We start from the raw sequence: 57,671 nt of genomic DNA on the forward strand, positions 1-57,671 counted from the left end.
CAATGGTGGCGCCAGGGTGGATTTCGATACCGGTCAGCCAGCGACCGAAATTCGACACCAGCCGGGCCAACCACTTGAAATCACGCTTCCACAGGGCATTGCCCAAGCGGTGCAGCCAGATGGCATGCATGCCGGGGTAGCAGGTGAGCACCTCGAAGGCATTGCGCGCAGCCGGGTCACGGTGGAATACGCTTTGAATATCTTCACGCAGGCGTTCGAACATCTGTCAGTCCTTCCGTTTATGCGGCTCGCCCCGGACCACTTTCTGGGTCTCGGTGAGGATGCCGCGCAAAATGCTCATTTCCGAACGCTCGACCGCCACCCGCCCATACAGCCGGCGCAGGCGCGGCATCAGGTGCTTGGGTTTTTCGGGGTCGAGGAAACCGATGCCCACCAGGGTTTTCTCCAGGTGGTCGTAGAACAGCTCCATTTCATCCATGGTCGCCAGCTCAGTGGCATCAACCTTCTCGACTTTGCCCGGCGCCGCACCGGCAGCCAGCCAGGCCATGCGCACCTCGTAGGAGAGCACCTGTACGGCAGCAGCCAGGTTCAGCGAGCTGAAGTCGGGATTGGAGGGAATGTGCACATGGAAATGACATCGCTGCAGTTCTTCGTTGGTCAGGCCGGCGTGTTCGCGCCCGAACACCAGGGCGATTTCCTCGCCACCATTGGCATGCTCCACCGCCTTGGCACCGCACTCACGCGGGCCGATCAACGGCCAGGGAATGCTGCGCTCGCGGGCGCTGGTACCCATCACCAGGTTGCAGCCAACCAGCGCCTGTTCGAGGCTGTCGACCACCTGGGCGTTATCCAGCAAGTCGTCGGCGCCCGAAGCTCGGGCACTGGCATCCAAGGCGGGGAATTCTTTCGGCTGCACCAGCACCAGACGCGACAAGCCCATGTTTTTCATGGCACGCGCAGCGCCGCCGATATTGCCGGGGTGGCTGGTATTGACCAGAACAACACGAATATTTTGCAGCAAGGTGTTGTGCTCACAGATGCAGGAATCAGGGTCTTCGATCTTACAGAACCGACAGACGTAACGCCATGAAAGCAAATGTGACACTTCTGCCGCCAAAGTTTTCTGCTAGAATGATCGGCTTTCTTCTTTAACATCTCCAGGTGACCCGCCCATGCAGCCTATGCTGAATATCGCCCTGCGCGCCGCTCGCAGCGCCAGTGAACTGATTTTCCGCTCCATCGAACGCCTGGATAGCATCAAGGTCGATGAGAAAGAGGCCAAGGACTACGTTTCCGAAGTCGATCGCGCCGCCGAGCAAAGCATCGTCAACGCCCTGCGCAAGGCCTACCCGAACCACTCCATCCAGGGCGAGGAAACCGGCCTGCACGCGGGTAGCGGCGAAGAAGGCAAGGATTACCTGTGGATCATCGATCCGCTGGACGGCACCACCAACTTCCTGCGCGGCATCCCGCACTTCGCCGTCAGCATCGCCTGCAAATACCGCGGCCGCCTTGAGCACGCCGTGATCGTGGATCCGGTTCGCCAGGAAGAATTCACTGCCAGCCGCGGCCGTGGCGCCCAACTCAATGGCCGCCGCCTGCGCGTCAGCTCGCGCACAAGCCTGGAAGGCGCCCTGCTGGGCACCGGCTTCCCGTTCCGTGATGGTCAGATGGCGGACATGGACAACTACCTGGGTATGTTCCGCGCCTTGACCGGCCAGACCGCCGGCATCCGCCGCGCCGGCTCCGCCAGCCTGGACCTGGCCTATGTGGCTGCTGGCCGCTTCGACGCCTTCTGGGAGTCAGGCCTGTCCGAATGGGACATGGCAGCTGGCGTGCTGCTGATCCAGGAAGCCGGCGGCTTGGTAAGCGACTTCAACGGCGGCCACGACTTCCTCGACAAAGGCCACATCGTTGCAGGCAACATCAAGTGCTTCAAGGCGGTACTGACTGCCATCCAGCCGCACCTGCCAGAAAGCATGAAGCGCTAAGCGCAGATTGCCGGCAAACAAAAAGCACCTCTCGAGGTGCTTTTTTTGTGCCTGGTGGTTTGCGTGGCCTGTACCGGCCTCTTCGCGGGTAAACCCGCCCCTACATGGATCGCATTGCCCCTGTAAGAACGGGTTTACCCGCGAAGAGGCCGGTACAGGCAACGCAAATTACTGACCCGCTTCGCTCAGGATCAACTTGCCATTCTTGTCCAGCGGAATGGTCGATCCCGGCTCGCGATCCATCTTCACCTTGCCTACCTGGTCACCGATGGAATAGGTCACGTTATAGCCCACCACCTTCTCGCTGATGTCGTTGACCGTGTTGCAGCGTGTTTGCGTGGTCGTGTAGGTATCACGCTCCTGCATGCCTTCCTGCACCTTGTTACCCGCATAACCACCACCGACCGCACCAGCCACCGTAGCAATCTTCTTGCCGGTACCACCACCAATCTGATTACCGAGCAGACCACCCGCCAGCGCACCGACCACGGTACCGGCTATCTGGTGTTGATCCTTGACGGGCGCCTGGCGCGTCACTGTCACGTCCTTGCATACTTCACGCGGGGTTTTCACCTGCTGCTTGATCGGCTGCACGTCAGTCACCTGGGCGACTTCGGGGCCTTTGTTCACCAAGCTGTAGGTCGCCACAGCACCTCCGGCGGTTACACCGACAGCACCCAGCACCGCACCCACCAGCATTGATTTATTCACGTGAACCTCCTGATCGTACCAGCGGGCATGAACCCGCGCTTCTCCCAGCCTTGGAGCAAAAAAAAAGGCGCGAGTTCAACACTCGCGCCTTTTCACCGCCAGGCGGCGCAGGGAAGAACTTACGGACGGTCGTCCACACCCTCGGCCTTGACCGGCGGAATGAGATCTTCGCTGTTCAGATTCAGCCAGATCAGTACCACGTTGGCGATATAGATCGACGAGTAAGTACCAGCCATGACACCAATGAACAGGGCCAGCGAGAAACCGAACAGGTTGTCACCCCCAAAGAACAGCAGCGCGGCAATGGCCAGCAAGGTCGAAACCGAAGTGGCGACGGTACGCAGCAGCGTCTGGGTGGTGGAAATGTTGATGTTCTCGATCAGTGAGGCCTTGCGCATCACGCGGAAGTTCTCGCGCACCCGGTCGAACACGACAATGGTGTCGTTCAGCGAGTAACCGATGATCGCCAGTACCGCCGCCAGCACCGTCAGGTCGAAGGTGATCTGGAAGAACGACAGGATACCCAGCGTTACGACCACGTCGTGGATCAGCGAAACGATCGCCCCCACGGCGAACTTCCACTGGAAGCGGAACGCCAGGTAAATGAGGATGCCACCCAGAGCCAGGAGCATGCCCAAGCCGCCCTGGTCACGCAGCTCTTCACCCACCTGCGGGCCAACGAACTCGACGCGTTTGACCTTGGCCGGGTTGTCGCCGCCAACCTTCTGCAGGGCTTCGGCCACTTTGTTACCCAGCATCGGGTCGTCGCCAGGCATGCGCACCAGCAGGTCGGTGGTAGCACCGAAGCTCTGAACCACAGCTTCGTGGAAGCCGGAGTTGACCAGCTCGGCACGCACAGCCTTGACGTCAGCCGGGCGTTCGTAGGTCAACTCGATCAGCGTGCCCCCGGTGAAGTCCAGCCCGAAGTTCAGGCCCTTTTGCCACCAACTGAACAGCGCCAGCACGGTGAGGAGCACGGTGACGGCGAACGCGACTTTGCGCACGCCCATGAAATTGATGGTTTTCATCGCAGCTCCCTCAAACCCACAACTTCTTGATGTCACGCCCGCCACAGGTCAGGTTGACCAATGCACGGGTCACCATGATGGCAGTGAACATCGAGGTGAAAATCCCGAGGGACATGGTGACCGCAAAGCCTTTGACCGGGCCGGTACCCATGGCAAACAGGATGCCGCCGACCAACAGAGTGGTCAGGTTGGCGTCGACGATTGCCGAGTAGGCGCGATTGAAGCCTTCGTGGATGGCGCGCTGCACCGACATGCCAGCAGCGATCTCTTCGCGAATACGCGAGAAGATCAGCACGTTGGCGTCCACTGCCATACCCATGGTCAACACGATGCCGGCGATCCCCGGCAGGGTCAGCGTGGCCCCCAGCAGCGACATCAACGCCAGCAGCAGCACCATGTTGCCCGCCAGGGCGATGGTGGCCAGCACACCGAAGGCGCGATAGATGGCAATGATGAACAGAGAGACAAACAACATGCCCCACAGCGACGCATCGATACCCTTGGTGATGTTGTCGGCACCCAGGCTCGGGCCAATGGTACGTTCTTCAGCGAAGTACATCGGGGCGGCCAGACCACCCGCACGCAGCAGCAGTGCCAGCTCCGACGATTCGCCCTGGCCGTTCAGGCCGGTGATGCGGAACTGGCTGCCCAGTGGCGACTGAATGGTCGCCAGGCTGATGATTTTCTTCTCTTCCACGAAGCTTTGTACGGCAACGTCCTTCTCGACGCCACCGACAGTCTGCTTGACGTAGCGGGTGACTGGCTTCTGCTCGATAAAGATCACCGCCATGCTACGGCCGACGTTGCTACGGGTAGCACGGCTCATCAGCTCGCCACCGTGACCATCCAGGCGGATGTTCACCTGCGGGCGACCATGCTCGTCAAAGCTGGCCTGGGCGTCGGTAACCTGGTCACCGGTGATGATCAGTCCACGCTCGACGGCAGCGGAGCGGCCGCCTTCACGGAACTCGAACACCTCGGTGGTGGCCTTGGACGCGCCCGGTTCGGCACCGAAGCGGAACTCCAGGTTGGCCGTTTTACCGAGGATACGCTTGGCTTCGGCAGTGTCCTGCACGCCTGGCAGCTCGACCACGATACGGTTGGCGCCCTGGCGCTGTACCAGCGGCTCGGCCACACCCAACTCGTTCACGCGGTTGCGCACGGTGGTGAGGTTCTGCTTGATCGAGTATTCGCGGATCTCGGCGACTTTCGCCTGGGTCAGCGCCAGACGCAGCACCGCAAGCTCGTTGCGCTCGGTGGTGGTCAGGTCGAAATCATTGAAATTCTTGCGGATCAGGGCACGTGCCTGTTCGCGGGCAGCATCGTCAGCGAAGCCCAGCATGATGCCGCCATCCTGCTGAGGTAGGCTGCGGTAGCGGATGCGCTCTTTGCGCAGCAAGGTCTTGACCTCGCCTTCGTAGACTTTCATGCGGGCAGTCATGGCCTTGTCCATGTCCACTTCCAGCAGGAAGTGCACACCACCGGACAGGTCCAGGCCCAGCTTCATCGGGCTTGCGCCCAAGTTGCGCAGCCATTGCGGGGTAGTCTGGGCCAGGTTCAGGGCCACGACGTAATCATCGCCCAGTGCCTTGCGCACTACATCCTTGGCTGGCAACTGGTCTTCCTGATTGGTCAGACGGATAAGCCCGCTGCCCTTTTCACCCAGGCTTACACCCTTGACCGCGATCTTGGCATCGACCAGCGCCTTGCTGACGCGATCGAGGTCGGCCTGATTCACCTGCAGCGCCGAGCTGGCACCGCTGATCTGTACCGCTGGGTCATCCGGGTAGAGGTTGGGAGCGGAATAAATGAAACCGACCACCAGTACCAGCACGATCAGTGCATATTTCCACAGAGGATATTTGTTCAGCATCACGCCGCCCGTTCAAGACGCGGGGCGCGTTGCGCGCCCCGACTGGAAAAAAAACCGGTAACTCAGATAGCCTTGAGCGTACCTTTTGGCAGGGTCGCAGCAATGGCACCCTTCTGGAACTTCAGCTCGACAGTGTCGGACACTTCCAGCACCACGAAGTCATCGGAAACCTTGACGATCTTGCCAGCGATGCCGCCGTTGGTGACAACTTCGTCACCTTTCTGCAAGTTGCTCAGCAGGTTCTTCTGCTCTTTCGCGCGTTTGGCCTGCGGGCGCCAGATCATCAGATAGAAGATGACCAGGAAACCGACCAGGAAAATCCACTCGAAGCCGGTACCGGCTGGGCCAGCGGCAGGTGCTGCAGCGTCCGCGTATGCGGCGGGGATGAAGAAGCTCATTGGGCACTCCTAATGTAATTTTCTAATAATGGATGCGGACAGTCAGTCCAAGGGCGGTACAGGAAGCCCGCGCTTGGCGTAGAAGGCGTCGACAAAGGCGGCCAATTTACCCTGTTGAATAGCCTCGCGTAAACCGGCCATCAAGCGCTGATAATGGCGCAAGTTGTGGATGGTATTCAGCATGCTGCTCAGCATTTCGCCGCATTTGTCCAGATGATGGAGATAGGCGCGCGAGAAGTTGGTGCAGGTGTAGCAGTCACAGGTCGGATCCAGCGGCGATTCATCATGACGATGGAACGCGTTGCGGATCTTGATCACCCCTGTATCAACGAACAGATGACCGTTGCGCGCGTTACGCGTCGGCATCACGCAGTCGAACATGTCGACGCCGCGGCGCACACCCTCAACGAGATCTTCCGGTTTGCCTACCCCCATAAGGTAACGAGGTTTGTCAGCAGGCATCTGGCCCGGCAGGTAATCCAGCACCTTGATCATTTCGTGCTTGGGCTCGCCCACCGACAGGCCGCCAATGGCCAGGCCGTCGAAACCGATGTTCTCCAGGCCTTCCAGCGAGCGCATGCGCAGGTCCTGGTACATGCCGCCCTGGACAATGCCGAACAGCGCTGCAGTGTTGTCGGCGTGGGCGTTTTTCGAGCGCTGGGCCCAACGCAGCGACAGCTCCATGGAAGTACGTGCCACATCGTGCTCGGCCGGGTACGGGGTGCACTCGTCGAAGATCATTACCACGTCCGAGCCCAGGTCACGCTGCACCTGCATCGACTCTTCCGGGCCCATGAACACCTTCGAGCCATCGACTGGCGAGGCGAAAGTCACGCCCTCTTCCTTGATCTTGCGCATGGCACCCAGGCTGAACACCTGGAAACCACCGGAGTCGGTGAGGATCGGGCCTTTCCACTGCATGAAATCGTGCAGGCCGTTGTGCTTCTTGATCACCTCGGTGCCAGGACGCAGCCACAAGTGGAAGGTGTTGCCAAGGATCATCTCGGCGCCGATGGCCTCGATATCGCGTGGCAGCATGCCCTTGACCGTGCCATAGGTACCCACCGGCATGAATGCCGGGGTTTCCACGGTGCCACGTGGGAAGGTGATGCGACCACGACGGGCCTTGCCGTCGGTGGCCAGCAGTTCGAAGGACATTCGACAGGTGCGACTCATGCTTGATCCTCGGGCCCGCGTGGCGCCGGATTGCGGGTGATGAACATGGCATCACCGTAACTGAAGAAGCGGTACCCGTGCTCGACCGCCGCTGCGTAGGCAGCCATGGTCTCGGGGTAGCCGGCGAAAGCCGAGACCAGCATCAGCAGCGTGGACTCCGGCAGATGGAAGTTGGTGACCAGGGCATCGACCACATGGAACGGGCGGCCCGGGTAGATGAAGATGTCGGTGTCGCCACTGAAGGCCTTGAGCACGCCATCACGCGCGGCGCTCTCCAGCGAACGCACACTGGTGGTGCCAACCGCGATCACCCGACCACCACGGGCACGGCAGGCCTCAATGGCATCGACCACATCCTGGCCCACTTCGAGCCACTCTTTATGCATGTGGTGGTCTTCGATCTTGTCGACCCGCACCGGCTGGAAGGTGCCAGCGCCCACATGCAGGGTGACGAAGGCGCGTTCGACACCCTTGGCTGCGATCTTTTCCAGCAGCGCCTCGTCAAAGTGCAGGCCTGCAGTAGGCGCGGCGACCGCACCGGCGCGCTGGGCGTACACGGTCTGGTAGCGCTCACGGTCAGCGCCCTCGTCCGGGCGGTCGATATAGGGCGGCAGCGGCATATGGCCGACACGGTCGAGCAACGGCAGCACCTCTTCGGTGAAGCGAAGCTCGAACAGCGTGTCATGACGCGCGACCATTTCGGCCTCGCCACCGCCATCGATGAGGATGACCGCGCCTACCTTGGGCGCCTTGCTGGCACGCACATGGGCCAGCACCCGGTGGCTGTCGAGCACACGCTCGACCAGTACCTCCAGCTTGCCGCCGGAGGCTTTCTGGCCGAACAACCGCGCCGGAATCACCCGGGTGTTGTTGAACACCATCAGGTCGCCGGGGCGCAGATAGTCGAGCAAGTCGGGGAATTGCCGGTGCGCCAGCGCGCCGGTAGGCCCATCGAGCACCAGCAGACGGCTGCCATGGCGCTCTGCCAACGGGTGGCGGGCGATCAGGGAATCAGGGAGTTCGAAGGAGAAATCGGCGACGCGCATGATGATGTTCGGTTCGGCAGGGCCGGGAAGTTTAGCCCAATGTGTGAAAATTGACCATGAAAGCCGATTGACCGACCAGCGGCACCTCTTTATACTGCGCGCCACGCCCTGATGGCGGAATTGGTAGACGCGGCGGATTCAAAATCCGTTTTCGAAAGGAGTGGGAGTTCGAGTCTCCCTCGGGGCACCAAATCCGGAAAAAACCGACCTTATGGTCGGTTTTTTTGTGCTTGCGATTCACGCCCTACATTGGCGCCGCCCTCCTGACTCCCGCGCCTCCCCACATGCCTGCATTCTATTGGCCGCGCTTGGCACTGGCGCTTAAGCTGTCATTCGTCAGATATATTCCGAAAGTATTGTTAGAGTAATAGCACTTAGCCATAGTAGCGCTCCCTTTTCTCCACGCAATGTGTGTCCCATGAAAACAATCGCGCCCTGCATGGCGGCAATGATGCTGCTCAGTGGGTGCAATGGAGTGCCAACGTCTTACGTTTCAGATCCCGTCTACAACCAGGCGTTCGTGGTCACATCAGGTGCCCCGCTCCCCATGTTGCTGATGGCAAGCGCCATCCAGTGGAACGAGGATTATGCAGTCACCGCCAAACACACCCCCTTCCTGCGCAACGTGGTCCACGAGGGCCTGGGTGACGTGGTGTTCTTCAAGCACAAGGCCAGCAACGTGCCGCACTGGCGCCAGTACGTGCCAGGGGAAGCCGTGACGGCGGTGGGCTTCAACAGTTTCATGATGCCGATGCAGGGCAAGGGCCATGCCCTGTCGTCGCTGGTACGGCTTGAAGGTACGCCGGGCAGCGTCTTCTACTCGGTGCACGACGGCCCGATTACCAAGGGTATGTCGGGCGGGCCTGTGTTTGCCGATGACGGCAAGGTCGTAGGTATCAACGTCGCGATCATTCCCACCCGCGAGATCGACGCTGGCAAGCGCCCTGACCTGGCGGGCAAGGATCGCATCAGCGTGTTCATGTCATTCAACGAGATCGACAAGGAATGGCGGCGCTATCAGTACTTGTTGGCGCACAAGGCCAAGCCGAGGGCGCCGGCTGCGGTCAAAGGCTACGTGGCGGTGGCCGCCAAGCCGTGAATCGGGGCGCGGTGTTGGATGGAAAGCGGCCTATGATGTGAGGCTGATGGCCTCTTCGCGGGTAAACCCGCTCCTACAGGGCCTGCACAGGATTTGAGCCTTGTGCAGTACCTGGGAGCGGGTTTACCCGCGAAGAGGCCCTGCCAGCCAACGCGAGAAGGACCTGCCATGCACCTGACCCACCGCCCCATCCGGCCAGAAGACATCCCCGTTATCTGCAGCTTCCCGCAGAGCCCGGACGAACTGTTCTACATGTTCCCCAAAGCCACCGCCCCCCTCACCCCCAACCAGCTGAGCGACGCCATAGCCCAACGCAGCGGCTCCACGGTAGTGGAAGGTAACGGCGCTGTCCTGGCCTTCGCCAATTTCTACAAAGCCGAAAATGGCGGCCTATGTGCCCTGGGCAACGTAGTGGTGGCCCCCAGCGCCCGCGGCCTTGGTGTAGCGCGTTATCTGGTAACGGCAATGATCGACCTCGCCCGCCAGCAGTACTGCGCCCGGGAGGTCTGGGTGTCATGCTTCAATCACAACACCGCCGGCCTGCTGCTTTATCCACAGCTGGGCTTCACACCGTTCGGCATCGAGGAGCGGCAGGCGTGGGACGGCACGCGGGTAGCGTTGGTGCAGATGAAGCAAATACTGACTTAACCGAACTGGATCAGCGGGTCATTGCATGTGGCTGAACGAGAAGGTCCACCCCCAGAGCACGAATGACCCTCAATACAGTGTCAAAACGAGGCTTCGCGCCAGGGCTCAGCGCCTTGTACAGGCTTTCTCTACCCAGCCCACTCTCCGTAGCAATATGTGTCATGCCCCGTGCACGAGCGATATGGCCAAGTGCTCGAATGATTTCCTCGGTATCGCCATCTGATAGCACCTGGCTAAGGTATTCACTGATTGCCTCATCGCTGCTCAACAAGGCTGCCATATCAAACGGGATCAATTTTTCGCTCATTTCATCTCCTTCAGCAGCTTTCTGGCTTTGAGGATGTCGGCGGCCTGGGTGGCAGTAGCCAAGCGGCAAAGCTTTCCTCTGTTCAACGAGAAACATCAAGTGGTCACCCAGTCGTATCCTTATGGATACACCCATTCAAGGATTGAAGCGACCCACTCTGTCGCTTTTTGAGCTGAATCAGGAATTCAGGCACATCTGCTATGTCTGGCCGGATTTTTCCCTTCGTTTCAGCTACAAAATCCCTTGCAACATTCAACCCTCGAACCTTCGACGAGCCTCGGCGTCCCATCCTGCATCCCCCGCGTTTCGAGGTGCCCCCGCGTGAAAGACGTCATCGCCCGCAAGTACCGCCTGGTGGTGAAGACCATCGGCTATATCGGCTGGTCGCTGTTCTGGCTGCTGATCTGGGATGTGCTGGTCACCCTCGATTTCATGCTGTTCTTGAACAGCAAGTTCACCCTGCCACTGATCCCGTTGACCTTGCTGGGCTCAGCGCTGGTGGTACTGGTGAGCTTTCGCAACAGCAGCGCCTACAACCGCTGGTGGGAAGCTCGCACCTTGTGGGGGGCGCTGGTGAACAGTTCGCGCAGCTTCGCCCGGCAGACGCTGACGCTGATCGATGACCCGGATGACGGCCTGAACCCGGTCAAGGCCACCCTGCTGCGCCGGCATATCGCCTATGTGAACTGTCTGGCGGCGCACTTGAAAGGCGAAAGCTGCCCAGAGGAACTGATGGCCTTCATTCCCCCGGCGGAGTTCGAACGGCGCAACCGTTCGAACAATTTTGCCAATGACATCCTCAGTGGCTCTGCGGCCTTGCTCGCGCGGGAGTACCAGGCCGGGCGGCTGGACAGCATTCGCCTGGCGCGGCTGGAGTCGACGCTGGTAGACCTGTCTAACGCCCAGGGCGGCATGGAGCGGATTGCCAATACACCATTGCCCTACCCCTATGTCTATTTCCCACGGCTGTTCATCACGCTGTTCTGCCTGATCGTGCCGGTGGGGCTGGTGGAGTCGCTGGGCTGGTTCACGCCGCTGGCGTCGACGGTGGTAGGGTTCATGTTGCTGGCTATCGAGCGCATCGGCACGGATTTGCAGAGCCCGTTCAGGTTCAGCGAGCATCAGATCCAGATGGATACCATCTGCGAGACGATCGAGCGTAACCTGGAGTCGATGCAGCGGGAGGCGCAGTGTGCCGAGGCTGTCGGCACCTGACAGACCTTGGGGTTGCTTTGAAACATCGCCTATCCATCAGGCCCGTACATAACGCTGGCGCAATACATCACTCAACAGATCCACGAACAACACCAGCAACAGCATGCCCATGATCACCGTGCTGGCCTGGGCCTCCTGGAACAGGCTCAAGGTGGTGTACAGCATCTGCCCCAACCCACCCGCCCCGACGAACCCGAGCACGCTGGCCATGCGGATGTTGTTCTCCCAGCGGTACAAGCTGTAGGCCAGTAACTGCGGCCACAGGTTGGGCAGGGTGCCAAAGCAGAACGCGGCCACCTGGCTGCCACCCTGCAAACGGATCGCCGCCGCCGGCTCGGGCGGGGCGTTCTCAAGCGCCTCGGCAAACAGCCGCCCCAGCACGCCAGCGGTGTGCAACGCCAAAGCCAGGGTACCGGCATTCGGCCCCAGCCCGGCCGCCAGCACAGTCAGCGCTGCCCACACCAGCTCAGGAATGGCACGCAAGGCATTGAGCAGCAAACGCGCCGCCCCTTGCAACGGCCAACCGAAGCGGCCCGCCGCCGGCAGTGCCAGCAACATCCCCAATACCATTGCCAACAAGGTACCCATGCCAGACATGGCCAGGGTTTCCAGCGCCCCGCGCCACACTGCCTTGAGGTGGCCGGTCGACAGATCCGGCTGCAGGAAGCGCCCGGCGTACTCACCCATCTGCCCCAGCCCGCCATTGCCGACCAGTGCGTGCAGGTCCAGCTCCAGGTATGCGAACGAGGCCACCACCGCTACCGCGATGGTGCCCAGCAGCAGCAGGTTGATCACCCGGTTCATGCCAACCTCCAACGCAGCAGGCGGCTGAGCAGGTCGGCCAGGATCACCAGCAGCAGGAACGTCAACAGCATGCTTGCCACTTGCGCACCCGCAAACATGCGCATCGACAGGTCGATCTGTTGGCCAAGCCCGCCAGCACCGACAAAGCCCATCACCACCGAAGCCCGCACCGCGCACTCCCAGCGGTACACGGTGTACGACACCACTTCGCTGGCGGCATTGGGCAGGATGCCGTAGAAAAACGCCGCCAGCCGGCCACTGCCCGCCTGCAACAAGGCATGCGCCGGGCGCTGGTCGACTGACTCGAAGATTTCGGCGTAAACCTTGCCGAGCATGCCACTGTAGGTGATGGCGATAGCCAGTACGCCCGCCGTCGGCCCCAACCCCACAGCGCGCACGAACAGCAACGCCCAGACGATCTCCGGCACGCTACGCAGGAAAATCAGCAGCCCGCGCACCGGCAGGCGCAACATTCGCGACCAGAACCCGGCCCGCCCGCCGCGTGAAGCGGCGCGCAAGGACAAGGCACGGCTGGCCAGCAAGCCAGCCGGGATCGCCAACAACAACGCCAGCGCCATGCCGGCAGTCGCCACGGCCAGGGTCTGCAAGGTGGCCTCATACAGTAGCGCAAGAAAATCGGCATCGTGTGCCGGCGGCCAGAAGGCGCTGGTGAAGCTGGCAATCTGCTGACGGTTGTCCGCCTGCAGCAGCACCCAAGGGTTCAGTTCGCTTGACTGGATAGCCGGCCAGAGTACTGCCACCGCCAACAGGGCCAGCAACAACCGCGGCAGCAGCGCCGGGTCGCGGACGTCAGCCTTCAGCATCGCGGAATCTGCACGGTCAGGGTCGGCTCCTGGGTTGGCGGCGGAGCCAGTTGCTCGTTGGCGTATAGCGCTTCCAGCAGCTGTTCGGTGACGGCTTCCGCCGGGCAGTCGAACACAACCTGCCCTTCACGAATGCCAATAATCCTCGGAAAATGCGCCAGCGCCAGCTCTACGGCGTGCAGGCTCGCCACCAACGTCACGCCTGTGGCTTGGGCATGGCGATTGAGCAAGGCCAGGCTGTGGTCGGCCAACACCGGGTCCATGGCAGACACCGGTTCGTCGGTCAGCAGCACCTGCGGCCGCTGGTACAACGCCCGAGCAATGCCCACCCGCTGCAACTGGCCACCGGACAACTGCCCACACTGCACGAACAGCTTGTCGGCCAGGCCCAGTTCCGCCAACGCCTGGCGCGCCCCCGGCACATCGCTGGGACACAGCAGGTTGAGCAAACCGCGCAGCGTACCCCACTGCCCCAGCCGCCCCGCCAGCACCGCGGTCACCACTCGCTGACGCGGTGGCAAAGGCGGCGATTGATGTACCAGGCCAACCCTCGCGCGCAGGCGCTGGCGTGCCCTTGCCGACAACGCCCAAGGCTGCTCGCCAAGCAACTCCAGGCGCCCACTGCTGGGCTGGACGGCCGTGGCCATCAGGTGCAGCAAGCTGGACTTGCCCGCTCCCGACGGCCCGATGATGGCCACACGCTCGCCCTGCGCGATACGCAGGCTCACCGCATCAAGCGCGCGTACCTGGCCATGGCGCAGGCTGGCACCGTGCAGATGGATTGCCACATTCGAAGCTGTCACTTGAGCAGGCCGGCCTCGCGTGCAGCTTGTTCGGTGCCCTTGTAGTTCTCAGGCTTGGTCTCGATGAAACGGCTGGCGGCCTGCAGGTCAAGGATGGCCTTGTGCTCCGGGTTGCTCGGGTCGAGGTCCAGGAAGGCTTTCTTGATTTTCTGTTTCAACGCCGGGTCCATGTTGCCGCGCACGGTCCAGTTGTAGTCGAAGTAGGTCGGGGTGGTGGCGAACACCTTCACCTTGGTGGTATCGACCTTGCCGGCATCCACCAGCTTCTGCCACACGCTGGCGTTCAGCACGCCACCATCGACCTTGCCAGCCTGCACCCAGGCCACGGTGGCATCGTGGGCGCCGGAATAGGCCACGCGGCCGAAGTACTCCTCAGGCTTGATATTGTCCTGCTTGAGCATGAAGTAACGCGGCATCAGGCTGCCCGAGGTGGACGAAATGGAACCGAAGGCAAACGACTTGCCCTTCAGGTCGGTCAGGCTCTTCACGTCGGGGTTGGCGGTGATGAATTTGGAGGTGAACTGTGCGTCCTGCTCACGCTGTACCAGTGGCGTGGCGGTCGGGTCCTTCAGGTGCACCTGAACGAACGTGAAGCCCCCCAGCCAGGCCAGGTCTAGGCGGTCTGCGGCCAGCGACTCGACCACCGCCGGGTAGTCGGCCACGGGTACGAACTTCACGTCCATGCCCAATTGCTTGGCCAGGTACTCACCCAAAGGCTTGAACTTGCGCTGCAGTTCGGTCGGCGCTTCGTCGGGGATGGCGCTGACCCGCAGGGTTTCGGCGGCCTGAACGACAACGGCACAGCAAGACAGCACGAGGCCGGCGGCGAGCGCCAGGGGGCGTTTGAGCATGGGTGTTCTCCGGTTCAATAGCGGGGAAGTGCCGACACATTTGCCGGCACCGGGAATTATAAGAGGCAAGGGCCCAAAGGCCAGCTTTGCTACAATCGCGCAACAATTTGACCTGCAGAGGTGCGTATGAGCGAGCCGATTCGCCTGACCCAATACAGCCATGGCGCCGGCTGTGGATGCAAGATCTCCCCCAAGGTGCTGGACGTGATCCTCGCCGAAAGCGGCACCCAGGCCCTGAACCCAAAACTGTGGGTCGGCAACGCGTCACGCGACGATGCAGCAGTGTACGCGCTGGATGACGAACGCGGCGTGGTTTCAACCACCGACTTTTTCATGCCGATCGTCGACGACCCCTATGACTTCGGCCGCATTGCCGCCACCAACGCCATCAGCGACATCTATGCCATGGGCGGCGACCCGCTGATGGCCATTGCCATCCTCGGCTGGCCGGTCAACGTGCTGCCGCCGGAAGTCGCCCGCGAAGTCATCCGCGGCGGCCGTGCGGTGTGCGCCGAAGCGGGTATCCCGCTGGCCGGCGGCCACTCGATCGACGCGCCCGAGCCGATCTTTGGCCTGGCCGTCACAGGCGTGGTCAATAAACGCCACCTCAAGCGCAACGACACCGCCAGCGTAGGCTGCCAGTTGTATCTGACCAAGCCCCTGGGCATCGGCATCCTCACCACTGCCGAGAAAAAGGCCAAGCTGCGCGCGCAGGACCAGGGCCTGGCCCGCGACTGGATGTGCACCCTCAACACGCCCGGCAGCCGCTTCGGCAAGCTGGACGGGGTCAAGGCCATGACCGACGTCACCGGCTTCGGCCTGCTCGGCCACCTGGTCGAGCTGGCCGAAGGCAGCGGCCTCACCGCGCACCTGGACTATGCTGCCGTGCCACGCCTGCCTAGCGTCGACCACTACCTGGCCGAGGGCTGCATCCCCGGTGGAACCCTGCGCAACTACGACAGCTACGGGCACAAGATCGGCGCCCTCAGCGACGACCAGAAGCACCTGCTGTGCGACCCGCAAACCAGCGGTGGCTTGCTGGTTGCTGTTGCCCCGGAGGGTGAAGCCGAGTTCCTCGCCGAGGCTGCGGAACTAGGTCTGAAACTGTCTCCGATCGGCAAGCTGGTCGAGCGACAGAGCCATGCGGTCGAGGTGATCTGATGCGCCCCGACTGCACCGACTTCCGTCAGCTGTTCCTCGACGACGTGCCGATGATGGACATGCGCGCCCCCGTCGAATTCGCCAAAGGCGCCTTCCCTGGCGTGGTAAACCTGCCGCTGATGAACGACCAGGAGCGGCAGAAGGTCGGCACCTGCTACAAGCAGCAGGGCCAGACCGCCGCCATCGCCCTGGGCCACCAGCTGGTCAGTGGCGCCACCAAGCAGGCCCGTCTGGAGGCCTGGGCAGCGTTTGCCAAGGCACACCCTGACGGTTACCTGTACTGCTTCCGTGGCGGCCTGCGTTCGCAGATCGTGCAGGGCTGGCTGCGCGATGAGGCGGGCATTCAGTACCCGCGTGTCAAAGGCGGCTACAAGGCCATGCGTACCTTCCTGCTGGAGACTACCCAGCAAGCGGTAGAGCAATGTGATTTCGTGCTGGTCGGTGGACTGACCGGTACCGGCAAGACCGATGTGCTGCACCAGTTGGACAACGTGCTCGACCTTGAAGGCCACGCCAATCATCGCGGCTCCAGTTTCGGCAAGCGCGCCACGGCGCAACCGGCGCAGATCGACTTTGAAAACCAGCTGGCAATCGACGTGCTGAAAAAGCGCGACCGCGGTATCGGGCAGTTCGTGCTGGAAGATGAAGGCCGCATTGTTGGCAGCTGCACGGTGCCGCTGGAGTTGTACCAAGGCATGCAGCATTACCCGCTGGTGTGGCTTGAAGACAGCTTCACCAACCGCGTGGAGCGCATCCTGCGCGACTACGTGGTCAACCTGAGTGCCGAGTTCATAGCCGTGCATGGCGAGGAAGACGGTCCCCGGTTGTTTGCCGAGCGCATGCTGCAGAGCATGGCCAATATCTACAAGCGTTTGGGTGGAGAGCGCCATCAGCGCTTGTCCGAGATGCTGCGCGAAGCCTTGGAAGAGCAGCAGCGCAGCGGCGCAGTAGACCTGCACCGGGGCTGGATCGAAGGCTTGCTGAACGAATACTACGACCCGATGTATGCCTACCAGCGCGAAGCCAAGGCCGAGCGCATCGAGTTTGCCGGGGATGCCGTGGAAGTGCGCGAGTACCTCAAGGCCCGGGCGCTGCGCCAACCGCGCAAATAGAACCAGCACCTTGCAGTCTCTGTAGGAGCGGGTTTACCCGCGAAGAGGACAACGCGGTGCATGACACCGGCAAAGCCGGTGTTCGCGGCTAAACCCGCGCCTGCAAAAGTGGGCCAATCATGCCTGAACAGGCGCTACTGCCCAGGGCTAAGCACCCGCTCCAGCTCCGCCGCGCGGGCGCGGGTCATGTCCATCATGCAGGTGCCACCTTCCAACTGCGCCATGGTCCCGCCACTGGCCTGTACATGGAACTGGCAATTGCCATCACGGTAGGCCAACCACTTGCGCTGTACATCCCGCAGGCTCTTCTGCCGCCCTGCATCCAGCTTGCCCATCAACTGCTTGTACACCCGGTTCAACCGCTGGTCCTGCACTTGCGTTTCGGCCCCGATGCACGCATTCATGGCCACGGTGCTGGAGGCCTTGTCCATGCACTGCCCATAGGCCGCCGTGTAATCGTCCGCCATCGCTACCGGTAGCACGCAGGCCAGTGCCAGGCCTGTCAGGTAATGCTTGATCATGCTAACCCTCCTTGTGGGTATCAAAGCGTCTGCGGCTGCTCCGGAGGCATCAGCACCTTGCCTGGCTCGAAGCGCAGCGAGGGCATTTGCGTAGCTGCATACAAAGTTACCCCCAGAGCGGCAATCAAGGCGACATCAAGCCAGTTCCAGCCTGGCACGTCGTCAGCTCTTCGCGCCTTCCAGCAAAACCAGGCTTGCCCAAGGCAAAACACCACCATCGCTGTCAGCCACAGGTAGAAGCCTGCACCAAAGCCGGTAAGGTCATGAAACTCATAGCTGCGGTTATCCGGCAAGCGGTCGATGCCAAAACTGCTGGCAGCCAGATACGCCGCGCCAAGCCCGGCCAGCAAGGCCAGCCGGCGAAACCGCCGATGGGCAAGGATGGCCAGGGCCAGCAGTGGGTTGGCGAACCATTGGTACAAGCCGAACGGCATGCCCCATGGCCCGTACAGCAGCATCTGCAGGGCCGGCATGTGACGCTCGCCGCCCATCAGTGCGCCATCAAAGAACAGGGCGAGCAAATACAGCAGCAGGCTGATACTCAGGTAGAAAACGGGCAAAGGGGATTCCTGAGAGAAACGGGACAGCCTACGACCTTAACCCAGGCCCTGCCCCGCTTCCAAATTCACGCTCGGGTGTTACGAGATCAGACTACTGGCGGCTCCAGCAGCAAGCCGTAAATACCCGAGTCGGACAGCTCGCCAGCCACGCACCAGCGCGCGCGCAAGGTGCCTTCCAGCACAAAACCTTGGCGCTCCAGGGTGCGTGCCGAGCCCTGGTTGCGCGGGTCGATCTCGCCTTCGAGACGACGCATATGCAGCGTATTGGCGATGTAGTCGATGAAGCAGGTCAAGGCTTCATCCATATATCCCCTGCCCTGCACCGAGCTGGCCAGGCAGTAGCCGATCTCGCCGCGACGGGAAACGTCATCGATATTGAACAGCTGGACCATACCGATCAGTTCGCCGTTGTCGCGGCGGTACATACCGAGCTTGAGTTGGTCGCCATTGGCATAGGCTTCGCGGTCGGCGGCCAGGGCGCTTTCGGCCTCGGCCAGGTCTTGCCAGGGTGCATGGTGCCAGTAGCGCATGACCTCGGGGTCGGCCATGATCGCCAGCCACTGCGCAGCATCAGCATGGCGCATGGGGCGCAATTGCAGGCGCGGGCTGTCGAGGCAGAGGTCGCTGGGGAAACTGCGGGGTGAGGTCACGCCGGATCTCCTGTCCATTGCTGGGGAGATGACAGTTTAACGTCAAGTGGGTGGGGTGGGGCAGGTCTTGGGTTATGGAGTGTGTTTGAGGAGACTTGCCTTGGGATCTTCAGGGGCGCGTAGATCGAGCGCCGCCCACGCGGCGCATCGCGAGCGAAGCTCGCTCCTACATTTGTTTCGGGCCAGTAATTCCTGTCCCTTAAGGCATGCCCTCAGAGCCAGACCGCATCCCAGTGTGGATAATCCCCAATCCTGGAGACCAATCCTGCCCTTAGCGGATTGGCGATGATGTATCTGGCGACCTTCACCACATCATCATCATGACGCAAAGCCCGGTCGTGATAACCCGCCTGCCAGACCGGCACCACCCTTGCTCCAGCTTTGCGCAAAGCATGGCTGGTTCGGGATTTGAAACGCTGCATCAATGTCCCGAGTGTCACGTCTTTCAACTCAAGCAGCCAATGCACATGGTCGGGCATCACGACCCAGGCCAATGACCGGCAATGGTGCTCCTGATCTGCTCTGCGAAGAATTTGAATTACCAAGCGCGCAAATTGGAAGTTCAGGAACAATGGACGGCGGTGATAGGTAACCGAAGTCAGCATGTACAGCCGGCCAGGCTCCGAACACCTTCCGCGACGTAGTAGACAGCCATGGGGTTTGGGCATGTGGTCATCCTTGAAAGACATGTCCAGGGCAGGATAGCGATGTCTGGCGGGCCCAATGAGGTTTACGGTTACAGAGTGTGAGTGGGCAGACATGACCGGGGATTGCGACAAGGCCACCGTGTGCATGGTGCGCATGCCTTGGTTTTTGTGGTGGTGCGCAAATCGAGCGCCGCCCGCGCGGCGCATCGCGAGCAAGCTCGCTCCTACATTGGTTTCGGGCCAGTGCAGCCTGCACCAACGCGCACCATTCGTTTCGGGCCAATGCAGCCTGCACCAACGCGCACCATTCGTTTCGGGCCAATGCAGCCTGCACCAACGCGCACCATTCGTTTCGGGCCAATGCAGCCTGCACCAACGCGCACCATTCGTTTCGGGCCAGCTATGCCTGTGACAGCCGCGCGCGACCGCCTTGTTTGAAAAACGCAATATCACGCCATGCGCCAAGGGGGCGCGCGCAACTCCCCCAGGAATAATTGGCCCGAAACAAATGTAGGAGCGAGCTTGCTCGCGATGCGCCGCGCGGGCGGCGCTCGATCTCATAGGCGACGAACCACTCAAGGCATGCACCTGCCAGCCGCTACCGGCCCACCCGACAGGTACATCAGGCCATTACTCAACCCCTGCAATTGCAGATTGCGACAGGGCCACCGTGTGTATGCCTTGGTTTTTGTGGTGGTGCGCAAATCGAGCGCCGCCCGCGCGGCGCATCGCGAGCAAGCTCGCTCCTACATTTGTTTCGGGCCAGTGCAGCCTGCACCAACGCGCACCATTCGTTTCGGGCCAGTGCAGCCTGCACCAACGCGCACCATTCGTTTCGGGCCAGTGCAGCCTGCACCAACGCGCGCCATTCGTTTCGGGCCAATGCAGCCTGCACCAACGCGCACCATTCGTTTCGGGCCAGTTATGCCTGTGACAGCCGTGCGCGACCGCCTTGTTTGAAAAACGCAATATCACGCCATGCGCCAAGGGGGCGCGCAACTCCCCCAGGAATAATTGGCCCGAAACAAATGTAGGAGCGAGCTTGCTCGCGATGCGCCGCGCGGGCGGCGCTCGATCTCATAGGCGACGAACAACTCAAGGCAAGCACCTGCCAGCCGCTACCGGCCCACCCGACAGGTACATCAGGCCATCACTCAACCCCTGCAATTGCAGATTGCGACAGGGCCACCGTGTGCATGCCTTGGTTTTTGTGGTGGTGCGCAAATCGAGCGCCGCCCGCGCGGCGCATCGCGAGCAAGCTCGCTCCTACATTGGTTTCGGGCCAGTGCAGCCTGCACCAACGCGTGCCATTCGTTTCGGGCCAATGCAGCCAGCACCAACGCGCACCATTCGTTTCGGGCCAGTTATGCCTGTGACAGGCGCGCACGACAGCCTTGTTTGTACAAAGCGATAGCACGCCATGCACCAAGGGGCGCGCGCGTCCTTCACAGGAATGACTGGCCTGAAATACAGGCTAACGAAAAACGCTCAGGCCACCTCAGCCCCATCATCCGGCCAATGCGGCTCGTTGGCCTCTGGCGGAGTCAACGGTGGCAGGCCATACGCTGCCCGCGCATCATCACAGCTCGGGTTATGAACCCCGCCCTCCCACGACGCCTCGAACTCGCGGCAGGGGCTGGAACGGTTGGCATAAATGGTACAGGCCACTTCCTTTCCGATCTCGCCCTGAAGGCTGACACAGCGGCAAGGCTTGGCATCGGTGCCGATCATGGCAACGCGCGTGGGGTTGATCTGTACCACCAGGTCGTCCGGCACTACGCCCCCGGCAGACTGGCATTCGCCCCAGAAGAAGGACACACGGAAGTACCCGCAGCAGGCGCCGCAGTCAAGGCAAGGGTTATATTCAGACATGATGTCACGGAGGGAAGGTTGTTGTTATCGGGGCTGGCCCGCGGCGCCATTTTTAATCCAAGTGGGGGCCGCTGGATAGAGGGGGAATGCAAAAAAAAATGCCGCTGATCCGGCCGCTGAACAAGGACGACCAGAGCCTTTGCCGGCCGCCCCCTTTCAGTTAGCAGATGGGCTGGTAAGTTTCAGCATCCCAGCGTTGCAAACCCAGGCCTGCGCTCGGCTCGTAGCCACCTCCCTGAACCTTGCTGAACTGCGTCTGTACGTCGCCACAATGCACCAGACGATCGCTTTTATCGCCCTCGGTGAGGACCGTGTAGGACTCACTGCGCATGGCCTGATACTGCCTGTCGGCGGCCGCCATGACCTGGTGATACTTCATCAACTGGCTGCTGCTCAAGGCCAGACGTTTGTCCAGTCGCACGCCCCAGCGGGTCAGGCAAACCTCGGCAAAGTGGCGAACGATCAGCCCAGGTTCGACCAGCACCTTGCCATCGCCTGCGCCATCAGCCGAGGCATTGCCCACCAGTGTGGCATGACGGCCCGGCATCGGATAAACGCATATCCGTGTCCCTTTGGCGACCGAAGGGATCACGCAGGCAAAACCTTTGGAGCGCTCATCCCTCGAGTAGAAGCCTACGTACTCTTTGACGTTATCCGCCAACGTTACGCGCTCGGCTTGCACGTTACCGACGCCAGGCACCGGGTCGATGGCAAATATGTTCACCGGTATGCCCCGCAATACAGGGTCTTGCGCCATGGCATTGGCCAGCATGTGGCAGCTGATCCCTCCCCTGCTCCAGCCCACCAGGTTGACCTGGGTTGGCAGGCGCGGTTTGCGGAACATGCTGATGATGCGCTCCTGCAGTTCCTGCGGGGTTGGGTGGCGATCGCCGTAGTCGTAGGTTCGCCAGAACCATGAGGCGGAGGAAGAAACATCCGGAATCGGCACGCCGGCAGCTTTCAGCCGCTCGTATTCTTGCTCACTGAGTTTGGTGCGCCGCCAACTGCTTTCGCCTTTGATGACCTGCAGCACATGGTTGACGTTCTCCTCCCAGCCGCGGCCAAACAGCTGGCCGGTCCAGTTGAAATAGCCGCCGGGTTCGACGAACAGGTTGTCATCCTGAAGGTTGCCGCTGCCTGGGCCGTCGACGGCGATCCAGTGGGCAAATTCCCGGCTCTGGTCGTTGCTGGCCAGGGTCGAGACCAGCTCGCCATTCCAGAAGTTGGGATTGGCGTCGTCAAAACGGTGCGAACCAGTGCCGCAGAAGTAGGCGGTGAAGACACTCATGGAGGATCTCTTTGGTGAGAAATGAGTGCTGAAGGTAGGCGTACGGGTAACCAGAAGGCAGGCGGAAAGCTCACCCAAGAGGTAGTTGGGGCTGCTTTGCAGCCCCGATAGGCTTACTTGCGAGCCAAACCGTCAGCCCGGAACATTTGCCGGATTCCGCGGATAGCCTGGCGAATACGGTCCTGGTTCTCGATCAGAGCAAAGCGCACATGGTCGTCCCCATAGTCACCAAAACCGATCCCGGGCGACACACAGACCTTGGCCTCAGCCAGCAGCTTCTTGGAGAACTCCAGCGAACCCAGGTGCGCATACTCCGGCGGGATCTTCGCCCACACGTACATCGACGCCTTGGGGTTCTCGACCATCCAGCCCAGTTCGTGCAGCCCTTTGACCAGCAGGTTGCGGCGCTGGCGATACTGCTCGGCAATGTCGCGGACGCACTGCTGGTCGCCTTCCAGCGCGGCAATGGCCGCGACCTGTAGCGGGGTGAAGGTGCCGTAGTCGTGGTAGCTCTTGATCCGCGCCAGGGCGCTGACCAGCTCAGGGTTGCCGACCATGAAGCCGATGCGCCAGCCGGCCATGTTGTAGCTCTTGGACAGGGTAAAGAACTCCACCGCAATGTCCTTGGCCCCCGGTACCTGCATGATCGACGGGGCTTTCCAGCCGTCGTAGACGATGTCGGCATAGGCCAGGTCATGCACCACCAGCACGTCGTACTGCTTGGCCAGGGCCACCACTCGCTCGAAGAAGTCCAGTTCCACGCACTGGGCGGTGGGGTTAGACGGGAAGCCGAGGATCATCATCTTAGGCTTGGGGATCGACTCGCGGATGGCCCGCTCAAGCTCGTTGAAGAAGTCCACGCCCGGTACCAGCGGCACCGAACGCACCTGGGCACCGGCGATCACTGCGCCGTAGATGTGGATCGGGTAGCTGGGGTTGGGCACCAGCACCGTGTCGCCCTGGTCCAGGGTAGCCAGCATCAGATGGGCCAGGCCCTCCTTCGAACCAATGGTAACGATGGCTTCGCTTTCCGGGTCGATGTCTACCTCGTAGCGATCCTTGTACCAGTTGGAAATGGCCCGGCGCAGGCGCGGGATGCCGCGAGAGGTGGAGTAGCCGTGGGTGTCTTCACGTTGGGCGACCTGTACCAGCTTCTCGACGATGTGCGGCGGAGTGGCGCCATCGGGGTTGCCCATACTCAGGTCGATGATGTCCTCGCCACGGCGGCGGGCGGCCATCTTGAGCTCGGCAGTGATGTTGAAGACGTAAGGGGGGAGACGATCGATGCGCGCAAAACGGCGCGGCGAACCTGGGTTGGCCATGGCTTCCTCTGAGTACGTAAGCGCCCGGAACCGTCCGAGCGACGCTGGCCGATGTGGCGGCCTGAATCAGAAGATAATCCCGAAACATGATACACGTAAAGGATAATTTCCTGTTTTGTTATATTTTTTCAGATCTATTATTTGAAAATATAAAATTTATATTTCCCTGTGCCGGCCTCTGCGCGGGCAAGCCCTCTGCCACCGGGACCGCGCCACACGCAAAACCTGCGAAATACCTGTGGGAGCGGGCTTGCCCGCGAAGAGGCCGGCACAGAAAAACCCATAAAAAAACCCCGGCGCAGAGGCCGGGGTTTTCGTGAAACAGGCAGCAGTTTCAGCGAGCGTAGGTCATCAGCACGTCCGCAGCGGTCTGGCTGTCCACACCCATCATCACGCTCAGGGCAGTAACGGTGAGGATGGAGAAGCCGAACACCTTGCGGGCCCACTTGCTATCGTCTTCAGCCTTGTAACCACCCCAGGCCATGTACAGCCAGTACAGGCCCATGGCAGCGGCCACGGCCAGATAGCCAAGGCCGGCGTAACCGCCGAGGGTAAGCATCAGGGTGGCGAGCACGAAGGCCAGCACGTACAGCACGATCTGCTTTTTCGCCGCGAGGATACCACGTGCCACCGGCAGAACCGGAATGTTGGCAGCGCTGTAATCCTTGAAGCGGAAGATCGCGATGGCAAAGCTGTGCGGCATTTGCCAAAGGCTGAACATCACCAGCAGGGTTACCGCAGCCAGGTCGAAGCTGTTGCTCACGGCGCAGTAGCCGATCACCGGAGGCATGGCACCGGACAGGCTGCCGACCAAGGTGCCGTGCACCGATTTACGCTTCAGCCACAGGCTGTAGAAACCGACGTAGACGACAAAGCCAATCAGTGCGCAGAACGCAGACAGCGGATTGGCCTGGACATACAGCAAGCTGAAACCCGCCACCCCGAGCAGGGTGGCGTAGATCAGCGCGAGGGGCAGCGACATGCCGCCCTGAACCATAACGCGGTTCTTGGTGCGCTCCATCTTGTGGTCGATGTCACGGTCGATGCAGTTGTTGAACACGCATCCGGACGCAACCACCAGCGAAGTACCGATCACCACCGCCAGGAACAGGGCGAAATCCACATGGCCCTTCGAGGCAAGGAAGAAACCGCCTGCCACGGAAAGCACGTTACCGAAAATGATCCCCGGTTTGGTGATTTGGATAAAGTGCTTAACGGACATGCAGTCTTACCTCACTTGGCCAACATTTCGAAGTGGATGCTGAACATGATCCACAGCGACAGGCCGACAAGCAGAGCGATCACCAAGGTGGTGAACAGGAACGTCGAAACGTTGTTGCGTTGCTCTTTCGAGCGGTCCATGTGCAGGAAGTAAACCAGGTGAACAACTACCTGGATCACGGCCATGGCAACAATGATCAGAACGGTCAGGTTCTTCGGCAGGCTGGCGGTCATGGCCAGGCCGAACGGGATCGCAGTCAGGATGATCGACAGTACGAAACCGATCATGTAGGACTTGACGCTGCCGTGATTACCTTCGTGATGAGTGTCGTGTGCGTTAGCCATTACAGAACCCCCAGCAGGTAAACGACGGTGAATACGCAGATCCAGACCACGTCCAGGAAGTGCCAGAACAGGCTCAGGCAGCTCATGCGGGTCTTGGCGGTCGGCGTGATGCCGTGCTTGTTGATCTGGTACATCATGATTGCCATCCAGATCAGACCAGCAGTCACGTGCAGACCGTGGGTACCTACCAGGGCGAAGAAGCCCGACAGGAAGCCACTGCGCTGCGGGCCGAAGCCCTCGCTGATCAGGTGATGGAACTCATAGATTTCCATCGCGATGAAGCCTGCACCGAACAGGAAGGTCACAGCCAACCAGCCCAGTACGCCAGCTTTCTTGCCATCGAACATCTTCAGCATGGCGAAGCCGAAGGTGATCGAGGACAGCAGCAGGAACAGCGTTTCAACAGCTACGAAATCGAGCTGGAAGATGTCGTGACCCGACGGGCCGCCGGCAAAACTGCCGGACAGCACCGCGTAGGTGGCGAAGAGCGACGCAAACAGGATGCAGTCGGTCATCAGGTACAGCCAGAAACCCAGTACGGTCATCTGGCCCGAGTCGTGGTGGTGGTCGTCATGCCCATGGTCGTGACCATGAGCAGCGCCGCCGTGCATTACTTGACTGGACATTGATTACACCCGCTCAAACGATTCGACACGTGCGCCGGCAGGCAGAGCACCTGCTTTGGCCAGCGCTTTCATACGCTCGCCTTCGATGCGCGCCACTTCTTCGGCCGGAACCATGTAGCCCTGGTCGTCACGTGCAGCGTGGCGAACGAAGACAGCGATGGTTGCAACCAGGCTCGCGCCAACCAGCCACCAGATGTGCCAGATGAAGGCGAAGCCGAAGACGGTCAGGAACAGGCCCATGAACAGACCGGTAGCGGTGTTGCTCGGCATGTGAATGGCTTCGTACTTGGCCGGGGCCTTGTACGCAACGCCTGCTTCCTTGGCTTCGTGCCAGCAGTCCAGGCCAACTTTCTCAGGCATGTGAGCGAAGTTGTAGAACGGAGGTGGCGAAGAAGTCGACCATTCCAGGGTACGGCCGCCCCATGGGTCGCCGGTCACGTCCAGGTTCTGGTTGCGGTCGCGGACCGAAACGAAGATCTGGATCAGCTGGCAAGCGATACCGAACAGGATCAGCACGGCGCCGACAACGGCTACGTACAGGTAGGGTTCCCACAGTGGGTTGTCGGAGTGGTTCAGACGACGGGTCATGCCCATGAAGCCCAGGGCGTACAGCGGCATGAACGCAACGTAGAAGCCCGACAGCCAGAACCAGAAGGCAGCTTTGCCCCACTTCTCGTTCAGGGTGAAGCCGAAGGCTTTCGGGAACCAGAAGGCGAAACCGGCGATGTAGCCGAATACCGCGCCACCGATGATCACGTTGTGGAAGTGCGCAATTACGAACAGGCTGTTGTGCAGAACGAAGTCAGCACCCGGAACGGCCAGCAGTACGCCAGTCATGCCACCGATGGAGAAGGTGACCATGAAGCCCAGGGTCCAGAGCATCGGTGCGGTGAAGCGCACACGGCCTTGGTACATGGTGAACAGCCAGTTGAACAGCTTCACACCGGTCGGAATGGAGATCAGCATCGTCGCCAGGCCGAAGAAGGTGTTGACGCTGGCGCCGGCACCCATGGTGAAGAAGTGGTGCAGCCATACAGCAAAGCCGAGGATGGCGATCGCGCCCGATGCGTAAATCATCGAGTGGTGGCCGAACAGGCGTTTGCCAGAGAACGTCGAAGTTACTTCCGAGAACACGCCGAAGGCCGGCAGGATCAGGATGTAAACCTCAGGGTGACCCCACGCCCAGAACAGGTTGACGTACATCATCGGGTTCCCACCAAGCTCGTTGGTGAAGATGTGGAAGTCCAGATAACGGTCAACAGTCAGCAGAGCGAGTGCAGCAGTCAGGATCGGGAACGAAGCGACGATCAGTACGTTGGCCCAGGTGCAGGTCCAGGTGAAGATCGGCATGTCCATCAGCTTCATGCCAGGTGCGCGCATCTTCATCACGGTGACGAGGAAGTTCACGCCGGTAAGCGTCGTACCCAATCCGGATAGCTGTAGCGCCCAGATGTAGTAGTCGACACCCACCCCAGGGCTGTACTGAATGCCCGCGAGCGGCGGATAGGCAACCCAGCCGGTCTTGGCGAATTCACCAACGCCCAGCGAGATGTTGACCAGCAGCACGCCTGCCAGCAGCAGGTAGAAGCTCAGGGAGTTCAGGAACGGGAAGGCAACGTCACGTGCACCGATCTGCAGAGGAACCGCCAGGTTCATCAGGCCGGTGAAGAACGGCATCGCCATGAAGATGATCATGATCACACCGTGAGCGGTGAAGATCTGGTCATAGTGTTCAGGCGGCAGATAGCCTTCGGAGCCGCCGGTTGCGGCAGCCAGCTGGGTACGCATCATGATGGCATCGGCAAAGCCGCGCAGCAGCATGACCATCGCGACGATGATGTACATCACGCCGATCTTTTTGTGGTCGACAGTAGTCAGCCACTCGCTCCACAAGTAGGTCCACTTGCGGAAATAGGTGATAAGACCGACGACAGCGATACCGCCGAGCGCGATCATGGCAAGCGTCACCATGACTATCGGCTCGTGATAGGGTATCGCCTCCAGGCTTAATTTACCGAACATCTCTTACTCCTCTGCACCGGCAGCTGGTTGCATACTCGATTCCACACCCTTGGTTGTGGCCAGATCTGTGCTGCCTGCTTCTTCGTGGCTACGACCGCGGTTCATGCCTTCGTACTTGTCGACGATCAGCTGGAACTGCTCAGGCGAAGCCTCGCTATACAGCGCGACCGGGTTGTTTTCGCTTGGTTTGGCCAAGGCGGCGTATTCGGCCTTGTCCAGCTTCTTCGGCGACTGCTTGACTTCAGCGACCCACTTGTCGAAGTCTTCCTGAGAGGTGGCAGTAGCCTTGAATTTCATGCCGGTGAAGCCAGCACCACTGTAGTTGGCGCTGATACCGTCGAACTCGCCATTTTCGTTGGCGATCAGGTGCAGCTTGGTGGTCATGCCGGCCATGGCGTAGATCTGGCCGCCCAGGCCTGGGATGAAGAACGAGTTCATCACAGCGTCGGAAGTGACGCGGAAGTTGACCGGGGTGTTAGCCGGGAAGACGATCTTGTTGACCGTGGCAATGCCCTGCTCCGGGTAGATGAACAGCCACTTCCAGTCCAGCGCGACCACGTCGATCTGAATCGGCTTAACGTCCGAATCCAGCGGACGATACGGGTCCAGCTTGTGGGTGGAGTGGTAGGTGACATAACCCAGGGCGATGATGATCAGGATCGGGATGATCCATACCGCGGCCTCGATCTTGGTCGAGTGCGACCAGTCAGGGGTGTAGGTGGCTGCCTTGTTGGAAGCACGGTACTTCCAGGCGAACGCCAAGGTCATGATGATCACAGGGATTACCACCAGCAGCATCAGGCCGGTAGCGATCAGGATCAGGTTCTTTTGCTCAATGCCGACCTGGCCCTTCGGGTCGAGCAGGGTCCAGTTGCACCCACTGAGTAAAAGCATGCCTAAAAAGGGCAATATGCCAAACAGTCTGGGGTAACGCTTTTTACTCATCTCACGACCTCTAGATCAGCTTGCTTCAATGCAATTTGTGTTTTGGTAGCCAGCACTTCGTCCTGCCAAGTGAGGCATTTCGCGCCCGTACTCACTCCTGCCTGGGGTCCGACTGCAGGACCTTGGCTTCAAGCGGGTTAGCGGTGCTTATGGTTTCGTAGGCAACAGGCCTGTACTTCAGACCAAGTCCATTTGGTGCGGGAAAACGCGGAGGGGTGTCCGCCCGGTATCGCCGTTGGGCGAAACTTGACGAAGTCAGCAAAAAGGAGCGCTGAGGCTTCCTTCAATCCTGCGACTCGCAAGCAGTGCCGAACGGAAATTGGGGGCGATTGTAGATAGGTCGCCAACCCTTGACTATGACTTATTGAGCAACAGTCTTTTACAGAATCCGTAACAATGCTGCTCAATAATTCAACTTCGCGACAGTTTGTCGCACCCCGCTTGCCAGGCCTCAAAGCCGCATTCTGCAAGGCTTCTGGATTGATCTGGATCAAGCGGTGCGCAACTTTTCCCTCTTCGCATGGAGTGCAAAAGACCCCATGCAATTCGGGACTTTTGTCTAAACCTGGCGTCGGTTGCGATAGATACCGAGCGGAACCAGGACTGCGGTCAGCACGAAGGCCACAAGCGCCCATTGCGCCAGCGACAGGCCGAGGATCGGCGGGTACGGCGTGCTGCAGAAGCCGTCGACCTGAAACGCCAGTGGCCACAGCTTTGCCAGTGGCAGGTCATCCACAATCGGTTGCAGGGTATCGATACCGCAACTGACCATGGGGTTGGCGAGTATATACACATGGTTGCCGGCCGCAACGATTCCGCCAATAGCACTGAGCACCACCAACGCTTCGAAGAAGGTCAGGCTGCGGCGCCCAGGCATCGCCGCAGCGATGAAGGCAAACACGGCAATGAACAGCAATGCATAACGTTGCAGGATGCACAGCGGGCACGGTGCCTCGCCCAGCACCACTTGCATGTAGAGGGCGCCGCCGATCAGCGAGAGGCAGATCAGGCCCAACAGCACCAGAAAGCGCCGTTCCCGATTCAGGCGCGATGTTTGTTCGTTCATTGCCGGTTCCTTCGATGGATAGTGGCAGCGTGATCCGCCTGCCTGGGCGCAAGTCTACACGCTGGGCATAGCCTGTGAGCATGCCGAGGGAGCGTCGCGGAAGCACTGCGCAGGGCTATCCAGTGTGGCTGAGACCGGCCGCAACGACGTCGGTTCAACGCCGGGCGGCAAAAAAACGGCTGCCCAGGTGCCGCGCAGGGGCAAGCCCCTCGACACCCGGGAGTGAAGGATACCGTGATTAAAGGATGATTAAGGATGAAAGCGCAGCGCCCGGTTTCATCTTTCCTTTATATATAGGCAGAAAGGTGTGCTGCAGCGGGGGGACGAGTACTTTATAAGCCTGTACCGGCCCCTTCGCGGGTAAACCCGCTCCTACAGAGACGGCACCACATTCAAGACCGGTGCAATACCTGTGGGAGCGGGCTTGCCCGCGAAGAGGCCGGCACAGGCGCTACATCACTCCAGCGCTGCCGCCGGCCCGAAGAACTCGTAGCGGCTCTGCTGCTCCGGCACCCCCAGGCCCTTCAGCTGGCGTTTGACCGCCGCCATGAAGCCTTTCGGCCCGAGGAAGTAGGCATCCACGTCACGCTCCTGCGGCAGCCACTCGGCGAGCAGGTCTTCACTCAGCAAACCCACCGCATCGGCTGCAGCGCCACCTTCCGGCTCGGCATAGCAGTAGAAGCGCTTGAGCTGTGGATGACGTGCCGCCAAACCATCGATCCAGTCCCGGAAGGCATGCACCGCGCCGTTACGCGCACAGTGGATGAAATGCACCTCGCGCCGGGTTTGCAGTGCTGCCTGCAGCATTGCCAGGGTCGGGGTAATGCCCACCCCTCCGCTGATCAGCACCAGCGGCTTGTCGCTGGCTGCCAGGGTGAAGTCCCCCGCAGGCGGGAACAGTTGCAGGGTATCGCCGACCACCAAGTCATCGTGCAGGTAATTGGAGACCTTGCCGCCCGCCTCGCGCTTGACGCTAATGCGGTATTCCTTGCCGTCGCACAGCGCCGACAGGGAATAGTTGCGGCGCTGCTCGGCACCGTCTATGTCTAGCTTCAGGCCGATGTACTGGCCAGGTTCTGCCTTGAGCACCGGCATGCCATCCACCGGGGCGAAATAGAACGAAACGATCTCGCTGCTTTCCTGCTCGCGGCGTACCAGGCGGAATTCACGCGTACCGCGCCAGCCACCCTCGGCCGCTTCCTTCTCTTTATAAAGGTTTTCTTCAGCGCCAATCAGAATGTCGGCCAGCTGGCCATAGGCCGCGCCCCAAGCGTCGATCACCGCTGGGGTGGCAATGTCCTTGCCAAGCACTTCCTCGATGGCGCGCAGCAGGCAGCTTCCGACAATCGGGTAGTGCTGCGGCAGAATCTGCAGGGCAACATGCTTGTTGATGATCTGTCCGACCAGGCCACCCAGTTGCTCCAACTGGTCGATATGGCGGGCATACATCAACACGCCGTTAGCCAGCGCACGCGGCTGATCGCCGCTGGCCTGGTGGGCCTGGTTGAACAGCGGCCGTACCTCGGGGTACTCGCTGAGCATCATCTTGTAGAAGTGGGTGGTCAGCGCTTCACCGCCGCTTTCCAGCAGAGGTACAGTGGCCTTGATGATTGCACGTTGTTCGGCATTGAGCATTGCAACAACTCCTGAGCCTGTGGCTTCAAATGACTGCCACTGCCATTACAGCAATCGTGCCAACTTTTATCGCCCGTAAAATCAGGGGCTTGATGCAGGTCATGTCAAAAAGACCTACTCCTGCGTATAGTCATATCGACCTACAGGAGTCCATATGACTACGAAACCGCTGCTCACCGCCCTGCTGCCCCTGGTCAGCGACCTGTCCCGCGATTTGCCCGACCAGGAGCGTTACCGCCGGCTGTTGCAAGCCATGCGTGGCCTGCTGCCGTGCGATGCCGCAGCACTGCTGCGACTGGATGGTGAATGGCTGGTGCCGCTGGCAGTGGATGGCCTTAGCCCCGACACTCTCGGCCGTCGCTTCAGGGTCAGCGAGCACCCGCGCTTCCAGGTCCTGCTCAGCCGCCCGGAACCCACCCGTTTCGCCAGCGACTCCGAACTGCCCGACCCCTATGATGGTTTGGTCCACGCCCCCGATGCCAACCTTGAAGTGCACGACTGCATGGGCTGCTCGTTGATGGTCGATGAGCGCCCATGGGGCCTGGTCACCCTCGACGCCCTCACCCCCGGGCAGTTCCAGAGCCTGGAGCTGGATGCCCTGCAGGCCTTTGCCAGCCTGGCGGCCGCCACCGTTACCGTGGCCGAGCGTATCGAGCACCTGGCCCTGCGCGCCGAAGACGAACACCACCGCGCCGAGCTCTACCGCCAGGCCAGCGGCCAGGATAGAGAGCTGATTGGCCAGAGCCCTGCGCACAAACGCCTGGTGGAAGAAATTCGTCTGGTCGGCGCCAGCGACCTGACCGTGCTGATCACCGGCGAAACCGGGGTCGGCAAGGAGCTGGTGGCCCAGGCCCTGCACCAGGCAAGTAGCCGTGCCGACAAGCCGCTGGTCAGCCTCAACTGCGCCGCCCTGCCCGACACCTTGGTGGAAAGCGAACTGTTCGGCCATGTGCGCGGCGCCTTCACCGGTGCGCATGGCGAGCGCCGCGGCAAGTTCGAGCTGGCCAACGGCGGCACGCTGTTCCTCGACGAAGTGGGCGAACTGCCGCTGACGGTGCAGGCCAAGCTGTTACGCGTGCTGCAAAGCGGCCAGCTGCAACGCCTGGGTTCGGACCGCGAGCACCGGGTCGACGTGCGCCTGATCGCCGCGACCAATCGCGACCTGGCTGCCGAGGTGCGTACGGGCAACTTCCGCGCCGACTTCTACCACCGCCTCAGTGTATACCCGCTGCACGTGCCACCATTGCGCGAACGTGGGCGAGACGTGCTGCTACTGGCTGGCTACTTCCTCGAACAGAACCGTTCACGGCTGGGCCTGAACAGCCTGCGCCTGAGCCATGAGGCCCAAGCCGCGCTGATCGCCTACGACTGGCCAGGCAATGTGCGCGAACTGGAACACCTGATAGGCCGCTCGGCCCTCAAGGCGCTGGGCCAGCACCCTGACCGGCCACGTATCCTCACCCTCGACGCCATCGACCTGGACCTGCGCGTGTCGGCAGCGACGCCAGGCTCGCTGCCCTCCCCTGCGGCACCGTTACAAGCGGCCACCCCGCCTGAAGGTGGCCTGCGTGAGGCCGTCGACATTTACCAGCGTCAGGTCATCGAAGCCTGCTTGCAAAGGCACCAGGACAACTGGGCAGCAGCGGCCCGCGAACTCGGCCTGGACCGCGCAAACCTCAGCCGTTTAGCCCGCAGGCTAGGGCTTCGCTAAGGCTTCTCTACCAAAGGATTAACCCAGAAAGCCATCTGGTTGCTTCCCCACCGGCTGCTATATCTCCCTAACGACCCATTTGTCGACTGCCTGGTCGAGGCTGCGCGTACCCCCTATCAGGGCTCTGTTACGCCGGTTGTCGCCCGAATAGTCGGGCCAGGGGATCCGGATATCAGCAGGGAGCATCCATGGACAACATCGTCGTCGCCGATAAGCAATCCGAAGTCGCCACTCAGAGCGCCTGGGGCAATATCAATCTCAAAGCACCAAGCGTCGTGCAGATACCGGTATCTCCCGACAAAGTGGCCACCGTCACCCAACGTGGGCAGGACCTGATCGTTACGCTGAAGTCGGGTGAAAAAGTCACCGTCGGTAACTTCTTTGCTGCAGACCAGGCCGGGGTCGGCAGCGATATGGTCTTCGTCGGCGAAGACGGCACCCTGTGGCATGCCCAGTACGATGCGGCAGCGTTCACCGGTTTCACCTTCGAAGAAGTGGCCTCGCTGGACGAACTGGTCGCTGGCATCGGCACTGCCGGTAGCGCCATGCCAACTTGGGCGATTGCCGGGCTCAGCCTGCTCGGTGTGGGCGGCGCAGCGGCAGCGGCGGGCAACGGCGGCGGGGGCAGCAGCGGCGGTTCCGCCCCCGATACCAGCGCACCGGCCACGCCGATCGACCTGCTGGTTTCACCGGATGGCCTGCGCCTGACCGGCCGTGGCGAAGCAGGCACCACGGTGAACATCCGCGACGCCGCCGGCAACCTGATCGGCAGCGGCACAGTGGGTCCCGACGGCAACTTCAACGTGACGCTGAATGCGCCGCAGATCAACAGCGAAAACCTTGATGTCACCCTGACCGACGCCGCCGGCAATGTCTCGGCGCCTGGCACTGTCACTGCGCCAGACGCAACGGCACCACTGGCGCCGACCAACCTGGCTATCAATGAACAGGGCACCACGCTCACCGGTCTTGCCGAGCCTGGCTCGACAGTTTCCGTACGAGGCGCTGGTGGTGCATTGCTGGGCACTGCCGTAGCCGGTGCGGACGGCCAGTTCAGCATCACCCTGCAGCCGCCACAAAGTGACGGCCAGGCCCTGAAGGTCAGCGCCGCAGACACGGCTGGCAATATCTCGCCCGTTGCCAGCATCACGGCACCGGACGTCGACAACCCTGACACCACAGCCCCTGCCCAGCCGACCGATCTGGCTCTGGCCGATGGCGTCACCTTCACCGGTCGCGGTGAGCCCGGCACTACCGTGCAGGTGCGCGATGCTGCCGGCAGCCTGATTGGCTCCGGTGTCGTTGGTGCCGACGGCCTGTTCAGCCTCACCCTGTCGCCTGCCCAGGCCAACGGCGAAGCGCTGGACGTACGCCTGGTGGATGCTGCCGGCAACGCCTCTGCGCCGCTGCAGTTCGATGCTCCGGACATTACCCCGCCCGATGCCGTCGACAACATTACAGTTGGCACTGGCGGCCTGGCTCTGAGCGGACGCGGCGAACCGGGGGCCACCGTCGAAGTACGCGATGCCAATGGCACCGTGATCGGCACGGGTGTCGTAGGGGCCAACGGCACCTTCCTGATCGACCTGAGTCCGGCCGCACAGCCGGGCGGGCAATTGAGCCTGGTGCAGACTGACCCAAGCGGCAACGCTTCCTCGGCATTGCAATACGAGGTCCCGGTCACCACTGCGCCTGCCAGCCCAAGCGACCTGGTATTCGCCGAAGACGGCAGCAGCATCAGCGGTAGCGCACCTGCCGGTAGCCGTGTAGAGGTGCATGACGCCAACGGCACGCTGATTGGCAGTGTGGTGGCTGGCCCCGACGGCAGCTTCACCGTAACCCTCGACCCGCCACAGGTAAACGGCGAGGTGCTGCAAGTCACCGCCACCGACGCCGCCGGCAACACCTCCCCGGCCAGCGACATCACCGCGCCGGACATCGACGGTGGCGACACCACACCACCAGATGCCGCGACCAACCTGGTAGTCGGCCTGGCCGGCGCCCAGCTCAATGGCCGCGGCGAAGCCGGTGCCAGCGTGCAGGTGCGCGATGCCCAGGGCAATGTACTGGCCAGCGGCTCAGTCAACCCCGACGGCACCTTCCAGATCACCCTCGACCCACCGGTGAAAGATGGCAGCAACTTGCAAGTGGTGCTGATCGATGCCTCCGGCAATGCTTCTGCACCAGCGTCGGTGGTTACCCCGGACTTGCAGCCCCCGGCCCAGCCGACCAACCTGGCCTTGGCCGACGGTGTGACCCTGAGTGGCAACGGCGAGCCTGGTGCGACAGTGCAGGCCTTCGATGCCTCGGGCAACTTGCTCGGCACTGGCCTGGTCAATGATACCGGCAGCTTCAGCATTACCCTGTCGCCTGCCCAGGCCAATGGCGAAGTGCTGGACATCCGCCTGACCGATACCGATGGCAATGTCTCTTTACCGCTGCAGTTCGATGCCCCGGACATTACCGTGCCTGCCGTGGTCAGCAACATCGTCGTCGGCGCCGACGGCCTGACCTTGGGTGGTCGCGGCGAAGCCGGCGCTACCGTCGAGGTGCGCGATGCCAATGGCACGCTGCTGGGTACCAGTACGGTGACTGCGAACGGTACTTTCCTGATCGACCTCGATCCGGCTGCGCTGCCGGGTGAGCGCCTGACCCTGGTACAGACCGACCCGGGCGGCAACGTCTCTGAAGCGCTGACCTACGACGTGCCACTGGTGGTCACACCGACCAGCCCGAGTGAACTGGTTGTGGCCGCCGATGGCAGCAGCATCAGCGGTTCTGCTCCGACTGGCAGCCGCGTGGACGTGCATGATGCCAACGGCACACTGATCGGTAGCATCGTGGTGGGTGCCGAGGGCACATTCACCGTGGTGCTCACGCCGGCCCAGGCCAATGGCGAGTTGCTGGACGTGGTGGCCATCGACAACAACGGCACCTCTTCGTTGCCGGTGCAGATCACCGCACCAGACATCACCGCGCCTGCGGCGCCCAACGACCTGGCAATCAGCGGCGATGGTACCGTCGTCAGCGGCCGCGCCGAAGCGGGCAGCACCGTCCGTGTGCTGGCCGCCGACGGCACCACGGTGCTGGGCAGTGTCGTGGTGGGGGCCAGCGGTGCCTTCAGCATCGACCTCACCCCGCCACAATTGGCAGGCGAGCAGTTGCAGGTGACTGCCACCGATACCGCAGGCAACGCCTCCACGGCCGGCAGCGTCACTGCACCGAACGTGGACAACGGCGGCGACACCACCCCGCCGGAGCCCGCTACCGAGCTGGCCATCAGCAACGATGGCCGCACAGTCTCCGGGCGCGGCGAAGCGGGCGCCACCGTGGAGGTGCGCAACGATCAGGGCCAGGTGCTGGTAAGCGGCACCGTTCAGCCCGATGGCAGCTTCAATGTGCAACTGCCAACCCCGGTGGTGGATGGCTCATCCCTGCAAGTGACCCTGACCGATGCCGCCGGCAATATCTCTGCATCTGTCCCGCTGACGGCGCCCGACCAGATAGCACCGCTGCAACCAACCGACCTGGTACTGAGCAATGGCGACAGCCTGGTCGGTACTGCAGAAGGAGGCGCCCGGGTGGAGGTTAAAGATGCCTCGGGCAACCTGATCGGTAGCGCCATTGCCGGGCCGGATGGCAGCTTCAGCCTGACCCTCGACCCGCCACAGGCCAATGGCGAAACCCTGTCCATCACAGTGACCGATGCGGCAGGCAATACCTCGGTGCCGCTGAGTTACGTGGCCCCGGACATTACCGTTCCGGCGATCATCACTGATGTGGTGGCAGGCGATGGCAGCCTGGCCTTGTCTGGCCGTGGTGAGCCCGGTGCCACGGTGGAAGTGCGTGATGCCCAAGGTGCAGTCATCGGCACCGGCACCGTGGCGCCCAATGGCACCTTCGTGGTCGACCTTGAAGCACCACTGGCCGCCGGAGAGAACCTCGTGCTGGTGCAGACCGATGCCGCCGGCAATACCTCGGCAGGGGTCAGTGTGACCGTTGCCGATACACCGCTACCCGAAAGCCCGAGCGGCGTGCTGGTGACCGGCGACGGTACCAGCATTTCCGGTAACGCACCGGCAGGAACGCAGGTGCAAGTGCGTGACGCGCAGGGCAATGTTCTGGGCAGCGTCCAGGCCGAACCTGATGGCAGCTTCACCATCGGCCTGACCCCAGCCCAGGCCAACGGCGAGATACTGGATGTCGTGGCGGTTGACGGCGCTGGCAACAGCTCGCTACCGACACAGATCACCGCCCCCGATATCACCCCGCCCAACGAAGCCAGCGAACTGCAATTGAGCGCCGATGGCGGGCTGCTCACCGGTCGCGGCGAACCGGGCACCACCGCGCAGGTCATCAGCGCCGACGGTACTGTGCTGGGCAGCGCCCAGGTCGGTGCCGGCGGTGTGATCAGCGTGGTCCTGAACCCTCCGCAGACCGACGGCCAGGAGCTGGACGTGGTACTGCGCGACCCAGCTGGCAACACCTCGACCGCAACCATCGTGGCGCCCGATATCGACGGCCCGCTGCAGCCCTCCGGGCTGGCCATCGATACCGCTGGCATTCACCTTACCGGCCAGGGCCAAAGCGGCTCCATCGTCACCGTGCGTGACGCCGACGGCAATGTGCTGGGCAGCGCCACTGTGGGTGGCGACGGCCGTTTCGACGTCACCCTCAACGCGCCACAACGCAACGGCGAAAGCCTGACCGTCGAAGCCACTGACAACCTGGGTAACAGCGCAGGGCCCGTGGACTTCATTGCACCCGACTCTACCCCACCGCTAGCGGTGACCAGCCCGGCCATCGATGGCACCGGCACCACGATCACCGGCAACGGCGAACCGGGTGCCACTGTCACCGTGCGCGGGCCGGACGGCAGCGTGTTGGGCAGCATGGTGGTCGGCGCTGGCGGCGCTTTCGAAATCACCCTCGACACCCCGCAGACCAACGGCCAGGCACTGACCGTGGAGCAACGCGACGTGGCCGGCAACCTGTCAGCGGCGGTCGACTTGTCAGCACCGGATACCCAGGCACCCGAGAGCCCCACCGCTCTGGTCCTGGCTGGCGACGGCAGCAGCCTGAGCGGCAGCGGCGAGCCGGGTGCGCAGGTGACCGTGACAGGCACTGGCGGCGCGGTACTGGGCACCGCAACGGTCCAGCCCGATGGCACCTTCCAGGTAGCAATCGACCCGCCACAGCTCAATGGCCAGACGCTGTCTGTCACTCAGGCGGACAATAGCGGCAACGGCTCGCCCGCAGGCACCGTGACCGCACCTGACTTCGAGGCACCGCTGCCGGCGCAGGGGCTCGGCCTTGACCCTACCGGCACACTGCTCAGCGGGCAGGGCGAGGCAGGCAGCACCGTAGAGGTACGCAATGCTGCGGGTGACCTGCTAGGCACCATGCCGGTGAATGCAGACGGTACGTTCGAAGTGGTACTCTCCCCCGCCCAGACCAACGGTGAAGTACTGTCGGTGGTGCTGATCGATGGCGGCGGCAATGCCTCGCCGTCGGCCACTTTCACCGCTGACGACAGCACTGCGCCGGCTGCGCCTGCCGACCTCACGATCACCCCGGGTGGCAACGCCATCCAAGGTACAGGCGAAGCTGGCTCCACGGTGGAAGTGAAGCTTGCCGACGGCACGTTGGTAGGCACCGTCGTCGTGCCCGCAGGCGGCAGCTTCACGGTCCCACTATCGCCCGCCCAGTTGGACGGCCAGGCCCTGGATGTGACGCTGACCGATGCGGCCGGCAACATTTCGCAGCCCAGCCAGATCCTTGCGCCTGACATCACGCCACCGGCACTGCCCACCGACGTTGCAGTCAGCAGCGATGGCACGGCTGTGAGCGGTAACGCACCTGGCGCCAGTTCGGTGACCGTGAGCGATGGGGCCGGCAATGTGATCACCGTGGCGGTCAACCCGGATGGCAGTTTCAACGTGCCGCTGGATACCCCGCAGAACAACGGCCAGACCGTAACCGTGGTAGTGACCGACGCAGCCGGTAACGACTCGGCGCCGGTCTCTGTCACCGCTCCGGACACGACCAACCCAGAACCAGCCACCGGCCTTACCGTAAGCCCGGACGGCAGCACGGTCGGCGGCACAGCCGAGCCTGGCAGCACAGTGGAAGTCCGCAACCCGGATGACAGCGTGCGCGGCACTGTAACCGTAGGGCCGGACGGTACCTTCGTCATACCGGTCGACCCACCGCTGGCATCAGGCGAAACGGTTGATGTGGCGGTGATCGACCCTGCCGGCAACGAATCGCCTGAAGTACCACTGGCTGGCCCGACCGGTGCCGAAGTGGCCACGCCTTCGGCCCTTGCCATCAGCGCCGACGGCTTTTTGCTGACCGGCCAGGGTACGGTCGGCTCGCTGATTACCGTGACCTCCGGGGGCACCACGCTGGGCAGCGCCACGGTCGGCAGCGACGGCACCTTCCGTGTGTTCTTCCAGAGCGCCCAGCTCAACGCCCAGATCTTGCAGGTCAGTGCCAAGGCTACCGTCGATGGCCAGCCTTCGGTGCCGGCCACCGTCGTGGCCAGTGACACCACGGCACCAGACGCGCCGACACAGGTAAACCTCGACGCCACCGGCAGTACACTGACCGGCCAGGGTGAAGTCGGTGCAACCGTGCGCGTGACTGACGCACAAGGCACCGTGCTGGGGACTGCTACCGTCGGCAGCAATGGCCTGTTCAGCGTCATCTTGTCGCCGGCCGTGGCCAATGGGCAGAACCTGATCGTCACCCAGGCTGATGCCGCAGGTAACGTTTCGCTCGCGTCCACCCTGCAAGCGCCTGACCTGCAGGCACCGCTGGCGGCCAGTAACCTCAGCCTCAACAGCGCAGCCACCGTGCTCAGCGGCCAGGGCGAAGCCGGTGCCAGCGTCACCGTACGCGATGCCAGTGGTGCCATCCTGGCCACCGGCACCGTCAACCAAAGCGGCCAATTCCAGATCACCCTGCCCAGCGCGCAAGTCACCGGTAGCCCACTGCAGGTCACCCTCAGTGATGCTGCGGGCAATGTGTCCGGCCCGGCCAGCCTGGCCACGCCAGACCACACGCCGCCAGCAGCCATCACTAACCCAGTGTTGAGCCAGGACGGCCGGCAGCTTTCCGGCAGCGGTGAAGCAGGCGCGACGGTACAGGTACGCAACGCCTCAGGTGCCTTGCTCGGCACCGCCACGGTGGGCGCAGACGGTCGCTTCACGGTGACCTTCGACACGCCGCAAACCAACGGCCAGGTCATCGGCGTGACGCAAGTGGATGCCGCCAGCAACACCTCGCCGGCAATCAATGTGACAACCCCGGACCTGACCCCGCCCGCGCCGCTGTCCAACGTGGTGCTGAACAACAACGGCCTGACCCTGACTGGCCTTGGCGAAGCCGGTGCCACGGTCACCGTTCACGGCCCGGACGGGACCATCATAGGCACCGGCCTGGTAGCGGCCAATGGCAGCTTTACCCTCACCTTGAACAGCGCTCAGCTCAACGCCCAGCACCTGAGCGTTACGCAGACCGACGCGGGCAACAACACTTCCACCGCCGTGGCGGTCACCGCGCCGGACTTCACCCCGCCTGCGGCACCGACAGCACTCGCCCTGTCCAGTACCGGGCTGCAACTGACCGGTACCGCCGAGGCCGGCAGCACCGTGACCGTGCGCGATGCCAGCGGCAACGTGCTGGGCACAGCGGTAGCCGGCAGCAACGGCACCTTCCAGGTCGCCTTGAACAGTGCCCAGACCAATGGCCAGACGCTGCAGGTGACTGCCACCGACGCAGCTGGCAACGTGTCGCCGGCCGCACCTTACACCGCAGCCGACACCACGCCGCCGGCCGCCGTGACCAACTTGGCGGTCTCCGCCGATGGCGCCACCCTGACAGGCGATGGCGAAGCAGGCGCAACCGTGACCGTACGGGCACCGGACGGTACCGTGCTGGGTAGCGCCACAGTGACGGCCGACGGTCACTTCACCGTGTCCCTTTCACCGACAGCGATCACGGGTGAGAGCCTGAACGTGGTCCAGGCCGATGCCGCACAGAACGTCTCCCCTGCACAAAGCGTGACTGCACCGGGCGTACTGGCACCGGCAACACCGGACAACCTGGTACTGGCCGCCGACGGCCTGTCGGTGACCGGCACCGCCGAGACGGGCAGCACAATCAAGGTGTACGGCCCCAACGGCGTATTGCTGGGCAGCAGCCCGGTCGCCAACGACGGCACGTTCACTGTCAATCTGGGTAGTGCACAGGCCAATGGCGAAGTGCTGCAGGTCAGCGCAACGGGTACCGATGGCACCGTATCGTTGCCCGCAACCCTGCAGGCACCAGACACCACGACACCGCAACCACTGACCAGCCTGGTGTTGTCCAGCGACGGCCTGGTACTCAGTGGCCGCGGTGAAGCAGGTGCCACCGTTACCGTGCTTGGCGAAGGCGGTGTCGGCTTGGGCACTACCGTGGTCGATGCCAATGGCAACTTCAACGTCAACCTGAGTGCCGCGCAAATTAACGGCGAACAGCTCAGCGCCAGCCAGTCCGATGTGGCCGGCAACGAGTCCAACAGCGTCAGCCTGACAGCCCCTGACCGCGTCGCGCCGGATGCCGCCGACAACCTGGCTTTCGCCGGGGGTGGCAGCTTGCTGAACGGTACCGGCGAAGCGGGTGCCGCCGTGCGGGTGCTCGCCGCCGATGGTTCGGTGCTGGGCAGTGCCACCGTGCGCGCCGACGGCACCTTCCAGGTCAACCTCGCATCGCCTCAGGCCAACGGCCAACAGGTGCAAGTAGTGCTGGCCGATGCGGCTGGCAACCAGTCTGCCGCCAGCGCCATCACCGCCCCCGATACCACCCCGCCAACGGCACCAGGCGAACTGGCGGTTTCCGGTGATGGTGTCACCCTCACCGGCCGCGGCGAAGTGGGCGCGCAGGTGACCGTGACCAACCCGGCAGGCCAGGAAATCGGCAGCGCCACCGTCGATGCCAGTGGCCACTTCACCATCACGCTGAGCCCGGCGCTGGGTAACGCCGAACTGCTCAGCTTCACCCAGGCCGATGCGGCGGGCAACGTGTCGGCAGTGGCAACCCTGCAAACCCCGGACTTCACACCACCCGCCCCGCTCACCCTAGTGGTGATCAACGCCGACGGCAGTGTGGTCAGCGGCCTGGGCGAGGCCGGCGCCACAGTAATCGTCAGTAACGCAGCCGGCACCGCATTGGGCACTGGTATCGTGCTTGCTGATGGCAGTTTCAGCGTCGAACTGTCACCTGCACAGATCAACAACCAGACACTGTCGGTACTGCAGGCCGACCCGCCCGGCAACGTCAGCCTGCCGGTCAACGTGCAAGCGCCGGACCTCACGCCGCCAGCGGCAGCAACAGAGCTGCGGCTCAATGCGGCAGGTGACGAGCTGGGCGGTATCGGCGAAGTGGGCGCCATCGTGCGCGTGTACGTCGGTACCACGCAGGTCGGAACCGGTACAGTGGGCGCCGACGGAACCTTCATCGTCGAGCTGGATGCGGCGCAGCTCGATGGCCAGGTGCTGCAGGTAACACTGACCGATGCAGCCGGCAATATCTCGCCAATCAGTTCGGTCACGGCGACGGACACCACACCACCTGCCACCGTGATCGCCGTCATCAACGACAGCGGTACCCAGGTGACCGGTACCGCCGAAGCCGGCACCCGCGTCACCGTGGTCAACAACAACGGTGACCTGCTGGGCCAGGTGACGGTAGATCCGGACGGCACCTTCGTCCTTGACCTGAACCTCCCGCAAATCAACGGCGAAACGCTGACCATCATCGCCCAGGACGCCACTGGCAACCCGTCGATACCACTGGCAGTGACTGCGCCAGACCTGACGCCACCGGTACAGCCGACCGACCTGCTGCTCAACGCAGCCGGTACGTCGATGACGGGTACGGCCGAAGCCGGCAGCACCATCACGGTACGCGGCCCGGACAACAACATCGTGGGCACGGTGGAAGTGGATGAGAATGGCCAGTTCACTGTGCCGATCAGCCCGGCACAAAACAATGGCCAGTTGCTGACGGTGGTGTCCACGGATGATGCCGGCAACGCTTCGGTGGCCGTCCCTTACCAGACCAACGACACCTCGCCACCCGACCTGGTAACCAACCTGGCGATCAACAACACCTTCAACGTGCTGACCGGCAAAGGCGAAGCCAATGCCACGGTCACCGTCAGTCTCGACGGAAGCGTGATCGGCACCGGCGTGGTGGATGCCGCTGGCAACTTCCAGATAACGCTGGTGCCGGCGGCGGGCTCGCTCGCCACCCTGGAAGTGACACAGTCCGACGGTATCAATACTTCTGAGGTCGCGACCTATGTCACACCCTTGGTCGCACCACCCGTGCCGCCAACCGACGTGACCTTGGGCAGCGACGGCCTGACCCTGACAGGCAGTGCACCAGGCGGTGTGGACATTCGCGTGTACGATGCCGCAGGCAACCTGATCGGTACAGGCAGCGCAACCCTGGGCGGCTCCTTCACCCTGACGCTGGACGCAGCCCAGCTCAACGGCGAGCACATTTCGGTGACAGCGGTGGCACTGGTCGGCGGCGAATCGCAGCCGACCTTCCTGCAAGCAGCTGACATCACGCCACCGGCCAACCCGGTGGTGACCAGCCTCTCTGTCAATGGCCTGGTGCTGACCGGCACGGGTGAAGCCGGTGCCACGGTGACAGTGCGTGATGCCAGCAACAACGTGCTCGGCACGGCGGTGGTGAATGGCGGTGGCGTCTTCACCGTCAACCTGAACGCCGCGCAGCTCAACGGCCAGGTACTGAGCGTGAGCCAGGCTGACGCTGCCGGCAATGCGTCCGGCAGCACAAGCTACACCGCCGCAGACCTGCAGCCACCTGCCGCCCCTACCAACATCGCCATCGATGGCACGGGTAGCGTGCTTACCGGTAGCGGTGAAGTGGGCGCTACCGTTACCGTCCAAGGCCCGAACGGCCAGGTCGGTACCGGAGTGGTGCAAGCCAACGGCACCTTCAGCATTACCTTGACCTCGCCACAGAACGACGGGCAACTGCTGGTGGTACGCCAGGCCGATGCTGCCGGCAACTTGTCCGCCAGCACCAGCCTGACTGCTCCGGATACCACTCCGCCAGCCGCCCCGCTGGCCACCATCAACGCCAACGGCACCTCGGTCAGTGGTTCTGGCCAGATCGGCAGTACGGTCACCGTGCGCAACAGCGCCGGTACCGTACTGGGTACCGCAACGGTGGGCAGCAACGGCCTGTTCGTGGTCAGCCTGGCTGCGGCGCAGATCGACAACCAGGCGCTCAGCGTCACCCTCACCGACAGCGCCGGTAACGTGTCCACAGGCACTGCGCTGACCGCACCGGACCTGACCCCGCCTGCGGCTGCCGGCAACCTGCAATTCAGTGCTGACGGCAGTACCCTCACCGGTACGGGCGAAGTGGGTGCCACCGTAAGCGTACGCAGCGCCGGCGGTACCGTGCTGCAAACCGCAACGGTACAGGCGGACGGCACCTTCACTGTGACCCTGAGCCCGCCTCAGGACAACGGCCAGATCCTGTCTGTGACCCTCAGCGACCCGCGCGGTAACGTGTCGGGCAACGTCAACGTCACTGCACCGGATGTGGATGCCAACGCGCCGGTCATCGCCAGCGACAACCTGGCCACAGCCACGGTCAACCTGGAAGCGGTCAGCGCCACGAAGACCTACACCGACAGCTTCACCACGCTGCTGTCCGGCTTTACCAAGACCTACACCTGGACGGTGACAGCAGGCAGCACGGCCGACCCTACCCTCACACTGACCACCAACAGCGTGCTGGCACTGCTCAACAACACCAGCTTCACCCTGCAGGTGAAAGACGCCAGCGGCGCCTGGGTGACCATCGCCACCGGCAACACTCAGGGCCTGCTCGACCTGATCGTGCTGCCAATCGGCTTACAGGTGGACATCGGCGTGCTGCAAGCAGGTGATTACCGACTGACCGTGGGCAGTGGCGGCATCGGCCTGGTCACCGAAGTGAGCACCACGTTGGACATCGTCTCCACCAGCCTGACCCAATTCACCGGCACCGGCATTGCCACCTCCGGCAACGTCATTACCGACGTGGGCACCGATGGCGCGGTGGATGCCAGTGGCCCGGACAGCGCCGCCGTGCTGCAAGTACTAAAAAACGGCAGCTACGTCTCGGCCGGGACCGCCACAACGGTTCAGGGCCAGTACGGCACCTTGGTGATCAGTGCGGACGGCAGCTACACCTACACGCCCAACGGCAGCCCGAACAGTGTCGGCAAAGTAGACGTGTTCAGTTACCAACTGGTGCACCCTAACGGCCTGTCCGATACCGCCAACCTGTACGTGCGCATCGACAGCCCGCAAGCCACGGAGATCTGGAGCGACACCAACTACGGTGCACCGGCCACGGTGGTCGACGCAGTCAACGACGTTGGTAGCAGCCAAGTCACCCTGGACAACCGCGTGGACACCAGCAGCAGTACGCTGGGCTCGTTGAGCCTGCCATTGATCGGTACCCGCCAGGCCACCTACACCACCACGGTTGCCGCCGACACCACGGCCGACCTGCAAGTGGTGGTCAACTCCGCCAACCTGTTGAGCCTGCTCAACGGCACTACCATCGAGCTGCTCAAGCTCAACCCGGCCACCGGCCAGTACGTGCTGGTGCAGTCGGTGCCGGGTGGTTCGCTGATCAGCGTGCTGGGGGGCGGCGCCGGGTATACCTTCGAGAACCAGGGCGCCGGTACCTACCACGTCCGTGTCACCGCTGGCGGCATCGGCTTGCTCAGCTCCATCACCACCAGCCTGAACACCACCACAACGTACCTGACCGAGTTCGTGGTCAGTGGCGCGACAGCAGCCACCGGCAACCTGCTGACTGACGACAACATCGGTTCGGCCTTGACCGTGCTGAGCGTGCTGACAGCGGCCAACACCTACACCATCCCAGGCTACAACGGGGTGAGCGTGGCCGGCACCTACGGCACGTTGCTGGTGCATGCCGACGGCAGCTACACCTACACCCTCAACGCGGGGCTCACCTCGGCGGTGGTCGGCCAGCAAGACACCTTCACCTACGAGCTCAGCCACCCGAACGGCACTACCGACACTGCAACCCTGACCATCAACGTGGACGATGCTGCTGGCCTCACCACGACCACATCGCTGCTGGCTGATAGCGGCGACGAATCAGCGGCACTCGCCAGCCTGGCAGCGGCCAACGATGTGATCGCCGGCACCGACGGTAACGACCAGCTCGATGGCAGCCAGGGTGGCCACATCACCTTGCAGGGTGGTGCGGGTGACGACACGCTGGTGATAGTCGACCAGAACTTCGCCAGCGTCGATGGTGGTACAGGTACCGACACCCTGTTGTGGGGCGGCGGTGACGCCAGTATCGACCTGGGCAACCTGGCCGAGCGCGTGCACGACATCGAAATCCTCGACCTCAACGACATCAGCTCGGTGGCGCTCACCCTCAACCTGGGGGACGTGGTGGCAATCACCGAAACCGGTACCGACACACTGATTATCAAGGGGGACGACCAAGACTCGGTTCACATGACGGACAACTGGGCGCTGGTCGGGAACCAAACTGCCGACGGCGTCGACTATAACCAATACACGGCCCAGGAGGATCCAAGCCATCACCTGTGGGTACAAAACGGTATCCATGTGGTTTGAGGCCGCTGCAAACCCGCCGGGTGAATGCCCGGCGGCATGGACGACCAGCAGTAAGGGAACTATGTGAAGCGAAGCAGTCCGCTGTCACCGCTGTTGCTGGGAGCATTCGGGCTCCTGGCCCTGAACTTCCACCCGGTTGCCCAGGCAGCCGATGATATAGACCCCCACCTGCGCCAGATCGGGCCATCGTTGTTACGCGATTCGCCCGAAGCGGTACCCGCCCGCCCCCCCACTGGCATGGCACCCGTGGCCAGTGGCGAACGGTTGAGCCTTACCGACGCGGTGCTGCAGGCAGCGCAATGGCACCCGAGCATCGCTGAGGCCATCGGCAACCTTTACAAGCAGGGCGAAGGCATCAACGTCGCCCGTGCGGGGTACTACCCACAGATTTCCGGCGGTCTGCGCACCGGTTATGACACCGGTTATGGTGGCGACCGCAATAGCCAGGCCCTGAACCTGTCGCTCAAGCAAATGCTCTATGACTTCGGCAAGGTCGACAGCGCCGTCAATGCCGCCCAGGCGGCTGCCGCCCGCGCCCAGGCCAATATCCTGCTGGTGGTCGACGATCTGGCCCGCGACACAGCCTATGCCTGGATCGAAACCCGCCGATACGAGCAACTGCTGACGATTGCCCGCGACCAGATTCGCGGCGTGGGCGACATTGCCGGCATGGCCCGCCAGCGTAGCGACATGGGCGCCAGCACCCGCTCCGACGTGGTGCAGGCCGAGTCCCGCGTGGAAAGCGCCCGTGCCACCCTGGAGGAGTACCAGTCGCAGTACGAGCGCTGGCGCTCGACCCTGGCGGCGCTGATGGGCCGCGTTACCCCTCCGGCACTGGCCGAGGGCTCACCCGCTGAGCTGAACCAGGCCTGCAAGCGCCCTGCACAGGGTGATGACCGCCTGCCCGCCGTGCTGATGGCCTTGGCCCAGCGCGCACAGGGCCAGGCTGAACTGGCCCAGGCCAAGGCGGAGGCCTACCCCACCCTGTCGCTGCAACCGCAGGTCAATCATTACCTGGACGACGACTATAACCGCGATAACTCACGACTGGACCGCACCCAGGCAGGCATCTACCTGAACGTCGAAGTCCCCATCTACCAAGGGGGCTCCATCAGCGCCCGTACCCGCGCGGCCAGCCACGCGCTGACCGCAGCCGACTCCGCCGAGGACGCCGCCCGCCTGCAGGCGCGTCGGGGCCTGGCCGAAGCCATGGCGCAAACCTCCGGGCTAAGCCGCCGGCTGACCTCGCTGGAAGCGCGCCAGGCCAGTATTCAGGAAGCACGCATGCTCTACGGGCGTCAGTACCTGGACCTGGGCACACGGCCACTGCTCGACCTGCTCAACGCCGAGCAGGAGATCTACCAGTCACGCTTCGAACTTGCCGGCACCCGCTCCGATCTGCTGCGCCTGGATGTCGACTGCCTGTACAACACCGGCGCCCTGCGCACGGCCTTTGGCCTTGAGGGGCGCAACCTGCAAGGTGTGGAGATCCAGCCATGAGTGATTCGATCGATGTGACCCTGCCCAACCAGGCACCCGCGCCGGAGCAGGCCGCCGCGCACCGGCCAGACCTTGGCCCCTGGCTTGAGGTGATATTGCAGGTGGCGCACCACTACCGCCTGGACGTATCACCCCAGCGTATTCGCCTGGCCGCAGTGGAGGATGCCCGCCCGTTGAATGAAATCCTCCGCCACATGGCACGTCAGGCGGGGCTGGCACTGCGCTTCGTGCACTTCGATGCCAAGGGCCTGCGGCAATGGCGCACGCCGCTGGTGCTGGAGCTGGACGACGGGCAACTGGCGGTGGTCGAGTCGGTGACCGAAGAGGACGACCTGGCGGTAGTGTTTGCCGGTGACCAAGGCCTGACTTCGCGCCTGCCCCGCGACACCCTGAAAGGCCGCATCAACCGCGTTGCCCTGCTGCGCCCGGCCCGGCCATTGCGCGATGTGCGCACCGACGACTACACCGCCCCTTACGACCACCACTGGTTCGCCCGCATCGTACTGCGCGACCTGCGCCCCTATGGGCAGGTGATGGTCGCGTCACTGGTGGCCAACGTGCTGGCGCTGGCCGGCGTACTGTTCTCGATGCAGGTGTATGACCGAGTGATACCGGCTGAATCCCTGCCCACCCTCTACGTCCTGTTTGGCGGTGTGGTGTTGGCACTGGTGTTCGACTTCAGCATGCGCCTGCTGCGGCTAAAGGTGACCGACCTGCTCGGCAAGCGCGCCGACCTGCGGGTGAGCGACCTTGTCTATGGCCATGCCCTGCGCCTGCGCAACTCGGTGCGGCCGAAGTCCACCGGCTCGTTCATCTCGCAGTTGCGCGAGCTGGAATCGATCCGCGACCTGATCACGTCCAGCACCGCCACGGTGCTGGCCGACCTGCCGTTCTTTCTGCTGTTCCTGTTCGTGTTCTGGCTGATCGGCGGCGTGCTGGTGTTCATCCCGCTGGTCGCGCTGCTGGCCATGGTGTTGCCAGGGTTGCTTGCACAACGGCGCCTGGCACGGTTGGCCAACGCCTCGATGCGTGAGTCGGCGCTGCGCAACGCCATGCTGGTGGAAAGCATCCAGGGCCTGGACGAGATCAAGGCACTACAGGCAGAGGCACGCTTCGAACGGCAATGGAACCAGTACAACGCGGCCTGTGCGCACACCAACCTGCGCCTGCGCACCCTCACCAACGGCCTGGTGACCTGGACGCAGAACGTGCAGGGTGCAGTGTTTGCCGTGGTAATCGTGATCGGCGCACCCATGGTCATCGCCGGCGACCTCACCACAGGTAGCCTGGTGGCGGCATCCATGCTTTCGTCGCGAATGATGGCGCCGCTGGCACAGCTGACCCATGTACTGACCCGCTGGCAGCAGGCCAAGGTCGCGCTGCAAGGCCTGGACAAGCTGATGCAATCGCCGGTCGACCACCCCGAAGGCGAAGCCCGCGTGCACCTGCCGGCCATTCACGGCGAGTACCGCCTGCGCCAGGCCAGCTTCCGCTACAGCGAAGAGTACCCGCCAGTGCTGAACATTGGCCGGCTGGACATCCAGCCGGGCGAGCGCATTGCCGTGCTGGGCCGCAACGGCGCCGGCAAATCAACCTTGCTGCAGGCGCTGGGCGGGGCCATGGACCTGGTACAGGGCGAGATTAGCCTGGACGGCATCGCCATGGCTCACCTCGACCCGGCTGACCTGCGCCGTGACGTCGGCCTGCTGCCGCAGTACGCGAGGCTGTTCCACGGCACCCTGCGGGAAAACCTCACCCTCGGCTCCGGCCAGGCCAGCGACCAGGAACTGGTAGCCGCACTGGCCGCCACTGGCGCACTGGACTTCGTCCGCCGCCTGCCCAAGGGCATGGACCATCTGATCCTCGAAGGTGGCCTGGGCTTGTCTGGCGGCCAGCGCCAAGCCCTGGTGCTGTCGCGCCTGCTGGTACGCCAGCCGCAGGTGCTGCTGCTGGACGAGCCGACCGCGTCGCTGGACGACATGACCGAGCGCAAGCTGCTGGATAACCTGGAGCGCTTCTGTCAGGGCCGTACACTGGTGATCGCAACCCATCGCCTGAGTGTTCTGCAGCGGGTCGACCGCATCCTGGTGCTGGACGCCGGGCGCATCGTCATTGATGACGCGCGCGATGCCGCGCTGGCCAAACTGCAGGGAGCCCAGGCATGAGCGACCATGAACTCCCGGCTTCCTATCTGGACGGGCAGGACGACCAGGCGGTATTCCGCGCCGGCCGCCTCATCACCCTCTGCGCGCTGATGCTGGCGGCGTTTCTGGCCTGGGCGGCCTGGTTCGAGGTGACCGAGGTGTCCACCGGCACAGGCAAGGTCATCCCCAGTTCGCGAGAGCAGGTAATCCAGTCGTTCGAGGGTGGTATCGTCGCGCAGATGAGCGTCGCCGAAGGCGACCTGGTCGAGCGCGGCCAAGTGCTGGCCCAACTCGACCCGACCAAGACGGCCTCAAGCGTTGGTGAAAGCGAAGCCAAGTACCGCGCGGCCAGGGCCAGCCAGGCCCGCCTGCAGGCAGAGGTGACCGGCAAGCCACTGACCTTCCCGGCGAGCCTGCGCGACTCTCCTGACCTGATCGATGCCGAAACCGCGCTGTACCAGACCCGCCGCCGCGGCCTGGAACAGACCCTGGCGGGTATTCAGGACTCGTTGCAACTGGTGCGCAGCGAGCTGAAGATCACCGAGAACCTGGCGAAGATGGGTGCCTCCAGCCGGGTCGAAGTTATTCGCCTGAACCGCCAGCGTTCCGAGCTGGAACTCAAGGCCAACGAGGCGCGCTCGGACTATCTGGTGCGTGCCCGGGAAGAACTGGCCAAGGCCAGCGCCGAAGCGGACGCCCTGTCGGAAGTGATCCGCGGGCGCAGCGACTCGCTCAGCCGCCTGACCCTGCGCTCGCCGGTGCGCGGCATTGTAAAGGACATCGAGGTCAACACCCTGGGTGGCGTGGTGCAGCCCGGTGGCCAGGTGATGAAGATCGTACCGATGGACGAACGCCTGCTGATCGAAACCCGCATCGCGCCACGGGACATCGCCTTCATTCACCCCGACCAGGCGGCCAAGGTCAAGATCAGTGCCTATGACTACTCGGTGTACGGCGGGCTGGACGGCAAGGTGGTGGGCATCTCGCCGGACACCCTGCAGGACGAGGTCAAACCGGAAATCTACTACTACCGCGTGTTCATCCGCACCGAACAGGACAGCTTGCAGAACAAGGCCGGTAAGCGTTTTGCGATCGTGCCAGGGATGATTGCCACAGTGGATATCCGAACGGGCGAGAAAACCATCCTCGATTACCTGATCAAGCCGCTGAACCGGGCCAAGGAGGCCCTGCGTGAACGGTAGTGCGTGACGGGAGGTTTGCGTTGCCAGTGAGATTGAGCGCCGCCCGCGCGGCGCATCGCGAGCTGTGCTCGCTCCTACACATGGCGGCCGCGCGCCCGGAACAGGCTTTACTGGCCTGAAACAAACGTAGGAGCGAGCGCAGCTCGCGATGCGCCGCGCGGGCGGCGCTCGACCTCACTGACAACAAAAAAGACCAAGGCGAACCCATCAACTACCATCAATACCCTAAAGCCAGCCGTCAAAGAGCCGATAACCGGTTATCCCCTGCCCCCCACCGAAGGTCACCATGGCCACGCAAAATGCCCGCGCGGATTCGCTATCCCTGCTGCTGTTCACCCTGCGCAGCGGTAAGCTGATGGCAATCAACCTGCTCAAGGTCAGCGAGATCATACCCTGCCCGCCGCTGACCAAGCTGCCCGAGTCGCACCCCCATGTAAAAGGCGTGGCAACCCTGCGCGGCCACTCGCTGTCGGTCATCGACCTGTCCCGCGCCATTGGCGAACAACCGCTGGCCGATCCACAGGGTGGCTGCCTGATCGTTACCGAGATCAGCCGCTCGCGCCAAGGCCTGCATGTACAGGCGGTCAGCCGCATCGTGCATTGCCTGAGCACCGACATCAAGCCGCCGCCCTACGCCTCAGGCACCCGCTCGTTCATCACTGGCGTGACGCGCGTCGACAACACCCTGGTGCAGGTGCTGGACATCGAAAAAGTCATACACGCCATCGCCCCGCCCGTCGCCGAGCCGGCGCACGGCACCTTGAACGAAGAAGATGCCAGCCTGCTGGCCGCCGCCAATATCCTGGTGGTGGACGACAGCCAGGTGGCCTTGCAGCAGTCGGTGCACACCCTGCGCAACCTCGGTATCGAATGCCACACCGCGCGCAGCGCCAAAGACGCCATAAACGTGCTGCTGGAACTGCAAGGCACCGCGCAGGAGATCAACATCATCGTCTCCGACATCGAAATGAGCGAAATGGACGGCTACGCCTTCACCCGCACGCTGCGTGAAACCCCTGACTTCCAGCACCTGTACGTGCTGTTGCATACCTCGCTGGACAGTGCCATGAGCAGTGAAAAGGCGACCCAGGCCGGGGCCAATGCCATCCTTACCAAGTTCTCCTCGCCAGAGCTGACCGATTGTCTGGTGGTGGCCGCGCGTACCGTGGTGTTCGCCGAGCACTGATATATTCAGCGACAAACTCCCCGGCTGGCCGCCGGGGGTGACTCGGGCATAATTCGCGCCCCTCGCAAGAAAATTGCCGGAATCACATATGAAGCTTCTCAGCTCTATCCTGATCAGCTGTGCCCTCTTCAGCGGTATTGCCCAGGCCTCCAGTAGTCAGGCCTGGAACGAGCAGCGCCAGCAGATGCTCAAGGCCTGCCTGACCGCAAGCCAGTTCAAGAACGCCCACGCTCGCGGCAAGCCCGCCGAGTTCGATGACCAGGCAGGCATGAGTGCCCTGCTGATCGAAGGCGTCTACCCACAAAAGCACATGCAGCAGCGCACCGGCACCGAGCTGTGTCTGTACGATCGCCAGCACCAGCGTGCCTTTGTCAGCGAGTGGAGCCCGGAAGCCAAGTGACCGACCGCTTACGTTTCGGCTGTACCGGCTGCGGCAAATGCTGCACCGGCCACCATGTGCCACTGACGCTGGCCGAAGCTCGTCGCTGGGCGGACGATGCCGGCCAGGTGGTGGTACTGATCGAAGCCCTCGTCGTGGACGGCCCTGGCATGCCGCTGGAGCAGCGTGACCATGTGCTGCGACGCTCCCATCCGGTGCATTGCGGCGAGGGCGAGGTACGCGTCTCGGTGACCTTTGCTGCATTCAACCCCGGACGTTGTCGTAACCTCGACGCCAACGACCTCTGCACCATCTATGAGCAGCGCCCGCTGGTCTGTCGCATCTATCCGGTAGAAATCAACCCGCATATTCCATTGCGGCCAGACAGCAAGGACTGCCCGCCGGAGGCCTGGCAACAGGGGCCGGAGCTGATTCACGGCACGCAACTGGTCGATGTGGAACTGCAGGCGCTGGTCCAGGCTTCGCGCCAGGCCGACCGCGATGACATTGCCGCCAAGGTCGCGGTATGTCAGGCATTGGGCATGACTACCAGTGCGCTAAAAGGTAACGGGTTTACCGCTTACTTGCCGGATATGGGGGCGTTTGCTGCGGCGCTGGCGCAGGTGCCGGGGAATGAAGGGACGCAGTGGACCGTGCATGTGCAGGATGAAGCGCTGACGGCGAGCTTGCAGGCACTGGGTTTGCGCACGACCAATGAAACCCCGGTGTATTACGCCTTTATCGGCTTTTAGCCTGATCACCTTGCCCAAGGCCACGCACGAAAAAGCGACCGGATAGCTGGCTGACGGCCAGCTACAAAGCTGCCGTTGGCTTTCTTCGAACACCACCGTAGCGCTGTGAACCGCCTCGGGGGACGAGCCCATCTATTACAAAAAGTACGCAGGCGCTCTAGCACGGGGCTTTCGCCAAAAGTCCCATTGACTCCCCCAAGGATCGTTACTTTTTGCGCAACAGTGCTTATCGCACTTCGCTCTGTTTCGAGTGCACTGAAAGGACTAACTTTACCCCTGTCCTCATTAGCACTTGCACCGCAAGAAGGTAGTTTCAAATGTCCAGCAGTATGGGTATTGCCAGCGTCTTCGTCCTGTCTTCCCTGTTGTTGTCGCCCCTGGCCATGGCCGAAGAATCCCCGGCTTTCGTCGCCCGCAATGCAGAGCTCGCGGCTGTCCATCAAGAGGCCCGTGACGCTGTAGCCGCAAACAAGGCAGATACCGCAAAAGGCGCTAAACAGACAGCTTCCAAAGTTACTGTCGATGCCAATGCCGACAGCTGATCAGGCGCTGTCGCTGCTCCCGCTTTCCCTTGGCTACGCCATGGGCACCTCCAGTGCCGATATGTTAGCCTTTTAAAGGCCGCTGCCAATCAGCGGCTTTTTTTATGTGCTTCAACTCTCAGCCTGGTTGTAACGTCCACCTATAAAAAGACGCACATTCAAATATAAAAACTGCCCCACCGTCATACCAAAGGAGCTAGTACCGGTGCCTTCCGCGTTTCGTTTTACCCCGCTTTTCATTGCGTTGACTGCAACGATCCCTTTCGCCGCCCAGGCAGATGAAGACAAGGCTGATGGCTTCATCGAAGGTTCGTCCTTCAACCTGCATTTTCGTAATGCCTACTTCAACCGCGACAACCACAACGCCGGCGTGCGCGACACCCGCGAGTGGGGCCAGGGCGCGGTTGCGCGTTTCGAGTCGGGCTACACCCCAGGTGTGATCGGCTTTGGCCTGGATGCTCATGCCATGCTGGGCCTGAAGCTCGACGGCGGCGGCGGCCATGCCGGCACCAGCATCCTGCCCAAACACATCAAGGACGACGGCGAGCTGGGCGCTGCCCCGCACTCGTTCTCCACTGCCGGTGCTGCGGTCAAGCTCAAGGCCTTCGACACCGAGCTGAAAGCCGGTGACCTGTTCCTCACCAACCCGGTGATCGCCGGCGGCGAAACGCGCATGCTGCCGCAAACCTTCCGCGGTGTAAGCCTGACCAATACCAGCATCGACGGCCTGTTGCTCGAAGGCGGCCAGGTCAGCTTCACCCACCCGTACAACCAGAGCGGCCACCGCCGCATCGACACCTACTACGGGTCACTGGACGAGCACGACAAGAGCAAGCACCTGAACTGGGCCGGCGCGTCGTGGAGCGGTACCGAGCACATCACCGCCAACCTGTACGCCGCCGAGTTGAAGGACATCTGGAACCAGTATTACGCGGACTTCGACTACACCTATGTGGTCAATGACCTGGTCAGCCTGAAACCGGGCGTGCACTTCTATCACACCCAGGACACCGGCCAGGCCCTGCTAGGCAAGATCGACAACAACACCTACAGCGTGCACTTCACCGTCAACGCAGGCTTCCACAGCGTCACCGCCGCCTACCAGCGAGTGAACGGCAACACGCCATTCGACTACATCAACCTGGGCGACAGCGTGTACCTGGACAACTCGCGCATGTACTCGGACTTCAACGCGCCGAACGAGCGCTCATGGAAACTGCAGTACGGCTATGACTTCGCCGGAGTCGGCGTGCCTGGTTTGAGCACCTCGCTGTCGTATTCGCGCGGTGAGGCCGACCTGACCAAGGCCACTCAGGACACCACTCACTACAATTACTACCGTGAAGATGGCAAGAACGCCATGCACTGGGAACGCGACCTGGACGTGAAGTACGTGTTCCAGGAAGGCGACCTCAAGGACCTGTCGGTGCTGGTGCGCTATGCCACCCACCGCGGCAGCCAGGGTTATGCGTCGATCGACAGCAACAGCGACAACGATGAACTGCGGGTCATCGTCGATTACCCACTGAACGTGTTCTGATCTTTTGCTGCCAGTGTAGGAGCGGGTTCACCCGCGAAGAAGGCTTCGCCGGTGTTCGCGGGTAAACCCGCTCCTACAGAGGTACACGGCAAATAGAAAAGTACAGTACACCGTGCTTCCGTCGGACAAATCTTGTCCGACAATCCCTGCTTCCCTAGAATATCGCCGCCGCGAATGGCCCTGCCCACGCAGTAGCGAGCATGCCCACCCAATCCCCGCGTTTCGCAGTCTACAGGTCGCACCCCGAGCTGATCCTCAACCTGGGCAGTTGCCTTGCCGTGCTCGCCATCGTGGCCATCGTCAGCTACCTGCTTGACCGCGAGCGCGAAAGTGTCGAACAGTCGGCGTTGCGCTCGTCGAACAACATCGTCCAGCTGATCGAAAGCGACATCCTGCGCAACGTCGAACTCTACGATCAGTCACTGCAAGGCCTGATCTGGGCCGTCGGGCGCAAGGAACTGCCGGAAGTCCCCGGCCCGATACGCCAGCGCCTGCTGTTCAATGAAGCCTTCGTCGACCGCAAGCGGGGTGACGTGCTGTGGCTGGACAAGCAAGGCAATGTCGTCGGCGACTCCACCAGCAGCGTGCCACGCAAGGCCAACTTCGGCCATACCGGGGTGTTCAAGGCTCACCAGCAGAATGCCAACCTCGGCTTGCTGGTAGGGCCCCCTTTCAAGGCCAAGCTTGGCGACCTGGACTGGTGTATCAGCTTCAGCCGACGCATCTCCGGCCCCAATGGCGAGTTCGCCGGGTTGGCAGCGGGTGCGCTGCGCCTGTCGTACTTCAGTGAGTTGTTCCAGCGCCTGGACATTGGCCACGACAGCAGCATCAACCTGTTCAATACCGACGGGCAGTTGCTCGTCCGCCAGCCCTATCGCGCGCAGGACCCGCTGATTGGAACCTCCTACACCGAAAGGCCCAATTTCAAGCGCATCATCGCTGAACAGAGCGGTACCTTCACCGCCCGCTCCGACATCGACGGCAAGCTCCGCATGTTCACCTTCGCCCGGGTCGCGCAGTTGCCCCTGATCGTGCTGGTGGTGCACTCGGCCGACGAGGTGTTCGAGTCCTGGCGCCGCACCGCCATTGTTGTCAGCGTCGCCACCGGCGGTCTGTGCGTGGGCATTCTCTGGCTGACGTTGCTGCTGGGCCGCGAACTGCGCCGCCGCCACGAGGCCGAAGAAGACCTGGCTATGCTCGCTTCCACCGATAGCCTGACTGGCCTGGCCAACCGCCGCAGGCTGGACCATGTGCTGCGCCAGGAATGGGCCCGCGCCC

At 62.5% G+C, this 57,671-nt stretch carries 44 protein-coding genes and 1 tRNA gene (2 of these 45 cut by a window edge); 18 read left to right on the forward strand and 27 right to left on the reverse strand.

Annotated features, from left to right (window positions below; all coding sequences use genetic code 11):
* Both cysE and trmJ read right to left on the reverse strand, forming a co-directional pair.
* Positions 1-223: the 5' end (the start) of a serine O-acetyltransferase gene (cysE, locus tag ACF8EA_RS21135; RefSeq protein ID WP_016501401.1), read on the reverse strand. 563 nt of this gene lie to the left of the window's left edge; only the first 223 of its 786 coding nucleotides appear in the window; it begins with the start codon at positions 221-223; the stop codon falls past the left edge of the window.
* A 3-nt stretch (positions 224-226) separates the two neighbouring features.
* Entirely contained in the window at positions 227-982 is a 756-nt protein-coding gene (gene trmJ / locus ACF8EA_RS21140) for a tRNA (cytosine(32)/uridine(32)-2'-O)-methyltransferase TrmJ (protein WP_028697393.1), read from the reverse strand.
* A gap of 151 nt (positions 983-1,133) precedes the next feature.
* On the opposite strand from trmJ, the gene suhB reads away from it, so the two are divergent.
* A complete protein-coding gene (gene suhB / locus ACF8EA_RS21145; protein WP_003248548.1) occupies positions 1,134-1,952 on the forward strand; it encodes an inositol-phosphate phosphatase in 819 nt (272 codons plus the stop codon).
* Positions 1,953-2,120: 168 nt separating this feature from the next.
* Here suhB and ACF8EA_RS21150 read toward each other — a convergent pair whose 3' ends face one another.
* The 6 genes from ACF8EA_RS21150 to queA all read right to left on the reverse strand — a co-directional run bounded on the left by ACF8EA_RS21150 (position 2,121) and on the right by queA (position 8,184).
* Positions 2,121-2,663: a glycine zipper 2TM domain-containing protein gene (locus tag ACF8EA_RS21150; protein ID WP_010952063.1), complete on the reverse strand. Its 543-nt coding sequence runs from the start codon at positions 2,661-2,663 to the stop codon at positions 2,121-2,123.
* 119 nt (positions 2,664-2,782) lie between these two features.
* Positions 2,783-3,691, reverse strand: coding sequence for a protein translocase subunit SecF (secF, locus tag ACF8EA_RS21155; protein ID WP_021781765.1), 909 nt, complete (start codon positions 3,689-3,691; stop codon positions 2,783-2,785).
* Positions 3,692-3,701: 10 nt separating this feature from the next.
* On the reverse strand, positions 3,702-5,564 hold the full coding sequence (gene secD / locus ACF8EA_RS21160; protein ID WP_252459015.1) for a protein translocase subunit SecD: 1,863 nt from the start codon (positions 5,562-5,564) through the stop codon (positions 3,702-3,704).
* 62 nt (positions 5,565-5,626) lie between these two features.
* Positions 5,627-5,962: a preprotein translocase subunit YajC gene (gene yajC, locus ACF8EA_RS21165; protein ID WP_003248556.1), complete on the reverse strand. Its 336-nt coding sequence runs from the start codon at positions 5,960-5,962 to the stop codon at positions 5,627-5,629.
* Positions 5,963-6,004: 42 nt separating this feature from the next.
* On the reverse strand, positions 6,005-7,120 hold the full coding sequence (gene tgt / locus ACF8EA_RS21170) for a tRNA guanosine(34) transglycosylase Tgt (RefSeq protein ID WP_014589748.1): 1,116 nt from the start codon (positions 7,118-7,120) through the stop codon (positions 6,005-6,007).
* Between the two features lie 14 nt (positions 7,121-7,134).
* The gene (gene queA / locus ACF8EA_RS21175) at positions 7,135-8,184 is read right to left on the reverse strand and encodes a tRNA preQ1(34) S-adenosylmethionine ribosyltransferase-isomerase QueA (protein WP_021781763.1); all 1,050 of its coding nucleotides are present in this window, start codon (positions 8,182-8,184) and stop codon (positions 7,135-7,137) included.
* Between the two features lie 105 nt (positions 8,185-8,289).
* Between queA and ACF8EA_RS21180 the strand changes: the two genes are divergently transcribed.
* From ACF8EA_RS21180 to ACF8EA_RS21190, 3 genes are all read left to right on the forward strand, one after another.
* Positions 8,290-8,374, forward strand: a tRNA-Leu gene (locus tag ACF8EA_RS21180).
* A gap of 261 nt (positions 8,375-8,635) precedes the next feature.
* On the forward strand, positions 8,636-9,283 hold the full coding sequence (locus ACF8EA_RS21185) for a trypsin-like peptidase domain-containing protein (protein WP_021781762.1): 648 nt from the start codon (positions 8,636-8,638) through the stop codon (positions 9,281-9,283).
* Between the two features lie 168 nt (positions 9,284-9,451).
* Positions 9,452-9,931, forward strand: coding sequence for a GNAT family N-acetyltransferase (locus ACF8EA_RS21190; protein ID WP_392523134.1), 480 nt, complete (start codon positions 9,452-9,454; stop codon positions 9,929-9,931).
* Positions 9,932-9,941: 10 nt separating this feature from the next.
* On the opposite strand, the gene ACF8EA_RS21195 is transcribed toward ACF8EA_RS21190, so the two are convergent.
* Positions 9,942-10,238, reverse strand: coding sequence for an addiction module antidote protein (locus tag ACF8EA_RS21195; protein WP_003248566.1), 297 nt, complete (start codon positions 10,236-10,238; stop codon positions 9,942-9,944).
* A gap of 321 nt (positions 10,239-10,559) precedes the next feature.
* On the opposite strand from ACF8EA_RS21195, the gene ACF8EA_RS21200 reads away from it, so the two are divergent.
* A complete protein-coding gene (locus ACF8EA_RS21200) occupies positions 10,560-11,453 on the forward strand; it encodes a bestrophin family protein (RefSeq protein WP_103463239.1) in 894 nt (297 codons plus the stop codon).
* A gap of 36 nt (positions 11,454-11,489) precedes the next feature.
* Here the strand turns inward: ACF8EA_RS21200 and phnE are convergent, their stop codons facing one another.
* From phnE to ACF8EA_RS21220, 4 genes are read right to left on the reverse strand one after another with little or no spacing between them, the layout of a single operon-like run.
* Positions 11,490-12,257: a phosphonate ABC transporter, permease protein PhnE gene (gene phnE / locus ACF8EA_RS21205; protein WP_021781758.1), complete on the reverse strand. Its 768-nt coding sequence runs from the start codon at positions 12,255-12,257 to the stop codon at positions 11,490-11,492.
* Entirely contained in the window at positions 12,254-13,081 is an 828-nt protein-coding gene (locus ACF8EA_RS21210) for an ABC transporter permease (protein WP_021781757.1), read from the reverse strand. Before ACF8EA_RS21210 ends, phnE begins: the two co-directional genes overlap by 4 nt.
* Positions 13,075-13,884, reverse strand: coding sequence for a phosphonate ABC transporter ATP-binding protein (locus ACF8EA_RS21215; protein ID WP_274149795.1), 810 nt, complete (start codon positions 13,882-13,884; stop codon positions 13,075-13,077). Before ACF8EA_RS21215 ends, ACF8EA_RS21210 begins: the two co-directional genes overlap by 7 nt.
* Entirely contained in the window at positions 13,881-14,735 is an 855-nt protein-coding gene (locus ACF8EA_RS21220) for a putative selenate ABC transporter substrate-binding protein (protein ID WP_021781755.1), read from the reverse strand. The genes ACF8EA_RS21215 and ACF8EA_RS21220 overlap by 4 nt, the downstream gene beginning before the upstream one ends.
* 126 nt (positions 14,736-14,861) lie before the next feature.
* Between ACF8EA_RS21220 and selD the strand changes: the two genes are divergently transcribed.
* Both selD and mnmH read left to right on the forward strand, forming a co-directional pair.
* On the forward strand, positions 14,862-15,896 hold the full coding sequence (gene selD, locus ACF8EA_RS21225) for a selenide, water dikinase SelD (protein ID WP_392523136.1): 1,035 nt from the start codon (positions 14,862-14,864) through the stop codon (positions 15,894-15,896).
* A complete protein-coding gene (gene mnmH, locus ACF8EA_RS21230) occupies positions 15,896-17,008 on the forward strand; it encodes a tRNA 2-selenouridine(34) synthase MnmH (protein WP_103443513.1) in 1,113 nt (370 codons plus the stop codon). The genes selD and mnmH overlap by 1 nt, the downstream gene beginning before the upstream one ends.
* Before the next feature lie 134 nt (positions 17,009-17,142).
* Here the strand turns inward: mnmH and ACF8EA_RS21235 are convergent, their stop codons facing one another.
* The 14 genes from ACF8EA_RS21235 to hmpA all read right to left on the reverse strand — a co-directional run bounded on the left by ACF8EA_RS21235 (position 17,143) and on the right by hmpA (position 31,728).
* Positions 17,143-17,529: a lysozyme inhibitor LprI family protein gene (locus ACF8EA_RS21235; protein WP_392523138.1), complete on the reverse strand. Its 387-nt coding sequence runs from the start codon at positions 17,527-17,529 to the stop codon at positions 17,143-17,145.
* Between the two features lie 20 nt (positions 17,530-17,549).
* A complete protein-coding gene (locus ACF8EA_RS21240) occupies positions 17,550-18,089 on the reverse strand; it encodes a hypothetical protein (RefSeq protein ID WP_084850641.1) in 540 nt (179 codons plus the stop codon).
* 86 nt (positions 18,090-18,175) lie between these two features.
* A complete protein-coding gene (locus ACF8EA_RS21245; protein WP_103470132.1) occupies positions 18,176-18,739 on the reverse strand; it encodes a GNAT family N-acetyltransferase in 564 nt (187 codons plus the stop codon).
* A gap of 212 nt (positions 18,740-18,951) precedes the next feature.
* A complete protein-coding gene (locus ACF8EA_RS21250) occupies positions 18,952-19,407 on the reverse strand; it encodes a transposase (RefSeq protein ID WP_392523140.1) in 456 nt (151 codons plus the stop codon).
* 1,467 nt (positions 19,408-20,874) lie between these two features.
* The gene (locus ACF8EA_RS21255) at positions 20,875-21,258 is read right to left on the reverse strand and encodes a YkgJ family cysteine cluster protein (protein WP_274149801.1); all 384 of its coding nucleotides are present in this window, start codon (positions 21,256-21,258) and stop codon (positions 20,875-20,877) included.
* Positions 21,259-21,418: 160 nt separating this feature from the next.
* Positions 21,419-22,546, reverse strand: coding sequence for a hypothetical protein (locus ACF8EA_RS21260; RefSeq protein WP_392523141.1), 1,128 nt, complete (start codon positions 22,544-22,546; stop codon positions 21,419-21,421).
* A 113-nt stretch (positions 22,547-22,659) separates the two neighbouring features.
* Positions 22,660-23,868: an alanine transaminase gene (gene alaC / locus ACF8EA_RS21265; protein WP_021781745.1), complete on the reverse strand. Its 1,209-nt coding sequence runs from the start codon at positions 23,866-23,868 to the stop codon at positions 22,660-22,662.
* 334 nt (positions 23,869-24,202) lie between these two features.
* The gene (gene cyoE / locus ACF8EA_RS21270; protein WP_003248596.1) at positions 24,203-25,090 is read right to left on the reverse strand and encodes a heme o synthase; all 888 of its coding nucleotides are present in this window, start codon (positions 25,088-25,090) and stop codon (positions 24,203-24,205) included.
* Between the two features lie 11 nt (positions 25,091-25,101).
* Positions 25,102-25,434: a cytochrome o ubiquinol oxidase subunit IV gene (cyoD, locus tag ACF8EA_RS21275; RefSeq protein ID WP_003248599.1), complete on the reverse strand. Its 333-nt coding sequence runs from the start codon at positions 25,432-25,434 to the stop codon at positions 25,102-25,104.
* Positions 25,434-26,060 (reverse strand): cytochrome o ubiquinol oxidase subunit III, encoded by a 627-nt coding sequence (cyoC, locus tag ACF8EA_RS21280; RefSeq protein WP_012051225.1) that lies wholly within the window; start codon positions 26,058-26,060, stop codon positions 25,434-25,436. The genes cyoD and cyoC overlap by 1 nt, the downstream gene beginning before the upstream one ends.
* 3 nt (positions 26,061-26,063) lie before the next feature.
* Positions 26,064-28,082 (reverse strand): cytochrome o ubiquinol oxidase subunit I, encoded by a 2,019-nt coding sequence (gene cyoB / locus ACF8EA_RS21285; protein ID WP_003248603.1) that lies wholly within the window; start codon positions 28,080-28,082, stop codon positions 26,064-26,066.
* 3 nt (positions 28,083-28,085) lie between these two features.
* The gene (gene cyoA, locus ACF8EA_RS21290) at positions 28,086-29,027 is read right to left on the reverse strand and encodes a ubiquinol oxidase subunit II (protein ID WP_021781744.1); all 942 of its coding nucleotides are present in this window, start codon (positions 29,025-29,027) and stop codon (positions 28,086-28,088) included.
* Between the two features lie 559 nt (positions 29,028-29,586).
* Positions 29,587-30,093 carry a disulfide bond formation protein B gene (locus tag ACF8EA_RS21295; protein WP_021781743.1) on the reverse strand — a complete coding sequence of 169 codons (507 nt, stop codon included), beginning with the start codon at positions 30,091-30,093 and terminating at the stop codon, positions 29,587-29,589.
* A gap of 456 nt (positions 30,094-30,549) precedes the next feature.
* On the reverse strand, positions 30,550-31,728 hold the full coding sequence (gene hmpA, locus ACF8EA_RS21300) for an NO-inducible flavohemoprotein (RefSeq protein WP_021781742.1): 1,179 nt from the start codon (positions 31,726-31,728) through the stop codon (positions 30,550-30,552).
* A gap of 154 nt (positions 31,729-31,882) precedes the next feature.
* Between hmpA and norR the strand changes: the two genes are divergently transcribed.
* From norR to ACF8EA_RS21355, 11 genes are all read left to right on the forward strand, one after another.
* Positions 31,883-33,439: a nitric oxide reductase transcriptional regulator NorR gene (gene norR / locus ACF8EA_RS21305; RefSeq protein ID WP_392523143.1), complete on the forward strand. Its 1,557-nt coding sequence runs from the start codon at positions 31,883-31,885 to the stop codon at positions 33,437-33,439.
* 188 nt (positions 33,440-33,627) lie between these two features.
* Positions 33,628-47,148, forward strand: a complete 13,521-nt coding sequence (locus tag ACF8EA_RS21310; protein WP_392523145.1) for a BapA/Bap/LapF family large adhesin — start codon at positions 33,628-33,630, stop codon at positions 47,146-47,148.
* 63 nt (positions 47,149-47,211) lie between these two features.
* Positions 47,212-48,648: a TolC family outer membrane protein gene (locus ACF8EA_RS21315; protein ID WP_274149809.1), complete on the forward strand. Its 1,437-nt coding sequence runs from the start codon at positions 47,212-47,214 to the stop codon at positions 48,646-48,648.
* Complete coding sequence (locus ACF8EA_RS21320) at positions 48,645-50,813, forward strand: type I secretion system permease/ATPase (RefSeq protein ID WP_392523147.1); 2,169 nt, start codon at positions 48,645-48,647, stop codon at positions 50,811-50,813. The genes ACF8EA_RS21315 and ACF8EA_RS21320 overlap by 4 nt, the downstream gene beginning before the upstream one ends.
* Entirely contained in the window at positions 50,810-51,994 is a 1,185-nt protein-coding gene (locus tag ACF8EA_RS21325) for an HlyD family type I secretion periplasmic adaptor subunit (protein ID WP_392523148.1), read from the forward strand. The genes ACF8EA_RS21320 and ACF8EA_RS21325 overlap by 4 nt, the downstream gene beginning before the upstream one ends.
* Positions 51,995-52,280: 286 nt before the next feature.
* Positions 52,281-53,180: a chemotaxis protein gene (locus ACF8EA_RS21330; protein WP_021781736.1), complete on the forward strand. Its 900-nt coding sequence runs from the start codon at positions 52,281-52,283 to the stop codon at positions 53,178-53,180.
* Positions 53,181-53,268: 88 nt separating this feature from the next.
* Positions 53,269-53,580 (forward strand): hypothetical protein, encoded by a 312-nt coding sequence (locus ACF8EA_RS21335; RefSeq protein ID WP_021781735.1) that lies wholly within the window; start codon positions 53,269-53,271, stop codon positions 53,578-53,580.
* Positions 53,577-54,311: a YkgJ family cysteine cluster protein gene (locus ACF8EA_RS21340; RefSeq protein ID WP_392523150.1), complete on the forward strand. Its 735-nt coding sequence runs from the start codon at positions 53,577-53,579 to the stop codon at positions 54,309-54,311. Before ACF8EA_RS21335 ends, ACF8EA_RS21340 begins: the two co-directional genes overlap by 4 nt.
* A 317-nt stretch (positions 54,312-54,628) precedes the next feature.
* Positions 54,629-54,853 (forward strand): hypothetical protein, encoded by a 225-nt coding sequence (locus ACF8EA_RS21345; RefSeq protein WP_021781733.1) that lies wholly within the window; start codon positions 54,629-54,631, stop codon positions 54,851-54,853.
* A gap of 205 nt (positions 54,854-55,058) precedes the next feature.
* Positions 55,059-56,393 carry an OprD family porin gene (locus tag ACF8EA_RS21350; protein ID WP_392523152.1) on the forward strand — a complete coding sequence of 445 codons (1,335 nt, stop codon included), beginning with the start codon at positions 55,059-55,061 and terminating at the stop codon, positions 56,391-56,393.
* A gap of 200 nt (positions 56,394-56,593) precedes the next feature.
* Positions 56,594-57,671, forward strand: partial view of a sensor domain-containing diguanylate cyclase gene (locus tag ACF8EA_RS21355; protein WP_330508941.1) — the 5' portion only. The gene runs 413 nt beyond the window's last position; only the first 1,078 of its 1,491 coding nucleotides appear in the window; the start codon lies at positions 56,594-56,596; its stop codon lies beyond the right edge, outside the window.

It is taken from the genome of Pseudomonas sp. YQ_5 (genome assembly GCF_043103305.1).
GTDB classification, from domain to species: domain Bacteria; phylum Pseudomonadota; class Gammaproteobacteria; order Pseudomonadales; family Pseudomonadaceae; genus Aquipseudomonas; species Aquipseudomonas putida_Y.

Coding starts and splice junctions, on each gene's coding strand:
- suhB (WP_003248548.1), top strand. CDS start 1,134: ATGCAGCCTATGCTGAATATCGCCCTGCGCGCCGCTCGCAGCGCCAGT.
- secF (WP_021781765.1), bottom strand. CDS start 3,691: ATGAAAACCATCAATTTCATGGGCGTGCGCAAAGTCGCGTTCGCCGTC.
- secD (WP_252459015.1), bottom strand. CDS start 5,564: ATGCTGAACAAATATCCTCTGTGGAAATATGCACTGATCGTGCTGGTA.
- yajC (WP_003248556.1), bottom strand. CDS start 5,962: ATGAGCTTCTTCATCCCCGCCGCATACGCGGACGCTGCAGCACCTGCC.
- tgt (WP_014589748.1), bottom strand. CDS start 7,120: ATGTCCTTCGAACTGCTGGCCACCGACGGCAAGGCCCGTCGTGGTCGC.
- queA (WP_021781763.1), bottom strand. CDS start 8,184: ATGCGCGTCGCCGATTTCTCCTTCGAACTCCCTGATTCCCTGATCGCC.
- ACF8EA_RS21185 (WP_021781762.1), top strand. CDS start 8,636: ATGCTGCTCAGTGGGTGCAATGGAGTGCCAACGTCTTACGTTTCAGAT.
- ACF8EA_RS21190 (WP_392523134.1), top strand. CDS start 9,452: ATGCACCTGACCCACCGCCCCATCCGGCCAGAAGACATCCCCGTTATC.
- ACF8EA_RS21195 (WP_003248566.1), bottom strand. CDS start 10,238: ATGAGCGAAAAATTGATCCCGTTTGATATGGCAGCCTTGTTGAGCAGC.
- phnE (WP_021781758.1), bottom strand. CDS start 12,257: ATGAACCGGGTGATCAACCTGCTGCTGCTGGGCACCATCGCGGTAGCG.
- ACF8EA_RS21210 (WP_021781757.1), bottom strand. CDS start 13,081: ATGCTGAAGGCTGACGTCCGCGACCCGGCGCTGCTGCCGCGGTTGTTG.
- ACF8EA_RS21220 (WP_021781755.1), bottom strand. CDS start 14,735: ATGCTCAAACGCCCCCTGGCGCTCGCCGCCGGCCTCGTGCTGTCTTGC.
- selD (WP_392523136.1), top strand. CDS start 14,862: ATGAGCGAGCCGATTCGCCTGACCCAATACAGCCATGGCGCCGGCTGT.
- mnmH (WP_103443513.1), top strand. CDS start 15,896: ATGCGCCCCGACTGCACCGACTTCCGTCAGCTGTTCCTCGACGACGTG.
- ACF8EA_RS21235 (WP_392523138.1), bottom strand. CDS start 17,529: ATGATCAAGCATTACCTGACAGGCCTGGCACTGGCCTGCGTGCTACCG.
- ACF8EA_RS21250 (WP_392523140.1), bottom strand. CDS start 19,407: ATGCCCAAACCCCATGGCTGTCTACTACGTCGCGGAAGGTGTTCGGAG.
- ACF8EA_RS21255 (WP_274149801.1), bottom strand. CDS start 21,258: ATGTCTGAATATAACCCTTGCCTTGACTGCGGCGCCTGCTGCGGGTAC.
- ACF8EA_RS21260 (WP_392523141.1), bottom strand. CDS start 22,546: ATGAGTGTCTTCACCGCCTACTTCTGCGGCACTGGTTCGCACCGTTTT.
- alaC (WP_021781745.1), bottom strand. CDS start 23,868: ATGGCCAACCCAGGTTCGCCGCGCCGTTTTGCGCGCATCGATCGTCTC.
- cyoE (WP_003248596.1), bottom strand. CDS start 25,090: ATGTCCGTTAAGCACTTTATCCAAATCACCAAACCGGGGATCATTTTC.
- cyoD (WP_003248599.1), bottom strand. CDS start 25,434: ATGGCTAACGCACACGACACTCATCACGAAGGTAATCACGGCAGCGTC.
- cyoC (WP_012051225.1), bottom strand. CDS start 26,060: ATGTCCAGTCAAGTAATGCACGGCGGCGCTGCTCATGGTCACGACCAT.
- cyoB (WP_003248603.1), bottom strand. CDS start 28,082: ATGTTCGGTAAATTAAGCCTGGAGGCGATACCCTATCACGAGCCGATA.
- cyoA (WP_021781744.1), bottom strand. CDS start 29,027: ATGAGTAAAAAGCGTTACCCCAGACTGTTTGGCATATTGCCCTTTTTA.
- ACF8EA_RS21295 (WP_021781743.1), bottom strand. CDS start 30,093: ATGAACGAACAAACATCGCGCCTGAATCGGGAACGGCGCTTTCTGGTG.
- hmpA (WP_021781742.1), bottom strand. CDS start 31,728: ATGCTCAATGCCGAACAACGTGCAATCATCAAGGCCACTGTACCTCTG.
- norR (WP_392523143.1), top strand. CDS start 31,883: ATGACTACGAAACCGCTGCTCACCGCCCTGCTGCCCCTGGTCAGCGAC.
- ACF8EA_RS21310 (WP_392523145.1), top strand. CDS start 33,628: ATGGACAACATCGTCGTCGCCGATAAGCAATCCGAAGTCGCCACTCAG.
- ACF8EA_RS21320 (WP_392523147.1), top strand. CDS start 48,645: ATGAGTGATTCGATCGATGTGACCCTGCCCAACCAGGCACCCGCGCCG.
- ACF8EA_RS21325 (WP_392523148.1), top strand. CDS start 50,810: ATGAGCGACCATGAACTCCCGGCTTCCTATCTGGACGGGCAGGACGAC.
- ACF8EA_RS21330 (WP_021781736.1), top strand. CDS start 52,281: ATGGCCACGCAAAATGCCCGCGCGGATTCGCTATCCCTGCTGCTGTTC.
- ACF8EA_RS21335 (WP_021781735.1), top strand. CDS start 53,269: ATGAAGCTTCTCAGCTCTATCCTGATCAGCTGTGCCCTCTTCAGCGGT.
- ACF8EA_RS21345 (WP_021781733.1), top strand. CDS start 54,629: ATGTCCAGCAGTATGGGTATTGCCAGCGTCTTCGTCCTGTCTTCCCTG.